General features: G+C 68.6%; 52 protein-coding genes, 1 tRNA gene, 2 pseudogenes and 1 riboswitch (1 of these 56 running past the window's edge). Of the genes and pseudogenes, 15 read left to right on the top strand and 40 right to left on the bottom strand.

Features of this window, described 5'->3' with window-relative positions; translation table 11 throughout:
• On the bottom strand, positions 1-1,124 hold the 5' portion of the coding sequence (locus tag ACWGLC_RS04630) for a DEAD/DEAH box helicase (RefSeq protein ID WP_452098787.1). The gene continues 715 nt to the left of window position 1, outside the view; the window shows 1,124 of its 1,839 coding nt (coding positions 1-1,124); its start codon is at positions 1,122-1,124; the stop codon falls past the left edge of the window.
• Positions 1,117-1,362, bottom strand: a complete 246-nt coding sequence (locus ACWGLC_RS04625) for a DUF3039 domain-containing protein (protein WP_230929020.1) — start codon at positions 1,360-1,362, stop codon at positions 1,117-1,119. Before ACWGLC_RS04625 ends, ACWGLC_RS04630 begins: the two co-directional genes overlap by 8 nt.
• A gap of 72 nt (positions 1,363-1,434) precedes the next feature.
• On the opposite strand from ACWGLC_RS04625, the gene ACWGLC_RS04620 reads away from it, so the two are divergent.
• From ACWGLC_RS04620 to ACWGLC_RS04605, 4 genes are all read left to right on the top strand, one after another.
• On the top strand, positions 1,435-1,920 hold the full coding sequence (locus ACWGLC_RS04620; protein ID WP_452098786.1) for a DUF3099 domain-containing protein: 486 nt from the start codon (positions 1,435-1,437) through the stop codon (positions 1,918-1,920).
• A gap of 19 nt (positions 1,921-1,939) precedes the next feature.
• Positions 1,940-3,571 carry a DUF7782 domain-containing protein gene (locus ACWGLC_RS04615; protein ID WP_452098785.1) on the top strand — a complete coding sequence of 544 codons (1,632 nt, stop codon included), beginning with the start codon at positions 1,940-1,942 and terminating at the stop codon, positions 3,569-3,571.
• Positions 3,568-4,005: a D-aminoacyl-tRNA deacylase gene (gene dtd / locus ACWGLC_RS04610; protein WP_452098784.1), complete on the top strand. Its 438-nt coding sequence runs from the start codon at positions 3,568-3,570 to the stop codon at positions 4,003-4,005. Before ACWGLC_RS04615 ends, dtd begins: the two co-directional genes overlap by 4 nt.
• A 167-nt stretch (positions 4,006-4,172) precedes the next feature.
• Positions 4,173-5,141 carry a sigma-70 family RNA polymerase sigma factor gene (locus ACWGLC_RS04605; RefSeq protein ID WP_230929024.1) on the top strand — a complete coding sequence of 323 codons (969 nt, stop codon included), beginning with the start codon at positions 4,173-4,175 and terminating at the stop codon, positions 5,139-5,141.
• Positions 5,142-5,301: 160 nt separating this feature from the next.
• Here ACWGLC_RS04605 and ACWGLC_RS04600 read toward each other — a convergent pair whose 3' ends face one another.
• Both ACWGLC_RS04600 and ACWGLC_RS04595 read right to left on the bottom strand, forming a co-directional pair.
• Positions 5,302-8,055 (bottom strand): bifunctional acetate--CoA ligase family protein/GNAT family N-acetyltransferase, encoded by a 2,754-nt coding sequence (locus tag ACWGLC_RS04600; RefSeq protein ID WP_452098783.1) that lies wholly within the window; start codon positions 8,053-8,055, stop codon positions 5,302-5,304.
• Between the two features lie 80 nt (positions 8,056-8,135).
• Entirely contained in the window at positions 8,136-9,368 is a 1,233-nt protein-coding gene (locus ACWGLC_RS04595; RefSeq protein WP_452098782.1) for an acetoin utilization protein AcuC, read from the bottom strand.
• A 239-nt stretch (positions 9,369-9,607) separates the two neighbouring features.
• Here ACWGLC_RS04595 and ACWGLC_RS04590 point away from each other — a divergent pair, with 239 nt between their 5' ends.
• On the top strand, positions 9,608-10,297 hold the full coding sequence (locus ACWGLC_RS04590; RefSeq protein WP_230929027.1) for a metal-dependent transcriptional regulator: 690 nt from the start codon (positions 9,608-9,610) through the stop codon (positions 10,295-10,297).
• Complete coding sequence (gene galE, locus ACWGLC_RS04585) at positions 10,294-11,274, top strand: UDP-glucose 4-epimerase GalE (RefSeq protein ID WP_452098781.1); 981 nt, start codon at positions 10,294-10,296, stop codon at positions 11,272-11,274. The genes ACWGLC_RS04590 and galE overlap by 4 nt, the downstream gene beginning before the upstream one ends.
• Before the next feature lie 188 nt (positions 11,275-11,462).
• Here galE and ACWGLC_RS04580 read toward each other — a convergent pair whose 3' ends face one another.
• Positions 11,463-12,560, bottom strand: a complete 1,098-nt coding sequence (locus tag ACWGLC_RS04580) for a DUF4192 domain-containing protein (protein WP_452098780.1) — start codon at positions 12,558-12,560, stop codon at positions 11,463-11,465.
• Between the two features lie 270 nt (positions 12,561-12,830).
• On the opposite strand from ACWGLC_RS04580, the gene ACWGLC_RS04575 reads away from it, so the two are divergent.
• The 7 genes from ACWGLC_RS04575 (at position 12,831) to ACWGLC_RS04545 (ending at position 20,123) form a co-directional block, all read left to right on the top strand.
• A complete protein-coding gene (locus ACWGLC_RS04575; protein ID WP_452098779.1) occupies positions 12,831-13,778 on the top strand; it encodes a proteasome assembly chaperone family protein in 948 nt (315 codons plus the stop codon).
• 27 nt (positions 13,779-13,805) lie between these two features.
• Positions 13,806-16,352, top strand: a complete 2,547-nt coding sequence (locus ACWGLC_RS04570; RefSeq protein ID WP_452098778.1) for a DEAD/DEAH box helicase — start codon at positions 13,806-13,808, stop codon at positions 16,350-16,352.
• Positions 16,353-16,437: 85 nt separating this feature from the next.
• Positions 16,438-16,896 (top strand): DUF3817 domain-containing protein, encoded by a 459-nt coding sequence (locus tag ACWGLC_RS04565; protein ID WP_452098777.1) that lies wholly within the window; start codon positions 16,438-16,440, stop codon positions 16,894-16,896.
• Positions 16,893-17,522, top strand: a complete 630-nt coding sequence (locus tag ACWGLC_RS04560) for a TetR/AcrR family transcriptional regulator (protein ID WP_230929033.1) — start codon at positions 16,893-16,895, stop codon at positions 17,520-17,522. Before ACWGLC_RS04565 ends, ACWGLC_RS04560 begins: the two co-directional genes overlap by 4 nt.
• Before the next feature lie 84 nt (positions 17,523-17,606).
• Positions 17,607-18,422 (top strand): NUDIX hydrolase, encoded by an 816-nt coding sequence (locus ACWGLC_RS04555; RefSeq protein ID WP_452098776.1) that lies wholly within the window; start codon positions 17,607-17,609, stop codon positions 18,420-18,422.
• A gap of 64 nt (positions 18,423-18,486) precedes the next feature.
• A complete protein-coding gene (locus tag ACWGLC_RS04550) occupies positions 18,487-19,509 on the top strand; it encodes a T3SS (YopN, CesT) and YbjN peptide-binding chaperone 1 (protein WP_452098775.1) in 1,023 nt (340 codons plus the stop codon).
• Positions 19,510-19,562: 53 nt separating this feature from the next.
• Entirely contained in the window at positions 19,563-20,123 is a 561-nt protein-coding gene (locus ACWGLC_RS04545; protein WP_452098774.1) for a hypothetical protein, read from the top strand.
• A gap of 10 nt (positions 20,124-20,133) precedes the next feature.
• Here ACWGLC_RS04545 and ACWGLC_RS04540 read toward each other — a convergent pair whose 3' ends face one another.
• The gene (locus ACWGLC_RS04540) at positions 20,134-20,499 is read right to left on the bottom strand and encodes a YchJ family protein (RefSeq protein WP_452098773.1); all 366 of its coding nucleotides are present in this window, start codon (positions 20,497-20,499) and stop codon (positions 20,134-20,136) included.
• 108 nt (positions 20,500-20,607) lie between these two features.
• Between ACWGLC_RS04540 and ACWGLC_RS04535 the strand changes: the two genes are divergently transcribed.
• Together ACWGLC_RS04535 and ACWGLC_RS04530 are read left to right on the top strand one after the other, a co-directional pair.
• Positions 20,608-20,856, top strand: a complete 249-nt coding sequence (locus ACWGLC_RS04535; RefSeq protein ID WP_452098772.1) for a hypothetical protein — start codon at positions 20,608-20,610, stop codon at positions 20,854-20,856.
• Positions 20,857-20,899: 43 nt separating this feature from the next.
• Positions 20,900-22,456 (top strand): fatty acyl-CoA synthetase, encoded by a 1,557-nt coding sequence (locus ACWGLC_RS04530; RefSeq protein WP_452098771.1) that lies wholly within the window; start codon positions 20,900-20,902, stop codon positions 22,454-22,456.
• Between the two features lie 33 nt (positions 22,457-22,489).
• Here ACWGLC_RS04530 and ACWGLC_RS04525 read toward each other — a convergent pair whose 3' ends face one another.
• The 34 genes and pseudogenes from ACWGLC_RS04525 to ACWGLC_RS04360 all read right to left on the bottom strand — a co-directional run bounded on the left by ACWGLC_RS04525 (position 22,490) and on the right by ACWGLC_RS04360 (position 56,968).
• A complete protein-coding gene (locus tag ACWGLC_RS04525; RefSeq protein WP_452098770.1) occupies positions 22,490-23,350 on the bottom strand; it encodes an alpha/beta fold hydrolase in 861 nt (286 codons plus the stop codon).
• Positions 23,351-23,376: 26 nt separating this feature from the next.
• Positions 23,377-24,204, bottom strand: a complete 828-nt coding sequence (locus ACWGLC_RS04520; RefSeq protein ID WP_452098769.1) for an 8-oxoguanine DNA glycosylase OGG fold protein — start codon at positions 24,202-24,204, stop codon at positions 23,377-23,379.
• 48 nt (positions 24,205-24,252) lie between these two features.
• On the bottom strand, positions 24,253-27,147 hold the full coding sequence (gene gcvP / locus ACWGLC_RS04515; protein ID WP_452098768.1) for an aminomethyl-transferring glycine dehydrogenase: 2,895 nt from the start codon (positions 27,145-27,147) through the stop codon (positions 24,253-24,255).
• 174 nt (positions 27,148-27,321) lie between these two features.
• A riboswitch (glycine riboswitch) is annotated at positions 27,322-27,419 on the bottom strand.
• Positions 27,420-27,453: 34 nt separating this feature from the next.
• Positions 27,454-28,026 carry a MerR family transcriptional regulator gene (locus ACWGLC_RS04510; RefSeq protein WP_295647885.1) on the bottom strand — a complete coding sequence of 191 codons (573 nt, stop codon included), beginning with the start codon at positions 28,024-28,026 and terminating at the stop codon, positions 27,454-27,456.
• Between the two features lie 314 nt (positions 28,027-28,340).
• Positions 28,341-28,841 (bottom strand): bifunctional nuclease family protein, encoded by a 501-nt coding sequence (locus ACWGLC_RS04505; protein WP_452099055.1) that lies wholly within the window; start codon positions 28,839-28,841, stop codon positions 28,341-28,343.
• A gap of 93 nt (positions 28,842-28,934) precedes the next feature.
• Complete coding sequence (ftsR, locus tag ACWGLC_RS04500) at positions 28,935-29,669, bottom strand: transcriptional regulator FtsR (protein ID WP_452098767.1); 735 nt, start codon at positions 29,667-29,669, stop codon at positions 28,935-28,937.
• Positions 29,666-30,085, bottom strand: coding sequence for an oxoglutarate dehydrogenase inhibitor Odhl (odhI, locus tag ACWGLC_RS04495; RefSeq protein ID WP_230929096.1), 420 nt, complete (start codon positions 30,083-30,085; stop codon positions 29,666-29,668). Before odhI ends, ftsR begins: the two co-directional genes overlap by 4 nt.
• A 126-nt stretch (positions 30,086-30,211) precedes the next feature.
• On the bottom strand, positions 30,212-30,616 hold the full coding sequence (gcvH, locus tag ACWGLC_RS04490) for a glycine cleavage system protein GcvH (protein ID WP_344994906.1): 405 nt from the start codon (positions 30,614-30,616) through the stop codon (positions 30,212-30,214).
• Between the two features lie 47 nt (positions 30,617-30,663).
• Entirely contained in the window at positions 30,664-31,425 is a 762-nt protein-coding gene (locus ACWGLC_RS04485; protein ID WP_452098766.1) for a CDP-alcohol phosphatidyltransferase family protein, read from the bottom strand.
• Complete coding sequence (gene secA2, locus ACWGLC_RS04480) at positions 31,422-33,689, bottom strand: accessory Sec system translocase SecA2 (RefSeq protein ID WP_452099054.1); 2,268 nt, start codon at positions 33,687-33,689, stop codon at positions 31,422-31,424. Before secA2 ends, ACWGLC_RS04485 begins: the two co-directional genes overlap by 4 nt.
• A 118-nt stretch (positions 33,690-33,807) precedes the next feature.
• Positions 33,808-34,947, bottom strand: a complete 1,140-nt coding sequence (locus ACWGLC_RS04475; RefSeq protein ID WP_452098765.1) for a hypothetical protein — start codon at positions 34,945-34,947, stop codon at positions 33,808-33,810.
• A gap of 75 nt (positions 34,948-35,022) precedes the next feature.
• The gene (locus ACWGLC_RS04470; protein WP_452098764.1) at positions 35,023-36,129 is read right to left on the bottom strand and encodes an ATP-binding protein; all 1,107 of its coding nucleotides are present in this window, start codon (positions 36,127-36,129) and stop codon (positions 35,023-35,025) included.
• Between the two features lie 143 nt (positions 36,130-36,272).
• A complete protein-coding gene (locus ACWGLC_RS04465; protein ID WP_452098763.1) occupies positions 36,273-37,352 on the bottom strand; it encodes a linear amide C-N hydrolase in 1,080 nt (359 codons plus the stop codon).
• A gap of 55 nt (positions 37,353-37,407) precedes the next feature.
• Positions 37,408-38,109, bottom strand: coding sequence for a hypothetical protein (locus ACWGLC_RS04460; protein ID WP_452098762.1), 702 nt, complete (start codon positions 38,107-38,109; stop codon positions 37,408-37,410).
• Positions 38,110-38,261: 152 nt separating this feature from the next.
• On the bottom strand, positions 38,262-39,614 hold the full coding sequence (locus tag ACWGLC_RS04455; RefSeq protein ID WP_344994970.1) for a glutamate decarboxylase: 1,353 nt from the start codon (positions 39,612-39,614) through the stop codon (positions 38,262-38,264).
• A 356-nt stretch (positions 39,615-39,970) separates the two neighbouring features.
• Positions 39,971-40,099: pseudogene (locus tag ACWGLC_RS04450) on the bottom strand (IS30 family transposase); the annotation flags it as partial.
• Positions 40,100-40,518: 419 nt separating this feature from the next.
• Positions 40,519-40,592: transfer RNA gene (locus ACWGLC_RS04445), tRNA-Pro, on the bottom strand.
• Positions 40,593-40,661: 69 nt separating this feature from the next.
• Complete coding sequence (gene der, locus ACWGLC_RS04440) at positions 40,662-42,119, bottom strand: ribosome biogenesis GTPase Der (protein WP_452098761.1); 1,458 nt, start codon at positions 42,117-42,119, stop codon at positions 40,662-40,664.
• Entirely contained in the window at positions 42,116-42,835 is a 720-nt protein-coding gene (cmk, locus tag ACWGLC_RS04435) for a (d)CMP kinase (RefSeq protein ID WP_452098760.1), read from the bottom strand. Before cmk ends, der begins: the two co-directional genes overlap by 4 nt.
• A pseudogene (locus tag ACWGLC_RS04430) lies at positions 42,832-43,569 on the bottom strand (pseudouridine synthase); the annotation flags it as partial. The gene cmk and the pseudogene ACWGLC_RS04430, both read right to left, overlap by 4 nt.
• Positions 43,570-43,597: 28 nt before the next feature.
• Complete coding sequence (gene scpB, locus ACWGLC_RS04425; protein WP_452098759.1) at positions 43,598-44,302, bottom strand: SMC-Scp complex subunit ScpB; 705 nt, start codon at positions 44,300-44,302, stop codon at positions 43,598-43,600.
• Positions 44,293-45,162: a segregation and condensation protein A gene (locus ACWGLC_RS04420; protein ID WP_452098758.1), complete on the bottom strand. Its 870-nt coding sequence runs from the start codon at positions 45,160-45,162 to the stop codon at positions 44,293-44,295. Before ACWGLC_RS04420 ends, scpB begins: the two co-directional genes overlap by 10 nt.
• Positions 45,159-46,034, bottom strand: a complete 876-nt coding sequence (locus ACWGLC_RS04415) for a ParA family protein (RefSeq protein ID WP_452099053.1) — start codon at positions 46,032-46,034, stop codon at positions 45,159-45,161. Before ACWGLC_RS04415 ends, ACWGLC_RS04420 begins: the two co-directional genes overlap by 4 nt.
• A gap of 74 nt (positions 46,035-46,108) precedes the next feature.
• Complete coding sequence (locus tag ACWGLC_RS04410; RefSeq protein ID WP_452098757.1) at positions 46,109-47,059, bottom strand: site-specific tyrosine recombinase XerD; 951 nt, start codon at positions 47,057-47,059, stop codon at positions 46,109-46,111.
• Positions 47,060-47,073: 14 nt separating this feature from the next.
• Positions 47,074-47,643 carry an NUDIX domain-containing protein gene (locus ACWGLC_RS04405; protein ID WP_452098755.1) on the bottom strand — a complete coding sequence of 190 codons (570 nt, stop codon included), beginning with the start codon at positions 47,641-47,643 and terminating at the stop codon, positions 47,074-47,076.
• A gap of 3 nt (positions 47,644-47,646) precedes the next feature.
• Complete coding sequence (locus ACWGLC_RS04400) at positions 47,647-49,380, bottom strand: CTP synthase (RefSeq protein ID WP_452098754.1); 1,734 nt, start codon at positions 49,378-49,380, stop codon at positions 47,647-47,649.
• 76 nt (positions 49,381-49,456) lie between these two features.
• Complete coding sequence (locus ACWGLC_RS04395) at positions 49,457-50,389, bottom strand: copper transporter (protein ID WP_452098753.1); 933 nt, start codon at positions 50,387-50,389, stop codon at positions 49,457-49,459.
• Positions 50,386-51,558 carry a putative cytokinetic ring protein SteA gene (gene steA / locus ACWGLC_RS04390; protein ID WP_452098752.1) on the bottom strand — a complete coding sequence of 391 codons (1,173 nt, stop codon included), beginning with the start codon at positions 51,556-51,558 and terminating at the stop codon, positions 50,386-50,388. The genes ACWGLC_RS04395 and steA overlap by 4 nt, the downstream gene beginning before the upstream one ends.
• Positions 51,559-51,617: 59 nt before the next feature.
• The gene (gene recN / locus ACWGLC_RS04385; protein WP_452098751.1) at positions 51,618-53,363 is read right to left on the bottom strand and encodes a DNA repair protein RecN; all 1,746 of its coding nucleotides are present in this window, start codon (positions 53,361-53,363) and stop codon (positions 51,618-51,620) included.
• 9 nt (positions 53,364-53,372) lie between these two features.
• The gene (locus ACWGLC_RS04380) at positions 53,373-54,302 is read right to left on the bottom strand and encodes an NAD kinase (RefSeq protein WP_452098750.1); all 930 of its coding nucleotides are present in this window, start codon (positions 54,300-54,302) and stop codon (positions 53,373-53,375) included.
• The gene (locus tag ACWGLC_RS04375) at positions 54,299-55,117 is read right to left on the bottom strand and encodes a TlyA family RNA methyltransferase (protein WP_452098749.1); all 819 of its coding nucleotides are present in this window, start codon (positions 55,115-55,117) and stop codon (positions 54,299-54,301) included. The genes ACWGLC_RS04380 and ACWGLC_RS04375 overlap by 4 nt, the downstream gene beginning before the upstream one ends.
• A complete protein-coding gene (locus ACWGLC_RS04370; RefSeq protein ID WP_452098747.1) occupies positions 55,117-55,335 on the bottom strand; it encodes a hypothetical protein in 219 nt (72 codons plus the stop codon). The genes ACWGLC_RS04375 and ACWGLC_RS04370 overlap by 1 nt, the downstream gene beginning before the upstream one ends.
• 9 nt (positions 55,336-55,344) lie before the next feature.
• Positions 55,345-56,343: an HAD-IIA family hydrolase gene (locus tag ACWGLC_RS04365; RefSeq protein WP_452098746.1), complete on the bottom strand. Its 999-nt coding sequence runs from the start codon at positions 56,341-56,343 to the stop codon at positions 55,345-55,347.
• A gap of 7 nt (positions 56,344-56,350) precedes the next feature.
• Positions 56,351-56,968, bottom strand: coding sequence for a hypothetical protein (locus ACWGLC_RS04360; RefSeq protein WP_452098745.1), 618 nt, complete (start codon positions 56,966-56,968; stop codon positions 56,351-56,353).
• Positions 56,969-57,671: the final 703 nt, after the last annotated feature.

Genomic DNA, 57,671 nt, shown 5'->3' with positions numbered 1-57,671 from the left:
GCCTGGGCGAAGTACAGCGGGGTGGAGGCGCTGGTGGCATAGACGCCCACACTGAGTCGGGGCACGTCGACGCCCTCCGAGACCATGCGGACGGCAACCATCCACTCGTCGGTCGAATCCGAGAAGGCACCGATCCGGCTCGATGCCGTCGGGTCGTCGGACAGGACCACCGTCGGCGGCTTGCCGGTGATCTCGGTCAGCAACGCCGCATACTCCCGCGCGCGCTCCTGATCGGTGGCGATCACCAGGCCGCCGGCGTCCGGAACACCGCCCGCGCGGATCTGGCGCAGCCGGGTGTGGGCCGCCTGCAGAACCGCCGGCATCCAGTCGCCGTGCGGGTCGAGCGCGACTCGCCAGGCCCGGGACATCTGGTCCGCGCTGAGCGGCTCACCGAGGCGGGCCGAGAACTCCTCGCCGGCGTTGGAACGCCAGCGCGCTTCACCGGAGTAGGCCAGGAAGACGACGGGACGGACGACGCCGTCGGCCAGCGCGTCGGCGTAGCCGTAGGCGTGGTCGGCCTTCGAACGCTGATGACCCTGACCGTCGGGCTCGTAGGTGACGAACGGGATCGGACTGTCGTCCGAGCGGAACGGTGTCCCCGTCAGCGAGAGGCGGCGCTCGGCGTCCTCGAACGCCTCGCGGATACCGTCGCCCCAACTCTTCGCGTCACCGCCGTGGTGGATCTCGTCGAGGATCACCAGTGTGCGGCGTGCCGTGGTGCGCCCGCGATGCTTGAACGGGTGCGCTGCGACCTGCGCGTAGGTCACCACCACACCGTGGAACTCGGGAGCGAGTGCCCCCGAGGAGTTGCTGTACTCGGGGTCCAACGCGATCCCGGCACGGGCCGCGGAGGCCGCCCACTGGTACTTCAGGTGTTCGGTCGGCGCGACGACCGTGATCGTGTCGACGGTCCGGTCCGCCAGCAACTCGTTGGCGACCCGGAGGCCGAACGTCGTCTTGCCGGCACCCGGCGTGGCCACGGCGAGGAAGTCCTTGGGCCGGGCCATGAGGTACTTGCGCAGGGCTGTGCGCTGCCAGGCGCGCAGCGACGGCCCGCCGGCCGGCGGGGTGATGGGTTCTGCGGTCAGTTCCTCGGTGCCCGGGACCGCTCCGGGATCACTCACCAGGCTTCAGGGTCTCGTAGACGCGCTTGCACTCCGGGCATACCGGAGAACCGGGCTTGGCCGAGCGGGTGACCGGGAAGACCTCACCGCACAGGGCGATCACGTAGGTTCCCATGACCGCGCTCTCGGCGATCTTGCTCTTGTCCACGTAGTGGAAGAACTTCGGGGCGTCGTCCTCCGTCTCCTCGGTCGTAGTGACCTCGGGACGCTCGAGTGTCTTGGTCCGGGTGGTGCTCACCCCCTCATGATGCCGCACCCGGCCGTCACCGCGCCAACGCTCCAGCGCGCACCCCGGAGTACCTTGGGGTCCATGGCACCCGACTTCCGACGAAAGCGGTCCGGGGATCGGGACGACACCTCGAGCCCCGTCCTCATCACCGGGGCGCGACAGTCGTACCAGGACGAACTCGCGGCCCGGAAGAAGCGGTATTTCCTGTTGATGAGTGTCCGGATCCCGGCACTGTTGCTCGCTGCGGGTGCGCTCGCGCTCTGGAACAACCCGTGGATCGCGCTGGCGATCGTCGCGGGATCGATCCCGATCCCGTGGATCGCCGTGATCGGCGCCAACGATCGCCCGCCGCTCCCCAAGCAGCAGGCCCGCACCTATAACGCGGGGCGCCTGTCCGCGCCGCGGACGGTGGCCCTGCCGTCCGGGTTGACGGGCAAGACCACCGATGCCCACACCGACCCCCACGGCGACGGCGAGGCCGACACCGATGGCCCCGAGGACGCCGATGAGGCCGATGAGGCCGACGACACCGGTGACACCGACGAACCCACCAGCGGCGACCACTGACGAAAGCGACCCTGAACCCGTGACCCGTTCCACCGACTCCCTCGCGGTTCTCGCCCCCTTTCTGGCCGCGGCGTTCCGCGAGCACGGGTACACGGTTCCGGGGCTGGAGCGGGCCCTGGGACAGGAGGCCGTCTCGGCGCTCGCCCGCTCGGACGCTGCGGTCGTCCGGCGCCACGCCCGGAACTCCGGCGCGGCCGGCGCGCTGGTGCGTCTGTTCGTGTTGGGTGATGCGCTCCCCCGCGCTGTGGTCACCGAACTGCTCCCGGAGGTCGACCTCGGGGCCGGCATCGGGGCGGGCCTGTGGTCCGTCGGTGACGACGGCGCGGTGCAGGCACTCGTCGACCTCCGTCCCGTCGACACCGGCCACGGGACCCGCTGGGTGTTCTCTGACGTCGACGGGTCGATGGTCCGCACCGGGACCCGGCCGGACCACGTGCTCGGCGTGGGCCAGGCCACGCTGTCCCTCCTGCGGATCACGCCCACCTCCCCCGCCGGTTCCGTTCTTGATCTGGGAACGGGCTGCGGCATCCAGTTGGTGCACGCGCTCGAGTCCGGCGAGGCCGGGACCGGCACGGACATCACCCCGCGGTGCCTCGAGTTGGCGGAGGCGACTCTGGCGATCAACGCGATGGAGGCCGAGCTCGTCCGGGGCCCGTGGTTCGGCCCCGTCGCCGGGCGGACTTTCGACCGGATCGTCGCCAACCCGCCGTTCGTGGTGGGCCCGTCCGAGATGGGTCACTCGTACCGGGAGTCGGGGCTCGCACTCGACGGCGCCAGTCGGACGGTCGTGTCCGGCGCTCCGGAACATCTCGCCGAGGGCGGGACGGCGATCCTGCTGGCGTCCTGGGTCGAGCGGGAGGACGTGGACTGGCGTTCGCATGTGGCCGCGTGGGTGCCGGCCGACGGGGTCGATGCCTGGTTCCTCCGCAGGGACTCGTCCGATCCGGGCCTCTACGCGTGGACATGGTTGACCGACGAGGGGATGGACCCGCGCGACGAGTCCACGTGGAAGGCGGCCGACGCCTGGCTGGACCACTTCCGTGACGAGGGCGTGGCGGGCATCGGGTTCGGTTACGTGTATCTGCGACGCATCGACGGCCCGTCGTCGGTGCTGTGTGAGGACCTGACGCACCCCTTCGACGCGGGCCTGGGCGACGAGGCGGAGGCCTATTTCGCCCGCACCGCGTGGCTGCGCGAGGCCGCGCACCGTCATGGCAGCGAGGACGTCGCGCTGGACCGGACCGTGTTCACCGTCTCCCCCGACGTCCATCTGCACGTGTCGGAGTCCTTGGCGCCCACCGGCCCGGACGGCCTGCCGGCGGGTCCCGCCACCGTCGTGGTCGAGCGGGTCACCGGCGCGCGGTGGCGACACGAGATCGATCAGTTCACCGCCACGGTGCTGCGGGGCGCGCGGACTGGCGCCCTATCGTTGGCGGATCTGGTGATCCTCGCGGGCGCGGCGGCGGGCGCCGATCCGGACGAACTCGCGGCGCCGGTACGTCGGGTGGTCGTCGACCTGTTCCTGCACGGCTTCCTCGTACCCGCCGGGGTCCCCGGTTTGTTGCCGCCGGGGGCCGAGGCCGCGGCTCCCGGGGGATCGTCCCCCGCCGACGCCCCGGAGGGCGCGTCATCGCCGGGGGCCGACGGGTGAGGGCCGTGGTCTCGCGGGTCACCGAGGCGTCGGTCACGGTCGACGACGCCGTGGTGGGCGCCCTCCCCGGCCCGGGGCTGTTGGTGCTGTTGGGGGTATCGAACGACGACGACGAGGCGGACATCGACACGATGGTCCGCAAGATCGCGGAGTTGCGGATCCTGCGTGAGGAGACGAGCGCGGTCGAGGTCGGCGCCCCGGTCCTGGTGGTCAGCCAGTTCACGCTGATGGGTTCGACAGCCAAGGGGCGGCGCCCGTCATGGTCCCGGGCCGCACCCGGTGAGGTGGCCGAGCTGGCTGTGGCGGCCGTGGTGCGCGGTCTTCGTGACCGCGGGCTCGAGGTCTCGACCGGGGTCTTCGGCGCGATGATGCAGGTGCGCTCGGTCAACGACGGCCCGTTCACGCTGCTCATCGAAACCCGGAATTCACGGTGACGGGTATTTCATTCCGCCACATGTCGTGACCGAAATCATCCACCCGGGAACATTCCCGGTACCTCTGCCGTTGTAGGTGTACGTGACCGGAATACGGACACGATCCTGATCCGTCCACCAGCGACCGACCGCCGGCCCACCCCCCGGGCAAGGCAGGAGGAGGAGACATGACGTCAGCCACCACCCGTTCGGACCATCGGACGGAGGCGGATTCGGACGGCCAGAGCCCCAGCGCCGACCTGGTCCGCGTCTACCTCAACGGGATCGGCAAGACCGCCCTGCTCAACGCCGAGGACGAGGTGGAGCTGTCGAAGCGCATCGAGGCCGGTCTGTACGCCAAGCATCTGCTGGCCACCAAGAAGCGCCTGGGCCCCGTCAAGAAGGCCGATCTCGCGACCATCGTCCGGGAGGGCGAGGCCGCCCGCGCCCACCTCCTCGAGGCCAACCTTCGTCTGGTGGTCTCCCTGGCCAAGCGCTACACGGGCCGTGGGATGCCGCTCCTCGATCTCATCCAGGAGGGCAACCTCGGGCTGATCCGCGCGATGGAGAAGTTCGACTACGCCAAGGGGTTCAAGTTCTCGACCTACGCCACGTGGTGGATCCGCCAGGCCATCACCCGCGGTATGGCCGACCAGTCGCGCACCATCCGGCTTCCGGTGCATCTCGTCGAGCAGGTGAACAAGCTGGCGCGGATCAAGCGTGAGCTGCACCAGCAGCTCGGCCGCGAGTCGACCCTGGAGGAGCTCGCCGAGGAGTCGGGCATCCCCGCGCACAAGATCGAGGAGCTCCTCGACCATTCGCGCGACCCGGTCAGCCTGGACATGCCGGTGGGTGCGGACGAAGAGGCGCCGCTGGGCGACTTCATCGAGGACGCCGAGGCGACCAGCGCCGAGAACACGGTCGTGACCAACGTCATGCACTCGGATGTCCGCGCCGTCCTGGCCACGCTCGAGGAGCGTGAGCAGCAGGTCATCACGCTGCGTTTCGGCCTCAATGACGGTCAGCCGCGGACCCTCGACCAGATCGGCAAGCGCTTCGGCCTGTCCCGTGAGCGCGTGCGTCAGATCGAGCGCGAGGTCATGGCCAAGCTCCGCGAGGGCCGCCGCGCTGACAAGCTGCGGTCGTACGCCGTCTGATACCGCGGACCGCGTAGCGGCCACGACGTCGCGACCAAGACGTTGACGCCACGAGGTCGTGGCTCCGGTGCCGGGGCCGCGTAGGACCCCATCGACCCGAAACGGCCCCGGAGGCGGGGCCGTTTCGTCGTCTGCGGGCCGCTTCCGGTGCGGACTGGTTCTAGCGAAGTCGGCGCGGTCCTTCGTCGCCGCTGAACAACGGCGGAGGCCCGAGCTGCACGCTCGCGAAGAGCACGGACAGACCGCTGGGCGTGGCCAGCCCCGGATCCAGCGAGAGCTTGCGCATCTCCGGTACATCCTCGGCCAGGCAGGACACTCGTCCCATGAGGTCGACGAGCGCCCCCCGGTCCGCCGGGGTGTCGCCCGCGTACCCGTCCAGGATCGGGGCCGCCCGGGGCCGGTCGAGCAATGCCGCGGCCTCCGTCGGGGAGATCGGCAGGGTGCTGAAGGCCCGGTCCGCGAGGAGGTCCGAGAGCAGCCCGGACAGCCCGAACGAGATCAGCGACCCGAAGATCGGATGGTCGGCGACCCGGATCGTGACGGCGACTCCCTTGGTGGCCATCTTCTGCACGTGAAGTGAGCGCGACCCGGTGGAGGACTGCAGGTAGTCGAACGCGTGCCGGACGGCGCCGGCGTCGGCCAGATCGAGCCGGACCCCGGACTGATCGCTCCGGGTGCGCCATTTCTCGCTCATCGCCTTCACCGCGACCGGGTACCCGAGTTCGTCGGCGGCCATCACGGCCTGCTCGACGTCGGTGGCGACGCGGTAGTCGACGATGTCGATGCCGTAGCACTCGAGTAGCGCCCGCACCTGGCCCTGCGTGAGCTCGAACGAGTCGGTACCGGCGTTGAGGTGGCACAGCGAGTCGACGAGTTCGCGGGCACGCACGCGGTCGATGTCCTCGAACTCGGCGGGTTCCTCTGCGGGGCGATCCAGCCATTCGGCGTAGCGTCGGGCCCGCACCAGCGCGGACACCGCTCGCTCCGGGTACGGATACGAGGGGATGGATCCGCGCGAGGCGACGCCGGACTCATCGGTCACGGTCAGCCCCTCCGGAAGACCCTCCCCGGCGAGGAACGTACTGACGACGGGCTTCTCGCTCTCCGCAGCGGCGGCACGGATGGCCTCGGCGAACTTGTCCGGTTCCGTGGCCACAGGCGGTACGAAGACCGTCAGAACGGAGTCCACCTCATCACGGTCGAGGGCGTCGGAGATCGCGGTCCGGAACTCCTCCGGGTTCGCTCCGGCCCCGAGATCGACCGAATGGGCGACGGTGAAGCCCTGCAACCGCGCCGAGTCACCACCGAGGCGAGCCACGGCCGACGAGTTCCCGACGATCCCCAGCCGACCACCGGCGGGTAGCGGCTGATACGCGAGGAGCGTCGCGGTGTCGAACATGTCGGTGATCGAGTCGACCTGGATGAGACCTGAGTCGCGGAAGAGTCCGCGGATCGCCGATGCGGTGAGCCCCTCGACGCCGGATTCGAGGTCGTCGGCGGCGCGCCGCACCACCACGACCGGCTTGTTGCGGGCTATCCGCCGCGCGATCCGGGAGAACTTCCGCGGGTTACCGAAGCTCTCGAGGTACAGCAACACCACCTCGGTGGCCGAGTCGGTGTCCCAGTACTGCATCAGGTCGTTACCCGAGACGTCGGCGCGGTTTCCCGCGGAGACGAACGTGGACAGACCGAGCCGACGCCGTGCCGCCGCGGCGAGGATCGTGATCCCCAGAGCACCGGACTGGCAGAAGAACCCCACCCGTCCGGGGCCGGGGACCAGTTCCGCCAGGGTCGCGTTGAGCTGGACGTCGGAGGAGGTGTTGATCACGCCCAGCGCGTTCGGTCCGACCACGCGCATGCCGTGCGCGCGCGCCTCGCTCACGAGACGCCGCTCCGAAACGACTCCCGCACTTCCGACGTCGGAGAACCCCGCCGAGATGACGACGAGGGTCGACACGCCCTTGGACAGGCAGTCGTCGAGGACCTCCGACATCGACGCGGCCGGGACGGCGACCACCGCGAGGTCCACCGGATCCGGGATGTCCCGGACGCTCGCGTAGGCGCGTACCGACTGCACCGAGTTGGCGTCCGAGTTGACCGGGTACACCGGCCCGGAAAACCCGTTGGCGATGAGGTTTCGCAGGACCGTGTGGCCGATCTTGCCGACCTGGTCCGACGCTCCGATCACGGCCACCGACGCGGGGTTGAGAACCCGGGCGACGCTTCGCGACTCGGCCGCAGCCTCGCGGGAGTTCCGGACGTTGGTCAGCGCCTCGGTCGGGTCGATGGCGAATTCCAGGTGCAGGGTCGAGCCGTCGAACGACCGTGAGATCTCGTACCCGGCCCTACGGAAGACCTGGATCATCGAGCGGTTCTCCGACAGGACCTCAGCCTCGAAATGGTCGATACCGCACTCCGCGGCCGCGCCGGCCAGATGTTCGAGGAAGATCGACCCCAGGCCCCGGCCCTGGTGCTGGTCCGAGATGGTGAACGCGACCTCCGCGAACGTCGAGTCGGGTAGCCGCTCGTAGATCGCGATCCCGATGATCTCCGCACCGAGCTCCGCCACGAACGCCATCCGATCGCGGTAGTCCACGTTGGTCATCCGCCGGAGTTCCCGATCCGAGAGAACATCCCGCGATCCGAAATACCGCAGGTAGCGGGTCCGTTCTGACAAGCTCGTGTGGAATCGCGAGATCTTCTCGGCGTCCTCGGGGAGGATCGGCCGGACCCGGACCGCTCGGCCGTCGGAGCCGAGGACGTCGGCCGCCCACTCGTGTGGATACCCGTCCGGGTAGACGTCCACCGAGGTGTCGGTCGAGGCGTGCTCCGGGGGTTCCACCGCCGGGGGCCCACCGGTCGTGGAGGTCTGGTTCATCGGATCGCCGGTCGGAGTGTCTCCGGGGTGCGCCATGTGTGGTCCTCCAGGGGCGGAGTTCATCGGTCGGTCAATGGTCGTCGTGCGGGTTGACCACGGGGCGGTCACCCATGGGGTCAGTCCCTCGGATCGTCGGGGTCGAGCCCGTGCAGTGGGAACACCGAGCGCCTGGTATCGAGGATGGACTGGTCCAGTCGAGCCAGCGACCGGTCGATCTCGACACCCCGGTCGGCCCCGGCCGGCTCCCACGGGGTGTACTCCGGGATCTCCCCGTCGCTCATGGACTGCGGCACCCGGTCCGGCACGGTGAGTCGGCCGGCCATCGTCCGCCACGATTCCGGCACTACGGTGTCCGGGTCCACCGGCACACCGAGCACGGCCCCGATCAGGTGGGTCCACGACCTCGGGACCACCCGGACCAGCTCGTACCCGCCGCCCCCGATCGCGATGAGCCGACCCTCGCAGATCTCGTCCGCCAACGCGACCATGTCCAGATAGGACCGACGATGCCCGTCGACGCTGAGCGACAGGTCCGCGAGCGGGTCCTCGCGGTGCGAGTCGCATCCGGCCTGCAGGACGATGATCTGCGGCTCGAATGCCCGCAACAGCCCGGGCACCACGGCATGGAAACCGCGTAGCCACAGCGGATCGGTGACAGCGGGCAGATAGGCGAGGTTGACGGACATGCCCTCGGCCCGGCCCACGCCGGTCTCGGACGCCCAGCCCGTCGAGGGCCACAGCGTGGCGGGGTGCTGGTGCAACGAGACCGTGAGAACCCGCGGATCCTCGTAGAAGGCGGTCTGGACCCCGTCGCCGTGGTGGACGTCGATATCGACATAGGCGACGCGGTCGTAGCCGTTGTCGAGCAACCAGCTGATCGCCACCGCGGCGTCGTTGTACACGCAGAAGCCGGCGGCGGCAGCCGGCATCGCATGGTGCATCCCACCCGCGACCGACACCGCCCGCGTGGCGACACCGTCCGCGATCGCGCGCGCCGCGGCGAGTGTTCCACCGGCCACAGCCGCGCTGGCCTCGTGCATCCCCGGGAACGTCGGGTTGTCGGCGGTTCCCAGCCCGTGACTCATTCCCACGTGCTCACCGGGCGGCAGATCGCCGGCGGCTATGACCGAGTCGATATATCGCGAGGTATGGACGCGGAGAAGCTCCTCGTCCGTCGCCGATCCGGGATCGATCAGCTCCACTCCCTGGAGAACACCGAGCTCGGTGGCCAGCGACATCGTCAGATCAAGTCGCCTCGGACTCATCGGGTGGTCCGCCGAGTGGCGGTATTCCAACAACGACGGACTCCACACCACCCCCGCCGCGACTCCGTCCCGGATGCCCGTCATGGTCACCGTCCTCCCGTTTCCGCCGGGTGGTTCCCGGCCTCGCCTCCCCGGCTTGAACCGAGGTCTGCGTCACCCGCGAATCTACGCAACGTACTGCGGTGCGGCCCGGGTTTGAGAGCGCTCCACCCCGGTCGGTGCCGCGACGGTAGGCTCGGTGCCGACGAGATCCACGGGCGCGGGTCGCCCGCGGATCAGTAGGACAATCTCTCTACCGGCTTTTCGACTCGGAGGACTGCAGCGTGAAGGACCTGGTGGACACCACCGAGATGTACCTCCGCACCATTTACGAGCTGGAGGAGGAAGGGGTCATCCCGCTGCGTGCGCGGATCGCCGAGCGCCTCGAGCAGAGTGGCCCGACCGTGAGCCAGACGGTCGCGCGCATGGAGCGGGACGGGCTTGTGCTGGTGGCCCCGGATCGCCATCTCCAGCTCACTCCCCACGGCCGGGAGCTCGCGGTGGACGTGATGCGTAAGCACCGCCTCGCCGAAAGGCTCCTGGTCGATGTGATCGGACTGGAACTGGAGAAGGTGCACTCCGAGGCGTGTCGATGGGAACACGTCATGAGTGACGACGTCGAGCGTCGCCTCATCGAGGTGCTCGACGATCCCCGTACCTCCCCGTACGGCAACCCCATCCCCGGTCTCGAGCGGATCGGGTACAGCTCCGCGACGGGTGAGGAACTGACGTACATCCGACTCTCGGAACTCGAACCCGACGTGCCCCACCAGGTGCGCATCCAGGCGATCGGCGAGAACGTCCAGATCGACACCGAGCTCATCTCCGAGTTCCGGGCCACCGGCGTTGAGCCCCTCAAGACCGTCACCGCCACCCGTCGCGGGCACCTCGTGGAGCTCAACTCCGGGTCCGGTCACACAGTGGAGATCGACGGGGATCATGCCCACGCGATCCAGGTCGAGCTCCTCCCGTGAAGCTCCTCGTCACCGGCGGCGCCGGATACGTCGGCGGGGTCTGCGCCACCGTCCTCGTCGAGCGCGGTCACGAGGTGGTGATCCTCGACGACCTGTCGACCGGCAATCGTGAGGGTGTCCCCGAGGGCGCGACCTTCATCGAAGGCGATGTCGCCGAGAGCGTCGGGGACGTCCTCGACCCGTCCTTCGACGGGGTCCTGCATTTCGCGGCTCGCTCCCTCGTGGGCGAGTCGGTGGAGAAGCCCGGCGAGTACTGGCAGGGCAATGTCGTCACCTCATTGACGCTGCTCGATGCGATGCGCACCGCCGGCGTCGGGAACCTCGTCTTCTCCTCCACCGCGGCGACCTACGGCGAGCCCGAGCAGGTACCGATCACCGAGGACATGCCGACGAGGCCCACCAACACCTATGGGGCGACCAAGCTCGCGATCGATCACGCGATCAGCTCGTACGCCGCGGCCCACGGGCTGGCGGCGACCAGCCTGCGATACTTCAACGTGGCCGGCGCCTACGGGGCCGCGGGCGAGAACCGCGTCGTGGAGACCCACCTCATCCCGCTGGTTCTGCAGGTCGCGCTCGGACACCGCGAGGACATCAAGGTGTTCGGTGACGACTGGCCCACCCCGGACGGCACCTGCATCCGCGACTACATCCATGTCGCAGATCTCGCCGATGCGCACGTCCTCGCCCTCGAGTCCAACTCCCCGGGTGTCCACCGGATCCTCAACCTCGGTAGTGGCGAGGGGTTCTCGGTGCGTGAGGTCATCGACGTCTGTCGCGAGGTCACGGGCCGCCCGATCCCGGACGTCATCGCGCCTCGACGGGCCGGAGATCCCGCGGTGTTGGTCGCGTCCAGCGCCAGGGCGATCACCGAGCTCGGCTGGACGCCCGGCCGTACCGATCTACGCACGGTCGTCGAGGATGCATGGAAGTTCACCGAGGCGCTCGGAGATCGCGCTCACTCGGCTGCTCGTTGACGACACCGCCGCTGACGGCGAGCGACACGAGCACGCACGCACAGCCCGCCGAGCACCCGGAAGATCAGTGCCGGGCGGGCTGTGCGCGAACCAGTCGACGCGGAGCCCCTGCGGCAGGCCCCGCCTGTCAGCATCTCGTCACGGCCCCTCCCCTCTCACCGCTGCCCTGATCCGGCGCCGCGAGCTCCTCATGCAGCCGCCACCTGCCTGAGGCGTTCCGGTGCGATCCCTTCGATCAGACCGTTCAGGATGAGCCGCGCCAGCGAATTCGCGCCATCGGCCGTCACCGCTGCGGAGAGTGCGGCGTTCGCATGGACGCCACTTCCCGCGAAGTAGGCCGCGGCACCGAGGAGGAGCAGAGCCACCGAACGCTCCTTCGGGGGTCGTCGACGAGCCAGGGCCCACCAGAGCAGGCGGCGGCCGTCGTCGTCGGTCAGTGGGCGCTGGGCCAGGTTCCGATAGACCTCGTCACGGACGTCGATCGACAGCAGGCCGCGTCCGATCACGGCAAGCTCGTTGTCGTCGACCCGCTCCCCGGTTCCCAGGCGCGCGGCGGCGGAGTCGTGCCGCGCCACCAGCGCGGACGTCCCCGCCGTCGCCGCTGCATCGGTGCCGCCTCCATCCGTGTCCCTCGCGTCCGGGTCGCGGGTCAGGTACAGGCGCTCGATGTCGCTCCTCGATGCCGCGACCGACCGTCCCTGGAACGCGTACACCGCAGCCAGATGCGTGGCGTCGGGATCGAGTTGGATTCCCCGGACCATCCCGAACAGATCCACCCACGGGGCACCCGCCGCGAACTCCTCCACCCCGAAGGCGTTGACGACCTCCGTGCCCGCCAACCCCAGCCAGTAGTCGAACGCGGCCGCAGCGTCCATCGCCCGCTGAGCGGCGAGATGCCCGTCGATGCAGTCCTCCCGCACCACGATCAGGTGCACGGACCGGACCCCTTCCCGCGCGCAGAACTGAGCCAGGCTCTGGGCCGGGCCCGGATCGATCCTGCCGACCAGCCCCGGCTCCCCGTCCGGAGCATCGAGACCGGGTTCATCGAACAACTCGCCCTCCGTGGGGGCGATCGTGTCCTCGTCCTGGAGCCCGGGCACATCCACCCGCATGACCGGCGCGTTGCCGCCGTCGGACATCCTCCCGCCCACCAGCACGACTGACCCCGGGGGTGGAGGAAAACCGAGCATCGCCGGGACGGAGGCGATCATCTCCTCCGGCGAACTGATCACCACCCGCTCCCGCTCGTCCCGACCGTCGTCTCCGGTTCGGCCTCGTGTCGTCATCGCCGTCCACCCGTCTCTCCTCGCGCGGCCCCGTCCCGGATCTGGGAGCGCGGTCCGCGGGTGTCCTCCACCGCCCCAACCCTCATGCATCCGGGTCGCGCCGCCCGCTCCTGCGGACGTCTGTGACGCGCGCCTGTGGAGGAAGCGGTGCGCGCGGGGAATCATCCGCCGCGGCCTGACGTTGGCAAAGGGGTGAGTACCCGTCCCGAATGGACGACCGCGCGAGCTTCGTCGCCCCGTTGACGAGGTGCGGTGATGAGAGGAGTCGACATGGCCAGGCACAGCGATCTGTACCGACTGATCCAACCCCTTCCCGATCTGCGGTCCGCGGACGGCCGGGGGCCGGTGCTCGTGCACGGACTCGAGGGGTTCTCCGATGCGGGGCAGGCGATCGAGGGCGCCACCGAGCACCTCCGTGACTCCCTGGACTCGCAGTTGATCGTCGAGTTCGACGCGGATCAGCTCGTCGACTATCGATCACGGCGCCCGCATCTGAAGTACTCCTTCGACCACTTCGCGAGCTACGACGAGCCCACGATTCAGATCCATGCCGTCAAGGACGCGGACGGAAGCTCCTTCCTGCTGCTGTCCGGTCTCGAGCCGGACCTGCGGTGGGACGGCTTCACCGAGTCCGTCATCGATCTGGCGGGGGCGTTCGGCGTCCGCATGTCCATCGGGCTCGGTTCGATCCCCCTCGGCGTGCCCCACACCCGGCCCACCAACGCCAGCGCCCACGCCAGCGACGTGGACCTGATCCGTGGCTTCACCGCCTGGCCCGGTGAGTTCTCGGTGCCTGGAAACGTCAGCTCCCTCCTGGAACTCCGGATGTCCGAGCACGGCATCCCGTCGGCGGGATTCACCGTTCACGTGCCCCAGTACCTCTCGCAGACCGCCTACCCGGCGGCCGTGCTCAACCTGGTCGGGAGCATCGCCAAGGTCGGCGGACTCGATCTGCCCACCGAGGAACTGGAGAAGTCAGCGGAGGAGTTCACGTCCCAGGTGAACGCGCAGATCGCCCACAACGCGGAGATCCTCACGGCCATCGAGCACATGGAGAAGCAGTACGACGAGTTCATGGAGGCACGGATGGGCTCGGACTCGCTCAATCCCGGAGGCAAGCCGCTGCCCTCCGGCGACGAGATCGGTGCGGAGTTCGAGCGCTTCCTCGCCCAGCAGTCAGGCGGCGACTCCGACGGCGGACCGCAGCCGGGCGAGTGACGAGGCCGGGCGACTAGGCTCGGACGGGTGCATCTGCCCGATCTGCTCGCTGACCTCGACGACGTTCCCGCCGGCCTCCACGACGAGGCGGTGTACGACGCGTTCGTGGCGTGGGCCGCGGACCGGGGCCTGCAGTTGTACCCGGCACAGGAGGAAGCGGTCCTCGAGGTCGCCGCCGGCAGCCACGTCATCCTGGCCACCCCCACGGGGTCCGGTAAGTCGCTGGTGGCGCTGGGTGCGCATTTCGCCGCGATGGCCCGCGGCGTGCGGAGCTACTACACCGCGCCGATCAAGGCCCTGGTGAGCGAGAAGTTCTTCGCGCTGTGCGAGGTGTTCGGCGCCGAGAACGTGGGAATGATCACCGGGGACGCCTCGGTCAACCCCGATGCGCCGATCGTCTGCGCGACCGCCGAGATCGTCGCCAACATCGCGCTTCGCGAGGGGGCCGATGCCGAGATCGGCCAAGTGGTGATGGACGAGTTCCACTACTACTCGGAGCCCGACCGTGGATGGGCCTGGCAGGTGCCGCTCATCGAGCTCCCCGACACGCAGTTCCTGCTGATGTCCGCCACGCTCGGAGACGTCGGCTGGTTGCAGGCCGACCTCGAGGAACGCACCGGTCGGCCCTGCACCCACATCGGCGGCACGCAGCGTCCGGTCCCGCTGAGCTTCGACTACGCCCTCAGCGGCGTTCACGAGTCGGTGGAGATCCTGCTGCGCGAGGGCAAGGCACCCGTCTACATCGTGCACTTCACCCAGGCTGCCGCGCTCGAGCAGGCCCAGGCGCTCACGTCCCTCTCGGTGGCCGACCGTGATCGCAAACGAGCCATCGCGGACGAGATCGGCGGGTTCCGTTTCACCACGTCGTTCGGCCGGACCCTCCGCAAGCTCCTGCTCCACGGGATCGGTGTCCACCACGCGGGGATGCTCCCCAAGTATCGCCGCCTCGTCGAAAAGCTCGCGCAGGATGGCCTGCTCAACGTCATCTGCGGCACCGACACCCTCGGGGTGGGGATCAACGTCCCCATCAGGTCGGTGCTGTTCACGGGGTTGACCAAATTCGACGGCCGCCGTCAGCGAGTCCTCAAGGCCCGGGAGTTCCACCAGATCGCCGGGCGCGCAGGGCGCGCCGGATTCGACACCGAGGGGTTCGTGGTGGTGCTGGCCCCGGAGCACGAGATCGAGAACGCCAAGGCGGCGGCGAAGGCCCTGGCCAACCCCAAGAAGAAGGCCAGGACCGCAAAGAAGAAGCCGCCGGAGGGTTTCGTCAACTGGTCACAATCGACCTTCGACAAGCTCGTCGGCGCCCAGCCGGAGCAGCTCACCAGCCGGTTCGAGGTCAGCAACTCGATGCTGCTCAACGTCATCTCGCGGCCGGGCAGCTGCTACGGCCACATGCGGCACCTCCTGCTCTCGTCCCACGAGACCCGGGCCCGCACACGCCACCACGTACTGCGCTCGATCGAGCTGTTCCGTGGCTTGGAGACCGCGGGCATCGTGGAGCGGCTGGCAGAGCCCGACGACGACGGACGGCACGTTCGACTCACTGTGGACCTCCAGCGCGATTTCGCCCTCAACCAGCCGCTGGCGCCGTTCGCGTTGGCCGCGATGGAGGTCCTGGACCCCGACTCCCCAACCCCGGAGCTCGACATCGTCTCGGTTATCGAAGCCGTCCTCGACGACCCACGGCCCGTTCTCTATGCGCAGCAGCGCGAAGCCCGCGGCGAGGCGATCGCCTCGCTCAAGGCCGACGGTGTCGAGTACTCCGAGCGGATGGAGCTCGTCGAGGACATCACGTGGCCCAGACCGCTCGACGACCTCCTGTCCGACGCGTACGACGCCTATCGGGCCGGGCATCCCTGGGTTACGGGGATCGAGCCGTCACCCAAGTCCGTCATCAGGGTGATGGTCGAGCGGGGCATGACCTTCTCCGACCTGATCTCGGCATACGGTCTCAGCCGCTCGGAGGGGGCGGTCCTGCGCTATCTCACCGACGCTTACCGGACCCTCCGCCAGACGGTCCCCGCCGACCTGAGGTCCGAGGAGTTCGACGACCTCGTGGAGTGGTTGGGCGAGCTGGTCCGTCAGGTCGACTCGAGCCTGCTCGACGAATGGGAGCTGCTCACCGATCCCGACGTGTCCTCTGAACAGGTCGCGGAGCTGGCCTTCGGTCAATCGGCCGGCGCGTCCAGGCCTGTCACCGCGAATCGGCGCGCCTTCCGGGTGATGGTGCGAAACGCCATGTTCCGCCGGGTGGAGTTGCTCGCCCGGGACGACATCGAACGGCTCGTCGAACTCGACGACGCCGTCCCCGAGCATCCCGACTGGGATTCCGAGATCGACCCGTACTGGGACGAGTACGACGAGATCGGGACAGGACCCGGCGCCAGAGGCCCTGCGCTGTTCTCCGTCACCGAGTCCGGCCCGGGGGTCGATGCCGGCACGTGGCGCGTCCGCCAGGTTCTCGACGATCCGCAGGGGGACCACGGCTGGGCGATCGAGGCCGTGGTGGATCTGGCAGCCAGTGACGAGGCCGGCGAAGCCAGATTCGCCTCGATCGCGCTGCGCGGGTGAACGCTTCCGGAGCCTGCTCCGAATGGCTGGTCAGAGAGTCCGTACGATATCGAGCGGACCCTGACACGATCATTGGAGGACACCTGTGACCCCCCGCACCCTGTACCTGAGGCTCGCGCTCGCCGAGATGGTGACGTGGACCCTGCTGATCCTCGGCATGATCGGCAAGTACGCCTTCGGGTTGGAGTGGGCCACGACTGTCGGCGGCAGCATCCACGGGTTCGTGTTCCTCTGCTACGCGGTGACGACCGTCGCCGTCTGGATCGACAAACGTTGGTCCTTCGGCACGGGAGTCCTCGGGTTGGCCTCCGCGATCATCCCCTACGCCACCTACCCGTTCGAGAGGTCCGTCCAGCGACGTGGGCTGCTCGCCGGCCCCTGGCGGCTGGGGAAGGACGGGGAGTCCCCCCGGTCGCTGCCGGAGCGGCTCCTCGCGACCGCTCTTCGCTCCCCGATCCTCGCTCTCATCGTGACGGTGATCGTCGTGGCGATCGTCTTCACGCTTCTCCTGGTCGCGGGCAAGCCGACCGAGTGGTTCAGTTGAGCTCCACGCGCGAACCGGGGCGACGCGAACTGAACAAGGCGGACAAGCAGCGGCGCATCCACCAGGCGGCTCGTCAGCTGTTCTCCTCGCGCGGCTACTCGTCCGTGACCACCCAGGAGGTGGCGGAACTCGCCGAGGTCGGCACGGGGACCCTGTTCCGCTACGCCCGATCCAAGGGCGAACTGCTGTGCATGATCGCCAACGAGGACTTCCGGCTCATGGTCGAATCCGTCCCTGACACCGGCGACCCGGTCGAGGATCTCGTCGAACTGTGTGAACCACTGGTCCGGGCACTCGAGAGGCAACCCGAGAACGTCGCCGCCTACCACCGGGAGACGCTCTTCGGCGAGCCCGGTCCGCACCGTGACGAGGCCCAGCAGATCCTCGTGGAGCTCCGCGGCAGCATCGCCGAAGTGCTGGCGCGGCACTGCGGTGGAACGGCGACCGCCGCGCGGCTGACCGGTCCGGCCCAGACCGTCTTCGACGTCATGTACATGACGATCGTGCGCTCCGGAGTCGATCGATCGCCTGATCTCGACCACCGCGGGGAACTCCGCAAACATGTGCGGCGGGTGCTCCACGGGACCCTGGCCGCCGCATCCGCGGTCGGCGCCGAATCGCGCTGAAAACCTCCCCCGGGAGCGTGCGCGGAAGGCTCGGAACCGCACCCCGTTGCCGGCCTCGTCACGGCGACGGGTCAGACTGGCCTCATGAGCGAGGCAGAGCACAACACCGAGCGTCCCGTGAAGGACGCCTCCACTGTGATGGTGATCCGTGACTCCGACGCGGGCCCCGAGGTGTTCGTGGCCCGCCGGGTGAGGGGAATGGCGTTCGCCGGCGGGATGACGGTATTTCCCGGCGGCGGAGTGGATGCCGCTGACGACGATCCGGACCTGGCCTGGACCGGCCCCGAGCCGCACTGGTGGGCTGACCGCCTCGGATGTGAGGAAGCCCGGGCCCGTCGGCTCGTCTGTGCCGCCGCGCGGGAGACCTTCGAGGAGTGCGGCGTACTGCTGGCCGATCATCTCGACGGCTCCCCGGTCTCGGACGCCGGGCGCTATCACGCGGCGCGCGCCGAACTCGAGGGCCATCGCATGACCTTCAGCAACTTCCTCGCCACCGAAGAACTCTCGTTGGCAGCCGGCCGCCTCCGCCCGTTCGACCATTGGATCACCCCCGCCGTGGAGAAGCGTCGCTACGACACCCGGTTCTTCGTCGCGGCACTGCCCGTCGGCCAGGAGCCCGACGATCAGACGACCGAGGTCGACCTGACGATGTGGGCGCGTCCGGCCGATCTGCTGGGCGACTTCCGCTCCGGGCGGTCCATGCTCCTGCCTCCCACCTGGGTACAGCTTCACACCCTGTCGCAGTTCGACGACGTGGCGTCGGCCCTCGCCTCGGAGCGGTCGATCGCCCCGATCGAGCCGGCGATCCTCGAGCATCAGGGCGGTATCCGGGTGGGGTTCGACGGTTCCGACGAGTACTGGGCGGACTATCAGAGAGGCCACGCCGGGGCCGAAGCCTGAACGCCCGCGTCGGACACTCGCGAACCGCTGACGGACAGCGTGACTCGGTGGTTGACTGCGAGGCATGCCGGATTTCGAGTTCGACGTGGATGCGTCGATCGCGGCCGGGTGGGAGCGCTTCGCCGTCCGCCTGGCCGGGTTTCTGCGTGACCTCGTCCCCGGCGCGATCGTCGACCTGACTGTGCCCGTACTGGGCTCGCATGTCGGGCAACCGCCGTTCATCCGATTCACCGCATCGGACGCTGCCGACACCCCCGGGGCGGCCGCCGGCCCGGGTTCGGTCGAGGCGGAGGTGTCCGGTGGAGGTACCGAGGACGACCCGGTCCCGCTGCGTACCGCCCAACTCGACCAGCTCGCGGGCCTGGGCTGGGAGATCCCGAACGAGCTGTCGTCGACCGCCGGCCCCCGGTTACGACTGCCCGCGTACGAGGCCAGTCATCTCTCGCACCTGGTGGCCGGGACCATGGAGCGTGTGTTCGGGATCCCCCACCCCGTGTTCCTGCATGACGTGGTGGATTCCGATGCGGCCGCTCAGGGCAGCCGCCCCGGCGCCGGCCCGCACAACCATCACGAGACGGCTCTGGCGGCCACCGCCGGCCCGGCAGCCCCGGTGGCCGACGACGTCGATTTCCGGCCGATCACGATCACCGACCCGGACCAGGCGACCCGGGCGTTGGGCGCGGCGTTGTCCGAGGTGTACCACGGCCGCGTCGAGGCGGACGAGCATGACGTGTTCACCGTTCCCGCCGGCTGTGTGGTCCTGTTCGTCCGGGCACACAGATCGATGCCCCTCATCGTGTTCCGCAGCCCGCTGGTCTCGACGGTGGAGGACGCCGCCGCCGCCGAGACGGAAGTGGCGATCCTCAATCGTGACTCGCAGTGGTGCCGGTACGTCTTCGACGGCAAGACCATCGTGGCCGAGTCGGAATTCGTCGACAGGGTCTTCGTCCCGGTCAATTTCAAGATCCAACTCGCCGAGATCGTGGCGGAACTGGATGATGTCTACTCGGATCTCGCTCGTCGCGTCGCCGGCAAACAATGGCGCGACCTGCACTCTGCTGACGACTCCGGGCCCGGCGAACAGTAATATGTGACTCTGCCGGGACCGGCCCGGTGTACGGCCCGTCCCAGGAGCGTCCCATGCGCCGCGTCGTCCTCGCCGCCATACTCGCGGCCACGGCAGCCGTTTCCGGCGCCTGCTCGTCGTCCCCGTTCGGTTCCGACGAGCATCGCCCCACCCACGCCCCGGCCGGTTCGGCTGCGGGTCCGGTGCCGACATCCCGGCAGTTCGACCGCCCGTTCCCGGTCGCCGGTGAATCCTGGGACGCGACCGTCACCCTCTCGAACCTCCGGATAGTCCCCGCCAGCGCCTACGCGGACACTGTGCTCGCAGTCGACGTGCGCGCGGTCCAGTCCGCCGGACAACCCGAGATCGGACCAACGACCATCACGGCCTACTCCCCCTCCGGTGCTCAGTTCGAACGGATCGAGGACCCGGCCGGGCTGATACCGGACCCGCTCGTCCCCACCGTCATGACCTCACCGGGTCAGGAGATCCGGGGCATGGTGGCGTGGAAGATGCCCGCCACGGACCGCATCGGTCGTCTCGAGGTGACCACGCCGCGGACGCTGGCCTCGGTCACCGTCACACTCCAGCCCGCCGATCCCGCCGTCCAGACGACCAACTCGTCCGCATCCTGAGCCGCCCGGATCACGCGCCGTCCAGATACACCCAGCGTCCGCCGCGGCGCCGGAACTCGGATCGCTCCCGCATGATGCCGGGACCGTCCACGTCGGTGAAGCGCGCCTCGAATTCGACGACGCCGCCGTCGTCGTCATCCACTCCCGCGACCACCTCCAGGACGGTGAGCCCGGTCCACTTCGTCCCGCCGACCTCCACGGTTTCGGGCCTGGTCCGTGGGTGCCACGTGCGCCAGAGATGGTCCGGTCGCTCCAGCGCGAACGCCGTATAGCGGGACCGCATCAGCTGCTCGGCGGTCCTCGCCGGGACCCCGTCATCGACGAGGGGTCCGCAGCAGTGCCGGTAGTCCGCGCCTCCGCACGGGCATGGGGTCATGGTGTTCTCCGTTCGTTCAGCGCCCGGCCAGGCTACCCGGGGTCCCGCCCCCGTTCGGGCGCGCGGCGCCGTGCTCGGGCGACGGAAGGGACTAGCCTGGCCCATGTCATGGCCTCCCTTTCCTCCTTGCGGTCGCTCGCGCGCCGCCGCTCCGACCCCGATCTCGCACCTCTGCGGGTCCGGTCGTGTCGAGACCTGTGCAACTGGAACGCGACCCCCGTGGAGCGTCGCGGGGAGCCGCTGTTCGCCTGCCGGGGCTGTGGCTCGCAATGGGTTCCGAGCGAGCACTGGACCCCACGCGAGGCCAGTGGGCACATCCCGCCGGAGGTCCTCGAGATTCTCCGCGCCGAAGACTGACGTCGCCCGAACGGGAGTAGGGCACCCGCTATAGGGTCACCACATGACAACACCCCCTCTCCCCGTCATGTCGGCCGCGAGCGCCGGGACCGTCGATGCCGTGCTTCGCCGTTCCGCCTCCCGATTCCCCGATCGGGTCGCCCTGACCTTCGCCGACCGCCGCTGGTCGTACTCGGAACTCGACGCCGCCGTGGACAGGGTCGCAGCCGAGCTCACCTCGCGGGACCTGGAACCGGGCTCCCGCATCGCGGCCTACGGGGTCAATTCCGACGCGTATCTCATCGCCTTCCTCGCGACCTCGCGCGCCGGCTACACCCACGTCCCTGTCAACTACGCGCTCACCGGCGGAGAACTCGAGTACCTCCTCACCGATTCCGGGGCGTCGTTGGTGCTCGTCGACCCGGCGCAGGCGCCGACGCTGGATGCGGTGCTCGGCAACCTGCCCGGCCTCAGCTCACTCGACCTTCAGCCCGCCGCCGGCGGGCACGTCGACGGTACGGTGCTCGGCACCGCACTGGCGTCCGGTGAGACCACGCCCGTGGACTCCCCCGCCTCCGGCACCAGCCTGGCGCAGCTTCTCTACACCTCGGGGACCACCTCGCGGCCCAAGGGCGCGATGATGACGCATTCCGCGCTCATCCACGAGTACGTGAGCTGCATCCTGGCGCTGGACTTCGACATCGACGACGAGCCGCTTGTCGCGATGCCCCTCTATCACTCGGCGGCGATGCATGTCTTCGCGCTGCCGTACCTCTCGCTCGGCGCCACGGTGCATCTGATGGCCGCGCCGGACATCCCGGAGATCCTCCGCCGCGTCGAAGAGGACGGCATCAGGTCCCTCTTCCTGGCGCCGACGGTCTGGGTCCCGCTGGCCTCGCATCCGGATCTGGAGACGCGCGACCTGTCCAGCCTCACCAAGGCGCAGTACGGCGCATCGATCATGCCGGTCACCGTCCTCCAGCGGCTCCGGACGAAGTACCCGGACCTGGGTTTCTACAACTGCTTCGGCCAGTCGGAGGTCGCCCCGCTCGCCTGTGTACTCCGGCCCGAGGAGCACGATGCCCGCCCGGCCAGCGCCGGTCGCTCAGTGTTCTTCGTCGAGGCCCGTGTCGTCGACGAGACGGGGGCGGAGGTCCCCGACGGGGAGCGCGGAGAGGTGGTGTACCGCTCGCCCCAGCTGTGCAGCGGCTACTGGAACAAGCCCGAGGCCACCGAGGAGGCGTTCCGCGGCGGATGGTTCCATTCCGGGGACCTGGTCGTGCGCGACTCCGAGGGTTTCCTCGAGGTCGTCGACCGCATCAAGGACGTCATCAACACCGGCGGGGTCCTGGTGGCCTCACGCGAGGTCGAGGACGCGGTCTACCGGGACGAGCGCGTCGCCGAGGTCGCCGTGATCGGCACCCCGGATCCCAAGTGGATCGAGGCCGTCACCGCGGTCGTCGTCCTCAAGGACGGCGCCGACGCCACCCAGGCCGAGATCATCGACGGGACCCGCGCCCACCTCGCACCGTTCAAGGTGCCCAAGCGCGTCGTCTTTGTCGATGAACTCCCCCGCAACCAGTCCGGCAAGCTCCTCAAGCGCGAGCTCCGGCAGGACTGAGCCGGTCCCGCCCCGGGGACGCTGGCGTATCGATCACACGGTGCTCCGACGAATCCGGGCCAGCACCTCTTCGGAGATCAGTTCAGGGTACTGCTCCGGCAACCAGTGTCCCCCTCCCCGGACCGGGACGAACCGGTAGTCGGCGGCCATCCGGCTCGCCGTGGCCTCCGCACCGCTGCGTGCGATCGCCATGTCCCGGTCTCCCCAGACGAAGGTCGTGGGCACGGCCACGTCCGGCAACTCGTATCTCCGCATCGCCCGGTACCAGTTGAGCGCTCCGGTCAATCCGGCTCGAACACCCACCACGTTCAGGTGTTCGGCCACCAGCTCCTCGGGGACGTCGCCGGCGAACATCTCCCGCAGCCGCCGTGCCCCGTCCGCCAGCAGAACGTCCTCAGCTTTTCCCTGCTGGCGGAACAGAGCGAAATAGGCCGAGCGCTGCTGTTGGTCAGGATCCGTCGCCACCGCGTCCGCGAATGCTCCGAGGTGGGGAACGGAGACCGCCGTCAACGACGCGAGCGCGGTCGGCCGGTGCGCTGCCAGCCACCATGCCACGGACGCGCCCCAGTCGTGTCCGAGGAGATGGACGGGCCCGAGTTCCAGATGCCCCGCAACGGCGAGGACGTCCTCCGTCAGGCGCTCGATCGCGTAGTCCCCGACCTCGGCCGGCCGGGCCCCGGGCGAGTACCCGCGCTGCAACGGGGCCACGACCCGCACACCGTTGCGAGTGAGAAGCTCCGCCACAGGCCGCCACTCGTGGGCACTCTCGGGAAAGCCGTGGAGAGCCAGTACCGTGGGCGCCGGCTGTCCACCGGGTAGCGGCTCGACCGCATCCCACACGAGCACATCGAGTTGTCCGACCTGGATGTCGACCGTCCTGCTGCGGAGCCTCATGGCCGGACACTATCGCCTCGGACTGCTCACCGTGGCCGCCTGTCCCGAGGAGGCCGGGCGACCGCGGCCGCGTCCGCTGTCCGCGAGCGGCGATGATGCCAGACCCGGACGAGCCACATCTCCACCACCAGGGGATCGACGGCGCACTCCGCCGCCCACTCCTCGACCACGTCCAGGTAGCGCTGGAACCGACGAGGGGTGAGCCGCGACGCGGAGTCCACCTCGGTCCAACCCGAGTGGATCAACGTCCCGATCCCCGCGGGGTCGACAGGAACGATGCGCTGATCGGACCACGCCATCGCGAGCGAGGACAGATAGAGCGACGCCAAGGGGTAGCCGAGGTCGGGAACCCCTCGGCCGGCCCTCCCCTCGGGGGCACCGTGCCGCAGCAGGTTCATCGCCTCCGCGGGGGCGTCGAGCCAGTCGACGACGTCATGCAGGACGAGCGGGTAGCCGTGGGAGGAGACGGATCGCCACCCGGCCCGGTCCCGATCGGGTGCCCGGAAATCCGGGAGGCCACGCCTGATCCCCGAGCGTGTGGGATGCGAGGACAACCAGGCCGCGCACATGTACAACGCGACCACGGATTCCTCCAGACTGCCCCGCGCCCGTCTCCCCGCAGCCCACAGGTCGCTCCGCCGCAGATAGCCGGTACCTGTCTCGACCCGGCCACCATCCGGACCCCCACCCACGAGCCGCAGGTCGACGCCCTTCTCCGCCAGTCTCAGATTCCAGAGGTCGAGATCCACCCCCACGTACTCGTCCGCCACCAGCAGCGCCGGCGGCTGCACCCTGCACCAGTCGGCGCAGGCCTCGGGAAGCGGTGGAATGTGGCCGGGTCCGGTCGTGGTCATACCCGCACGGTGTCACGCGGGTCCGACATCAACGGGCCCCGGAGCCGGTCAGTCGTCGGCGAACGCCTCCAACGGCGGGCACGAGCAGACCAGGTTCCGATCGCCGTAGGCGCCGTCGATTCGACGAACCGCAGGCCACACCTTCGGCCGCCACGTGGTGCCGAGCGGATAGCCGGCGACACTGCGGGGGTACGGGTGGCCCCACTCGTCCGCGGACACGCTCTCCGCGGTGTGCGGGGCGCCGCGCAGCGGATTGTCGTCGACCGGCCACTCCCCGGCCGCGACGCGGTCGATCTCGGCCCGGATCGACGCCATCGCATCGCAGAACGCGTCGAGTTCGGCGAGATCCTCACTCTCCGTGGGCTCGACCATGAGGGTGTTGGGGACCGGGAAGCTCATGGTGGGGGCGTGGAAGCCATAGTCCGCGAGCCGCTTGGCGACGTCGTCGATCGATACGCCCACCGAGTCGATGAGTGGACGGATGTCGAGGATGCACTCGTGTGCCACCCAGCCGCCCTCGCCCGAGTAGAGGACCGGGAAGTGCTCGCCGATCCGGCGGGCCAGGTAGTTTGCGCTGGCGATCGCGGTGAGCGTGGCCCGCCGCAGGCCGTCGGCCCCCATCATTCGGATATAGGCCCAGGTGATGGGCAGGATCGACGCCGAGCCGAAGGGCGCCGCGGCCACCACGCCGCCCGAGCCCAGACCGTCCACATGCGGATGACCCGGCAGGAACTCGCGCAGGTGCTCGGCCACCGCCACGGGCCCGACGCCCGGGCCGCCTCCGCCGTGCGGGATGCAGAACGTCTTGTGCAGGTTGAGGTGACTGACATCGCCACCGAAACGGCCCGGACGAGCCACACCCACGAGCGCGTTGAGGTTCGCACCGTCGATGTACACCTGGCCGCCGGCATCGTGGACGATCGCGCAGATCTCTTCGATATCGTGCTCGTAGACCCCGTGGGTCGACGGGTAGGTGATCATGATCGCCGAGAGCTCACCCGCATGCTTGTCGACCTTGGCCTTGAGGTCGTCCACGTCCACGTCGCCGTTCTCGCGACACTTCACCACGACGACCTTCATGCCCGCCATGACCGCCGAGGCGGCGTTGGTGCCGTGGGCCGAGGACGGGATGAGACACACAGTGCGGTCGTCGTCCCCGCGGGACCGGTGGTAGGCGCTGATCGCGAGCAGACCCGCGTACTCGCCCTGGCTCCCCGCGTTCGGCTGCAGGCTGACGGCCGCATACCCGGTGATGTCGACGAGCCACTGCTCGACGTCGCCGACCAGCTGCCGGATACCGGCGTTCTGGTCCGCCGGCGCGAACGGGTGGAGCCGATTGAACTCCGGCCACGTGATGGGTTCCATCTCCGTGGTCGCGTTGAGCTTCATCGTGCAGGAGCCGAGCGGGATCATGGTGCGATCCAGCGCCATGTCCTTGTCCGACAGCGCACGCAGGTAGCGAAGCATCGCGGTCTCGGTGCGGTAGCGGACGAACGCCTCGTGCTCGAGGAACGAGCTCGTGCGGTCACCGTAGGTCGGGTCGACCATCACCTCGAGGCCGGCGGCGTCGGCCACGTCCTCGACCCGGGCTCCGAAGGCCTCGAGCACGAGGGAGACGTGGTCCCCGGTCGTGGCTTCGTCACAGGAGATGGACACGTGGTCGTCGTCGACCTTCCACAGGTTGACCCCGCGCTCGGCCGCCGCGGCGAGCACCTCGTCGGCACGGCCCGGGATGCGTGCCAGAACCGTGTCGAAGAAATCATCGTGGACCACCTCGACGCCGGCCATCACGAGCCCGTCCGCCAGCACCGCCGCGTGCGCATGGACGCGCCGCGCGATCGCTGTGAGTCCCTCGGCACCGTGGTAGGAGGCGTACATCGCGGCGAGCACCGCGAGCAGTACCTGCGCGGTGCAGATGTTCGACGTGGCCTTGTCCCGGCGGATGTGCTGCTCCCGCGTCTGCAACGCGAGCCGGTACGCGACGCGCCCGTCCGCGTCCGTCGACACGCCCACGAGACGCCCGGGGAGGTTACGGGCGTGCGCGGTCCGGCAGGCCAGGAAACCGGCGTGCGGGCCGCCGAACCCCATCGGCACACCGAAGCGCTGGGTGGTGCCGAAGCACGCGTCCGCACCCTTCTCCCCCGCCGGGGTCAGAACGGTCGCCGACAGCAGGTCCACTCCAGCGGCGACCATCACGCCGCGCTCGTGGCACTCCTCGATCAGCTTGGACACGTCCGCGATCCGGCCCGAGGCGCCGGGGGTCTGGACGAGGGCGCCGAAGAACTCGCCCTCCGGCAGGCCGCCGTCGATGAGATTCGCGGTGACGATCTCGATGCCCAGGGGCTCGGCGCGAGTGGCGAGGATCGCCGCGGTCTGGGCGAAGACATCGACGTCGACGGCGAAACGGTGACTCTTGGACGAACGGTTGGCCCGCCGCAGCATCGTCATGGCCTCGGCAGCCGCGGTGCCCTCGTCGAGCATGGAGGCGTTGGCCATGTCCATACCGGTCAGGTCCGAGACCATCGTCTGGAAGTTGAGCAGGGCCTCGAGTCGCCCCTGGCTGATCTCCGGCTGATACGGGGTGTAGCCCGTGTACCACGCGGGGCTCTCGATGATGTTCCGGATGAGGACCGGCGGGGTGAGCGTGTCGTAGTAGCCCTGACCGATCATCGACACCGCCACCGTGTTGCGGTCCGCCAATGCTCGCAGCGCCGCGAGCGTGTCCGCCTCCGACAGTGGTTCGGGGAGGGCATCGATTCCGGCGGCGCGACCGTCAGACCCCACCTCGTCCACGATCACCGACGGGAAAGCCCTGTCCGCGAGTTCGTCGAGAGACGACACCCCGATGGTGTCCAGGATGCGGGCGAGCCCGTCGTCGTCGGGCCCCAGATGGCGGGAGACGAACTCGCCTCCGGTCCGGGCGGTGTGCGGGGTCGTCGTCACAGGTGCTCCTCGAAGGGCGGGGCCACCCGGGATGGGCGGCCGGCGGGCCGGTGCTACCCTCTCCGCTCTGTCCCCTGCCGACTGACGCCGGCGCCTGAGAGATTCGCCGACCGGACCGCCGGCCGACTTTCCCCGTGGGCGGGTGGTCGATTCCACCGCTCTCCAGAGGCGCTCGTCGACTACACGGTCCGGGTGCCTGAGAGATTCTCGGAGAGGAGTTGCTCCTTCGGCGCCCGCGGCACGAGGCCGCGGGACTCTCCCGTGAGTCGCGTGAACGCGTCCCCGAGTCTAGACGACGCGGGCGCCCTAACCGGTACGCCGTGACGCCCGCGCACGCCGCCTGGCGGCGAGCTCGTCCTCGAACGGGGCGACGATGTCGTCCTCGGTGACGGTCTCCGCCGGGAATTCCGAGATAGACCCGGCCAGCTCGCGCATGGCACCGCCGATGCCGATCCCGAATACTCCCTGTCCACCCTGCAGGAGGTCGAACACCTCTTCCTTGGAGGTGCACTCGAACACCGTTCGCCCGTCCGAGAAGAGAGTGATCGTGGCCAAGTCCTGAACACCGCGCGACCGGATCTGATCCACGGCCTTGCGGATGTTCTGCAGCGAGATGCCGGTATCCAGCAATTGCTTCACGATCTTCAGGACGAGAATGTCCTTGAACGAGTACAGGCGCTGGCTTCCCGACCCGGCCGCGTTGCGGATGGACGGCACCACCAGGTCCGTACGAGCCCAGTAATCCAGCTGACGGTACGTGATGCCCGCGATCTGGCAGGCGATCGGAACGCGGTATCCGCTCGTTCCGTCCGGGATCCCGTCGTCCGGGAACAGCCCGGGCTGCACCTCGTCGAACGTGGCCTGCGTGGCCTCGTTCACATCCCCGAAGGGATTGTTCGACTCTGCAACGACGGTCGGCTCCGGAATCCGGGGGTGGTCGGCCACGTTTGCTCCCTCAAGCTGCGGGTGCCGCCACCTTCGTGGCCGCACGGTACCGGGCCGCGAGGCCCGAATCCTGGACGCGTGAACACCATCGGTGTAGTTCACTGAGGGCAACGCTATGCCTGCCGTCCCCCTCGATCAATAGGACACGCGGTAAACCTCAACCTCAAGTTGAACTTTAGAGTCTTCGCCTGCCTGGGAGAAGGTAGTCAAGTGACTCATGTGACTTGAAAAACTGCAGGTCAGCACACTCAGGACGACGGACTTCCGGGATCCTCGGTCGGCCCGCCCTCTCCGAGGAAGTCATCGGGACTGACCTGGTCGAGGAACTCGCGGAAGGCCTCGACCTCCTCCTCGCCCTGCTCCACCAGAGAGATCCCGACCTCGTCGAGTACCTCCTTGCTCACCAGGACCGGTGCAGAGGTGCGCAGCGCCACGGCCACCGCGTCGGACGGCCTCGCCGAGACCCTCGTCGTTCCGAACACGAGCTCGGCGATGAACGTCCCCTCGGACACCCCGACGATCTCGACCTGCTCCAGGGACTGAGAGAAGGTCTCGAGAAGAGTCACCACGAGGTCGTGGGTCAGTGGTCTGCTCGGCTTGACGCCCTGCTGTTGGAGACTGATCGCGGCGGCCTCGGACGCGCCGATCCAGATCGGCACGTACCGGCCCCCCTCCTTCTCATGCAGGACCAGGACGGGTGCGTACTCGGGCTCCTCGAAACGGATTCCGACCACGTCGACCTCACGCATATTGCTCACCATTGTCTCCGCCTCTCGACATCTCCAGCGTAGCCTTCATCCGCGGCCCGGCGAGCGGAGCGCGCGCCGGGCGGGCCGGCAGGTTCAGGATTCGAGCGCGTGGCGCACGGCGACGGTCACGAGAGTCGAGTGAAGCGCAACAGACAGCGCCGCGATCTCACGAGCCAACTCTGCGGCACGGTCGCGCGCATCGGCATCCCCCTGGCGCGCGACCGGCCCGGCGATCTGAGCGATGAGGCCGGTCTGGCGATCCGCCGCCGTCCGGAAGCCCCGCAGGTGCCGGACGTCCACACCATGGGCGCCCAGGTCGTGGGCGGCGCGAGCGATCAGCACCGACTCGGGATCGAAAAAGCCACCCTGTCCGGCCGTGATGAGTCCGGCGTCGATCAGGGAGTCCACGAGCTCCGCCTCCACGCCGGCCTGCTCGACAACGTTCTCGCGGGTCATCCGATTCAGCGCATCGCTGCGGAAATCGTCAGGTTCGGACCCCGGAACGCCCTCGGATCCGGGGCGCGGAAGCAGAGTGGTCGTCGATCCGTCGGCGATCGCCGCGTCGAGGGCATCCAGCTCGTGCCGGATCACCTTCAACGGGAGATACCGGTCACGCTGCGCCGTCAGGACATACCGGAGTCGTTCGCGGTCCTCGACGCTGAACCGCCGGTAACCACTCGGCGTCCGCTGCGGCGTCACCAACCCCTCGTTCTCGAGGAACCGGACCTTTGACACCGTCAGATCCGGAAACTCCGGCGTCAGTAGTGCGATGACCCCGCCGATGGAGAGAAACTCCTCCCCGGCGGCGCCATGACCGGCTGCGGTCACTGCCCGGGCGTACCCGTCAGGAACACCAGACGGAACTTGCCGATCTGCACCTCGTCGCCGTTGGCGAGCGACGCGGAATCGACCGGCTCGCGGTTGACGTAGGTACCGTTCAGCGACCCGACGTCCACGACGGTGAAGCTGCCACCCTCGCTGCGGAACTCCGCGTGCCGTCGGCTCACCGTCACGTCATCGAGGAAGATGTCGCTGTCCGGATGCCGACCGGCGGAGGTCGTGGCCTGGTCCAGCAGAAAGCGCGATCCGGCGTTGGGGCCACGCTTGACCACGAGAAGGGCCTGCCCCTCGGGGAGCCCCTCGACACCGGTCACCGACGAGTCCGACTGAGCCGCCTGCTGATCGGTTTCATTGAGGAGCTCCGCGCGGAACACGGAGGTGGTCTCGGCGGTCGCCTCGGGCATGTTCTTGTTCTCGGTCACGTTCGTCTCTCCTCGTCTGAGCCCGGGCGTGGGGCTCACGGTGCGCTGCAATTGATTCTATGCCGGACTACCCATCCGCGGGGCCGGGGGGCAGACCAGTCGATCCGCTCACCCCTCCGTGATCTTGGCGTACCCGTCCGAGTCCAGGGTCTGCTCGAGCTGCGCCTCGAGGTCGTCGACATCGGAGATCTCCAGGACGATGATCCAACCCTCCCCGTACGGGTCCGAGTTGACCAGTTCCGGAGAAGTCTCGAGCGCCGAGTTGACCTCGACGACTTTTCCGGTCAGCGGTGCGTACAGATCGGAGACGCTCTTGGGGGACTCGACCTCGCCGAAGGACTCACCGGTCTCCGTCTCCCCGCCGACCTCAGGGAGCTGGACAAAGACGATATCGCCGAGCTTGGACTGCGCGTACTCGGTGATGCCGATGCGGACGCGGGTATCCGACACCCGCTCCACCCACTCATGCTCATCGGTGTACCGGAGCTGGTCGGGGATGTTCTGATCGCTCACTGACGTGCCCTTCTCGAGTGGCTCACTACAGATTCCATCTGGCGACATTACACACCGTCGGACGCCCTCACATCAGTCGATCCGTCACGAGCGGGAAGAGCCACAGTGGTTCTGCGTGCCTGCCAGACATAGATGCCCCCACTCCAGACATAGAGACCGACGCCCCAGTAGAGACATGCTTCGCCGACGACCTCCAGACCCGGGGCTCCCACGACCCCCGCATTACCCGCCAGAATCAGCGGCAGGGACCAGAACAGCGCAAACGTCGCCGCCTTGCCCAGGTAGGTCACCTCCGGCTCCACTCCCCGCCGGCGATAGACCGGCAGCGTCACCAGCAGCAACGCGTCACGGACGAGCAGCACGACGACAACCCACAGAGGGATATAGCCGGCTATCACGAACGTGACGGGGACGACCGCGACGAGGATCCGATCAGCGATCGGATCCAGCTTCTCCCCCCAGGTCGACCGCATGTTCCACAATCGCGCGATCTTGCCGTCGAGCCAGTCGGAGACGACGACCACCCCGAGCAACCACAGTGCCAGCGTCGGTGCGTCCCACACCAGGACCGCCACGACCAGGACGGGAATCAGGGCGATACGACAGAGCGAGATCGCGTTGGGAAGCGTCCAGAATCGGTCGCTCACCCCTCTTGCGCGGGGCGACACCTCGGCGCCGAGCCCCGGTGGAACCGCTGCCGAGAGGTGTCCTCCCCGGGGCGGCGGGATCTTGGCCCCGAGAACCTTGCCCTCGCCGGTTCGCCATTCGCGCAGATCGGTTTCTCGCCTGCCGTCGCGTGCCGCGCTCATCGGAACGTGGACATCATCCCGGAAAAGACACTTCCGCCGGCCGCCATCGGGTTGTCGTGAACCATGTATGTCCAGGTCGAGGTGGGCCGCGCCATCTCGTTGGCCGCGAGATCCACACCGGAGTCGGAGAACTCGATCTCGTCGAAGGTCTTCTCCGACTCGGTGACCGCATCGGAGGCGAGATCCCGGAAGTGATCGATAGCGATCCGGTGGAATTCATCGAGTGGGTTCTCACGACCCAGGGCGCGAAGGTGGATCGATTCCCTGACGTCGTTCATCGCTTCCAGATGCTCGGCCCAGCCCCGGTCCAGATGCCAGAGCATGATCTCCCGACAGCCCCGGACCACGGCGTCCCGACCGTGGGCGTCGACCAGGCGCGCGCTGCGCTCCGGGTCGTGTTCTGTCAGTTCTTCGAACGCCTTGTCAGTGAGCAGGAGCGTCGAGCGTCTCTCGGCGAGGATGTCACGCTGCTCCGCCAGTAGTCGGCTGTAACGCCAGGTATTGGAGTGGATCTCCAGCATCTGTCCCTCAGTGACCCGCTGCGCATGATCCACGGCATCCCGCCCGCGATTGCCCTTGAGTACCCCGGAGATCCGGTCGTGGGCGGTGGGCAGCTTCTCCGGCTCGAGGGCGGAGGTGACGACCGGGTCGTCCATGGCGGCGAAGAAGACCGAGCTGCCCGGATCGCCCTGACGTCCGGCCCGGCCTCGGAGCTGGTTGTCGAGGCGCTCGGTACGGTGCCTGCCGGTCCCGACCACGTGCAGGCCACCGAGTTCCACCACCTCATCGCGACGCGACTCATCGGATCCTCCCAGACGGATATCCGTACCTCGACCGGCCATCTGCGTGGATACCGTGACATTGCCGATGTCACCGGCCTCCGCGATGATCGTCGCTTCCTCCTCGTCGTTCTTGGCGTTGAGCACGGCGCACTCGACGCCCTTCTCCGCCAGCCGGGCCGCGAGCGCTTCGGACTCGGCGACGTCATGTGTGCCGACGAGCACGGGCCGCCCGGTCTCATGTATCGAGGCGACATGATCGACGATGGCGCGGGTCTTACTGTCGGAATCGATGTAGGTCCGGTCTGCCTCGTCGAATCGGATGTTCGGCCGGTTGGGCTCGATCTGCGAGACCCCGAGCGAATAGAACTCCCGTAGCTGGGGGCCGGCGGCCAACGCGGTTCCCGTCATCCCGCAGACCTTGGCGTAACGACCGATGAACCCCTGGACGGTGAGACTGTCGAGGATCTCTCCCGACTCCGATACGGCCACCTCCTCTTTGGCCTCGACCGCTGCTTGGAGGCCGTCCGGCCAGCGCTGCAGCTCGGCCACGCGACCACGCGAGGCATTGACCAACTGCACTCTGCCGTCACGGACGATGTAGTCGACATCCCGCCGCAGGAGGAAGCACGCGTGCAACGCCACATTGACCTGGACGAGAGTGCTGCCCACATGGTCCGCGTCGTAGAGGTCGTTGATCCCCAGTTCCTTCTCGACGGCCTCCGCGCCATCATCGGTCAGATAGATGTTGCGTCGTTCAGAGTCGGTCTCGTAATGCCGTCCGGGACGGAGCTTTCTCACCGCCGCCAGGACCTCTCCCGTGGGCGCGTCTCCCGACTTCGAACCGGCGAGAACCAGCGGAACCAGGGCCTCGTCCACGAGAACCGAGTCGGCCTCGTCCACGATCGCCACATCGGTGGCCGGCGAGATCCGGTCGTCGGGATCGGTCACGAGCTGCTCGCGCAGCACGTCGAATCCGATCTCCGACACCGAACCGTAGGTGATATCGCTGGCATACGCCGCGCGCCGTTCCTCGCGCGTCGCCCCCTCTGTCACGAAGCCGACAGAAAGGCCCAGGAGCTCGAACATCGGTCCCATCCACCGGGCGTCGCGGACTGCGAGGTAGTCGTTCACCGAGATCACGTGCACCGTGTGGCCCTGGAGGGCGTAGCCGGCTGCCGCGATGGCACCGGAGAGCGTCTTGCCCTCACCGGTGGCCATCTCCACGACGTCTCCCTCGAACATTCTCAGCGCGCCCTGGAGCTGGACGTCGAACGGTCGAAGGTCGACCGTCCGGGTGGCCGACTCTCTGGCCAGCGCGAGAAACCGGGCGAGGTCCTCCGCGGACTCGCCGAAGAGCTTCAACCGGTGGGCGGTGTCCGCGAACTCGCCGTCGGCCAATCCGGCCGCCCAGTCGTCGAAATCATGCGAGGCCTCGACCGCGCTCTGCGCACGTGAGGTGTCCCGGCCCTGGGTGGAGCCCATCAGCTTCCAGAAGCGGTTGGCGAATCCCACGCGCGGCGTCCTTCCCGGTCACGAACAGATGCTCCCACCGTACGCAGACCACGACAGGCCGGGGCCCTCGCCCCGCCGGTCGCGGGCACTACTGATCCGGGTCGATCTGCCCACGCAATCTGCGCATCGCTTCTGTCGAGAGCATCCGGTCCCCCGCCCGGGCCGCCAGATGCTCGGCGGCAAGGTCAGCGTGACTCGGCTGGTGACGTGACGAAGGCGGACGAACGCCGTTCGCCCTGGCGATCCCGGCGAGCCGTTCCGCTTCGGCGACAGCCGTGTCGGCACGTGTTTCCACGGATTCCACCAGCTCTCGAAGCGCTACGGCCCGCTCGACCACCTCGGCCCAGGCCCCGTCGATCAACGCCCCCATACCGGTGAGTGTGGTGAAGCCGTCACCGGCCGGTGGCACCCCGGCCGACGCCGCGGCCTCGCGAAGACGGCACAGATCGCCGGAAAGTCCGATGACCTCGCTCTCCGCATCGAACTGGAGGCGGATCTCCTCCACGGAGCGACCACCGCGTACGAAGGCCGCCGACAGCCGGTCATACAGACCCCCGACCTCCATGAGCATCGCGGTGTACATCTCCGGGATCCTCCGACGATCCGAACGGATCTGAGGCAGCGACGGCAGCGATTGAACGACGGACTGCATCCGTTGTGGAAGAACCACCCGTCCCATCTCGCGTTGCCCGAATGCGGCGGCGACGGTTCCGAGTTCCCCCAGGGTGCGAGGCACCAGTGGCACCGGTGCCATGGTCGGAGTCGACGCCAACGCATCGAACAGACGCCCTCGGTCGTCGGTGTCCAGGTGGACACCTCTCCTGCGATCTGCCCGGATGTCCTTGATGCGGAACGCGAAGACCCCGGCGCCCCTGGTGAAGCCCGTACGTAAGACCATGTATTTACGATCGAGGTCAGCCAATCGGGTGCGAAGCGCCATCCGAAGCATCGACGGTGCCGGGGAGTCGATGATCCGCCGTAGATCATGGCGTTGCTCTTCGATGACCCTGACCTGGTGGAAGCCGCCGACTGTGGGGAACGCGAGGTTGCGGTGCAGCCGGGCGCGAACCACTTCAGCTATCCGTGGTTCCACCAGGCCACATGCCACCAGTAGAGCGGCGCGGTCTGACAGTTCGGAAATCGGGGGGTCGCCCTCCCCGTGACACATCCTGTCGACGTCGGAGACGATCCGATCCCGTGCCGTGCGCGCCGTGCTCTCGCGTTCCATGCACCCTCCTCGCCCGGTACCCACAATGGCACCTCGATGTCACGGGATACCACAACGGATATAACGAAGGACGAGTCACGCCTGTTCCCCTTCCATCCCGGGAATCGGCACCATCACATCACCTCCGGCTTCCTCTGTCAGACGACGACCCATCTGGATGACGCTCGGCGCGGAGATGAAGCCCCCGGCGAACAGAGCCTGCCCCTGTGGGAAACCGCTCGCCTGCTGGATCAGATCGTCTCCGACGAAGCCGAACACCTCGGCCAGCTCCGTCAGGTCTCGCGGCGAGTTGATCCGCATGAGACCCAGGTTGTCGCACTGGGACAGCACATTGGGGTGGATTTTGCCCGGACGCTGGGTCGACAACAGGAGCCAGAGGCCGAACTTCCGTCCCTCCGCGGCGATCTGGATCAGCTGCCGGGTCAGGGCACGCTCGACGTCGGTCTCGGGCGCGGGTGAACACACGTTGTGCGCCTCGTCGATCACGATGAGGAGCGGTCGCCGCTCCTCCCGTCGCTCCCACAAGTGCTCCAGTACCGCCAACGCCGCGACCTTCGACTCCGAGGGGTGGGGGAACCCGCCCAGGTCCATCACCGTCGCCCGCGGACGCCGGTCGATCTCGTCGATGACAGAACCGGAACCGCGTGACCACAGGCTCCACTCGAGCACCTCGAGGTTCTCCATCCGATACGACAGCCGCACCTCACCGGGGTCGGACGACGTCCGCAGCCGTTCGACCACCGTGTCCTCGTCGAACGCGTCGCGGCGCACGTCGGCACGCAACAGGACGTTGTACTCCTCTGCATCGGCGATCGGATCGAGCTGGAGCAGCGCCGCCTTGGATGACGACGACAGGTCGAGGTAGCGGACCCTCAGCGGCTCCCCTACCCCCGAGGATGAGCGGAAGACCCTGATATCGCGATCCGTCAATCGGGAGGCGTCAGCAGGGTCTGCGTCCACCCTCGGTTCGGACAGCCGGACATAGTCGGCGTTGGGGTCGAAGATCACCATGGGCAGGTCCGTCTCGAGCAACAACTGCTCGAGCACGACGCCCAGCGCGTAGGTTTTTCCGCTACCACTCTGACCACACCAGAAGGTGTGGCGGTTGAAGCGTCTCGCATCCAGCACCGCGTCAGCCCCGGGTTCACCGGCGACCGTGCCGATCGTCAGTTTCGTCGTCATCGGAATCTCCTCGTCACCCGTGGTTTCGCGCTCTGCTGCCGGGGCCGTCACCGTTTCGCGCTGCTACCGAATTCCGACGTCACCGCGGAGACGACCCAGGGGCGCCGGCACGCAATGGCCGGCGCCCCTGCGTCCCAGCTGCATCATTTCCGGGTGCCGACCAGGTTCTGCACGGAGGCTGCCAGCACGGCGAACTCGTCCTGCTTCCGGGCTATGTACTCAAGAGCCCGGACGCCGGTGGCGAGCACCTCAGAGGTGAAGTCGTCCACTTCGTGGAACTCCTCGGACACGTTTCCCGCGAGTCCGCCCTCCAGGGCCATCCGTCCCACGAGGTCGAGCCGGCTACTGCCGGAGCCCTCGCCGAAGTCCATGTCCGCGAGATCCACCCAGACGATGTTGGGGCGGGTCGTCGACTCGAAGACATAGCGCTTGTTGGTCAGATCAAGCACCACCTGCCAGATCGTCTGAGAGGCATCCGGCTTACCCGGCTCCGGGGTGCGGAAAGGCTGGGCTGCGTTGCGGATGATGCTGAACATCGCGGCGATCGCGTCGAGCTGGGTCTCGGGCTGGACCTGGTTCTCGACGTAGAACGACGCCCGCGCGAAACGGTCGCTCGCCAACGTCGAGCCGGGGAGCGGTGCGTCTCCCCCGAGTCCCCGGATCTGCTTTACGAGCTCAAGCTGCTTGTCGAACGTCGGAGAATTGGTCATAACCTTGTGGTCACGACTGTGGTAAATGGTGGGCGTGCCATCGACGTATTCGATGATGGCGGAGTCGCCGGTCGCGTCGTTGATCGCCAGGTGCAGCGTGGGGACGAGGTGTCCCGTGGGGTCGAAGAGCTGGGCGATCCCGACCTCGGTGGACCGGGTCCACTCCACCGCTTCGGCGACCGTCGCGAAGTTGTCCAGGTAGTACTGCAGCCAGACCGACTGGCTGAGCTGCGTTGACGTCGGCTCGGGCTTTCCATAGTCGGACTCCGTCAGCCACAGGATGTGGCCTGCGAACCCTTCCTCGTTCATTCCGTCAGTGGCGATGAGATCAAAGGCGGTGGCCACGAGACTGCCGTACTTCGCGGTCCACGTGAGGTTCCCCTGCACACCGTCATTCCGCTCGACCCCTCGCGGGACCTTCCAGAGGTTGGTCAGCAGGTCCATGTGGAAATCCATATTCCTGCCGACGATGACCGCCCCGTTGGCATCTGGCCACAAAACTCGCGTGCACATGTGAGAGGCACGTCCTTACTCATGGATCTTGTCTGAAAAACTGTGGGCGCGCGGGTCAGGATGCCGCTGGCGCGGCTTCGGATTCCCGATGGTTCCAGCTGAGCTGGGGTAGCGCGATAGCCGAGGCGGAGAAGAAGCAGATTGCACCGATAAAGGTGCCCCAATTGGCCACCGTCGCGTTCTCGAGCGAGCCGTTCGAGAGGACGAACGCACCTACCGCGGAGACGCCGAAAGCGATACAGCCGACCATGTTGATGTGCGCGGACCACCACCCGGACTGGCCCGGTTCCCACAGGGTGGACCGCTCGCGATAGTAGGCGACGTAAACAAACGCGGCGCTGATGACGAAGGCGACAGAACCGCCGGCGTCCGGATTCCACACCAGTCGCTCATCAGCCTGCACGGTCTGTGCACTCAGAGCCGCACTGGTGCTCACATTGAAGAGTATCGTGCCGACGCTCTGGATGGCTGCGGCCAGCCAGACTGCCCGGAACATCCTCCCCCGCCCGTAGTCGACTTCGGTCGTGGCCGGCCCGCTGAGGATCGTCTGCATGAGTCCTGCGGCGGTGAAGAACCACGCTCCGATGAAGCAGAGCATGTTGGTCAGGTTCGACGAGCCGAGATCCCAGATCGCCACTGCCGCGCCCACCGCGAACAACGTTGATCCGATCATGAAGGACCAGGACTGCTTGGTCAGCGTCGGAACCAGGATCGGGAGCGCTCGGCCGGCGGCAGAGCCAGCTCGGGAACGGGTCATGGAAATGTCCACCATCCAGCGGGTCAGAAGAGTGCAGGGGGTCGGAGACGGACGTCCGCCCGGGCCGGAAACCTCCGGCCCGGGCGGTTCATCCGCTGAGGGCGCGTCCGTCGCGCCCAGGCCGGGCGCAACGGGCTCGGCCCCGGCTCACGTCAGTGCGTGAAGTTGGTCCGGGGACGCTCGCGTGGGATCGGCGCATCGAGGTTCTCCAGGAAATCGACCTCTTCCTTGATGGCGTCGAGCAGCAGGCCTGCGAGGTCCCGGCTCAGGCCGAGGCGGACGACGATGCGCTGGACGACCATGTCGGAGAGGTTGTCGGGCATCGGGTAAGCGGGCACCTGCCACCCGCGCATCCGCAGACGATCGGCGAGGTCGTACAGGTCCCAGTTCCGGTCACCCGGGTTGAGCTTCCACGCGAAGACGGGGATCGTGTCACCTCGACTGACGAGGGTGAACTGACCCATCTTCCCGATCTCGGAGGACAGGTAGGTCGCGACGTCGATCGATCCCTGCTGGACCGCCCGGTAGCCCTCACGGCCCAGACGCAGGAACTGGTAGTACTGCAAGAGCACCTGCGCACCCGGACGCGAGAAGTTCAGTGCCAGGGTGGGCATGTCGCCACCCAGGTAGCTCACGTGGAAGATCAGACTCTCCGGGCAGACGGCCTTGTTCCGCCACACAACCCAGCCGACGCCGGGGTAGACCAGACCGTACTTGTGGCCCGAGGTGCTGATCGAGTTGACGCGGTCGATCTTGAAGTCCCACTCCAGCTCCGGCTGGCAGAACGGGGCGACCATCGCTCCCGAGGCACCATCGACGTGGATCTTCACATCGAGACCGGTCGAGGCCTGGATCTCGTCCAGCTTTGCGGCGATCTCCTTCACCGGCTCGTAAAGACCGGTGTAGGTCTGGCCGAGGATGGCAACCACACCGATGGTGTTCTCGTCGACGTACTTCTCCAGCTCGAAGCCGTCGAGCACGAGGTGCTCCTCGGTGACCGGCACGTAGCGGGCCTCGACGTCCCAGTAGTTGCAGAACTTCTCCCAGACGACCTGGACGCCGGCCGACAGGATGAGGTTGGGCTTCTCGGTGGATTTACCCTCTGCCTTGCGCTTCTCCTGCCACAGGCGCTTGAGCGCGAGCCCGCCCAGCATGCAGGCCTCGGAGGACCCGACAGTGGAGGTTCCGATGGTGTCCTCGGTGTCCGGGACGTTCCACAGGTCGGCGAGAATTCGCCAGCAACGATCCTCGATGGCCGCCGTGGCCGGGTACTCGTCCTTGTCGATCATGTTCTTGTCGGCGGTCTCGGCATAGATCTTCTGCGCGTTCTCATCCATCCAGGTGGAGACGAACGTCGCGAGATTCAATCGCGAGTTCCCGTCGAGCATGGCCTCATCGTGGACGATCTGATAGGCCGTCTCACCGGACATCATGTCCTCGGGCATCTTGAACTTGGGCAGGGAAGTCGCCTCACCCGGACGTGCGAACACCGGGTTGATCTCCAGCTGCGTAGCGGCTGACTGCGAAGCGGCGTCGCGGTACGTCTCTGACACGTGGGTCCTCACTTCTCTCGGCTATCGGATAGCAGGGCGGACGACGTGAACGGATGGTCGGTCGCTTTCCGGCAAACCTCAATGACCCTCCGGCCCTCTTGCCTCCCAGCTGGCCTAACGGTACCCCAGAAATATAAGCCATCCCTGATGAGCGCACAGACGTATCGGTACTTGCAGACTTGGGCGCCGCTCACACCTCTGCTGGCCGACCACGCCACCTCGAGATCCTGTGGCGCGGATCGGGTTCCATCTGCATCCGGGACACAACGGTCACGTGGGTTCTATAGATCGTCGCAGCGCGATGATCCCTAAACTGAGGCTGTAAGGTCTCGCATCCGCCCGGCGGGTGTGTCTAGGTTCAGGGTCGTGCAGGGTCGGCCGTTGTGCTCCTGGGCTACGTGCTCGAGATCCACAGGGCCGAAGACGCCGAGGTCGGTTCAACCGGCACGGCAGCTCCGCGACGATCCATCGCTCGAGCCCGCAACAAGTGGTACCCGCACCGCTCGGCCATGGACGTACGAGTCATCCCTCTGGGTGGCGTACTCACAGCCCGGCAGCCATCCCGGCCCGATACTCCAACGACGAACTGGCACCGACCGCGCGAGCAACATCCATCGATTCCATTCCCGACGCCAAAGCAGCCCTGATCGCGGCACGCTCATCACCGGTCGAATGCCGCTACGCCGCCGCCACCGGCCAAGTGCGCGAATGCGCCGACGGAGACTCCCAAGAAGAGCCCTCAACAGCCACAACGCAACATCTCAAATGCACTCAGGTGTTGCAACGTCCCCAGAATTCGCCTCACGCGCAGGAATGACAAAAAGCCCTGGCGGGAATTCCCACCAGGGCTTTAGTGTCGGGCTGACAGGATTTGAACCTGCGACCCCTTGACCCCCAGTCAAGTGCGCTACCAAGCTGCGCCACAGCCCGTCTCCCGCGGCTCTCACCGCGGCGACTGCAACAGAGTATCGCACCCCCGGTCGCAACTGGAAATCGGGGTCACTTCCGCTGTCGGCGTTCCTTGACCCGCACATTGACGCGCACCGGGGAACCGTCGAACCCGAAGGTCTCCCGCAGCCGTCGCTCGAGGAATCGGCGGTAATTCGCCTCGAGGAACCCGGTCGAGAAGAACACGAACGTGGGCGGCCGGGTGGTCGCCTGGGTGCAGAACCTGATCCTGGGCAGACGCCCACCCCGCATCGGGGGTGGCGTGGCCGCCACGACCTCGTTCATCCACGTGTTGAGCGGTCCGGTCGGGATCCGCTTGTCCCACGACTCCAGGGCCGTCTCCATCGCGGGGACCAACTTGGCCAGTGACCGTCCCGTCTGGGCGGAGATGTTGACGCGATGCGCCCACGTCAGAACCTTGGACAGCTCGCGGTCGATCTCCCGGTCGAGGTCGTAACGCCGGTCCTCGTCGACGAGGTCCCACTTGTTGAACGCGATCACCAATGCGCGCCCGGCGTCGGCGACCATCGAGATGACCCGCAGGTCCTGCTCGGTGATCGGCTCGGAGGCGTCGAGGAGCAACACGACCACCTCGGCCGCCTCGATCGCGCCGCGGGTCCGCAGGGACGCGTAGTACTCGTGCCCGTAGGCCTGATTGACTTTTCGGCGCAGGCCCGCGGTATCCACGAATCGCCAGGTCCGGCCACCGAGGTCGACCAGCGAATCCACCGGGTCCACCGTCGTGCCAGCGACGTTGTCGACCACCGAGCGGTCCTCGCCGGTGAGCTTGTTGAGAAGACTGGACTTGCCCACGTTGGGCTTGCCCACCAGCGCGACGCGTCGGGGGACGTCGGTCACCTCCCGCATCGTCGCCTTGGACGGCAACCCGCTCATGATCGCGTCCAGGAGGTCGCCCGTGCCCCGTCCGTGCGCGGCCGAGAGTGCATACGGCTGGTCCAGGCCCAGCGCCCAGAACTCGGCGGACTCGAGCTCCGCCTTCTCACTGTCGACCTTGTTCACCGCGAGGATCACGGGGGTGTCGGACCGGCGCAACGACTTGGCGACGGTCTCGTCCCCAGAGGTGATCCCCACGGTGCCGTCGCACACCAACACGATGAGGTCGGCGGTCCCCATCGCGATCTCCGCCTGCTGGGCGATCGACCGGTGCATCCCCTTGGCGTCCTGCTCCCAGCCGCCGGTGTCCTGCACCATGAACGCCCGGCCGTTCCACAGCGCCTCATAGGACACGCGGTCCCGGGTCACGCCGGGGACGTCCTCGACGACCGCCTCACGCCGTCCGATGATCCGGTTCACCAGGGTGGACTTTCCGACGTTAGGCCGGCCGACGATCGCGACGGTCGGCAGGATCTCGACGCCTTCGGCCTCCGTCCCGATCTGGTCCGCGTACTCGGCCGCGATCGACTCCCAGTCGGTCTCGTCGCTCCAGCCGTCTTCGACGGTCTCCTCGGCCGGGCCGGTGGGCAGGTCGAAATCCTCGGTGCCGGTCACTGTGCGTTCCCTTCTACGGTGGCGCCCTGCGACGCCTCGGTTCCCTCGGCGAGCGCGACCAGGCGGTCGAGCACCTCCTCGAGGGTGAGGTCTGAGGTGTCGATCACCACGGCGTCGGCCGCCGGCCGAAGCGGGCTCGCCGCGCGCGTGGAGTCCTTTCGGTCGCGCTCGATGACCGCGGCGAGCACCTCGTCGTACTCGGCCGCGCGTCCTGCGGCCCGGTCCTGATCGGTACGCCGCCGGGCCCGCACCTCGGGGCTGGCGGTGAGGTACACCTTCACCTCCGCGTCGGGCAGGACCACAGTCCCGATGTCCCGGCCCTCGAGGACCACGGTGCCGCCGCCGGCCGCGAGACGGCGCTGCAACCTCACGAGATTCTCCCGCACCTGCGCGACTGCGGACACCGCGGAGACGTTCGCGGTGACGGGGGCAGTCCGGATCTCCTCGCTCACGTCCTCGGAATCCAGCAGGATCCGCTCGGCCCCGGCGTCGGTACCGATCTCCAGCGGGAGATCCGCGGTCGCGGCGCTCACCGCCTCGCCGTCCTCGGGGTCGATCCCCTCACGGAGCACGTGCAGGGTCGCCACCCGGTACATCGCGCCGGTATCGAGATAGGCACCACCGACACGCCCGGCGAGGGTACGTGCGAGCGTGGACTTGCCCGTTCCGGCGGGCCCGTCGATCGCGATACGGCGGCTCGGACGTGACGCGCTCACAGCCCCACCGCCGCGTACAGGTCGGAGACCTCTTTACGGTTGAGCTTGCGAAAGCTCCCCGCGCGCTGGTCACCGAGCGCCACCGCGCCGAACCGGGTCCGCACCAGCGCCTCGACCGGGTGCCCCACTTCGGCGAGGATCCGGCGGACGATGTGCTTGCGTCCCTCGTGCAGGACCACCTTGACGAGCGATTTGCCGTCGTGGACGTCGAGTAGTGAGAACTGGTCGACCTTCGCCGGGCCGTCCTCCAGCTCGACACCGTCCCGCAGCTGCTTACCCACTCCCCTGCCCACGACACCGGTCACGGTCGCCATGTAGGTCTTGGACACCTCGTACGACGGGTGCATGAGCCGGTGCGCCAGCTCTCCGTCGTTGGTGACCAGGAGCAGGCCCTCGGTGTCGGCGTCGAGCCGACCCACGTGGAACAGTCGCTGCCCCGCGTCGATGCGGTCCGCGACCAGGTCGCCCACGCAGGGCCGTCCCCGCTCGTCGGACATCGTGGTGTGGTAGCCGCGCGGCTTGTTCAGGGCGAGGTGGACCAGGGTGTCGTCGAGGACGATCCTCGTGCCGTCCACGCGGATCACCGCGGTCGCGGGATCGACCTTGATGCCCATCTCGCGGACGACCCGGCCGTTGACCTCGACCCTTCCCCTCGCGATCAGGTCCTCGGAGGCGCGCCTGGAGGCCACACCTGCCTGGGCGAGGATCTTCTGGAGCCGGACCGGTGCGCCTTCTCGGCCAGCGGATTCAGTCATGGGGATGTCACATCTCTTCGTGGTCGGGTTCGGTTTCGGGTGCGGTCGCCGACGTCCGGCGCCGCCCCACGGGGATCCGCGGATCCTCCGCGGGATCGTCACTCATCTCATCGACCAGGTCGACGTCCGGTAGCAACGGGGCGATGTCCGGAAGCTCATCGAGCGACACGAGGCCCAATCTTTCCAGAAATAGCTCCGTGGTCCTATACAGGATGCCCCCGGTATCGGCGTCAGTGCCGCATTCCACGGCCAATCCGCGCGCGACGAGGGTCCGCATCACGCCGTCGACGTTGACGCCGCGCACCGCCGCGATGCGTGAACGCGTGACCGGCTGGCGGTAGGCGATCACCGCGAGGGTCTCGAGCGCCGCGCGGGTGAGCGTGGACCGCGTGCCGTCCGTCAGGAGCCGCTCTACATACGGGGCGAGCTCGCGACGGGTGTAGAGGCGCCACCCCTCGCCCGTGCGTCGCAGATCCATCCCGCTGCCCGTCGCCGTCAGTTCATCGCGCCAGGCCCGCAGGGCGGCGTCCACCTCACCGACCGATGCACCGGCGGCCGAGGCCAGTGCCGACTCCGGCGTGGGTTGGTCCACCACCAGCAGCAGCGCCTCCAGTCGAGCGCGCAGGGGCGGAGCATCGGGATCCGGGTCCGCCGCCAGGCCCGTGTCCGTGCCGGGGGCTCCGGCGTTGTCGTCGTCGTCACTCACGTCCACTCGTCCCTTCCCCGGGTCACCTCGTCGGCCTCCTCGCCCGTCCAACTCACCAGGAGGTCGCCCAGCGCCTCGTCCTGGGCGAGCGCGACCGCGCGCGCCCTGTACAACTCCAACAGCGCCAGAAAGCGTGCGACGACGACGAGGGATTCCTCACACCCGGAGACGAGTTCACGGAAGTCCACCCACTCCCCGTGCCCCCGGAACCGCAACAGTTCCAGGACCCGGCCCGCCTGTTCCGGCACCGACACTGCGGGCGCATGGACGTGCGCCACACCCACCTCGTCGACCGGGCGCGGCCGAAACGCCACCGCGGCGATGGTGGCGAGCTGGGTTGCATCCACCCCCAGCTCGACCTCGGGCAGCAGGCCCAGGAACTCCTCGTCCGGGCCCGCGGTCCGCGGGTACGCGCGGCGCGCGGTGCGATCGAGTTCGGCGAACAGTTCGGCGACCCGCCGGAACGCCCGGAACTGCAGTAGCCGGGCGAACAACAGATCGCGGGCCTGCAGTAGTGCCAGGTCCTCCGGGTCCTGGACCTCACCCGAGGGCACCAGGCGCGCGGTCTTGAGATCGAGCAGCGTCGCGGCCACCACGAGGAACTCGGTGACCTCCTCGAGTCCGGCCTCCGCCCCCAGCTGCCGCGTGTGGGCGATGAACTCGTCGGTGACGGCGTGGAGCGCCACCTCGGTCACGTCGAGGCGGCGGGAATCGATCAGCTTGAGGAGCAGGTCGAACGGGCCCGTGAAGTTGGTCAGGTGAACGGTGAAAGCGCGGGCGACCGCCTCCTCCGGAGCGACCGCCTCGTCGACCGTCGGTGTCCCCTCCCCCTGAGGGGCCTGTACGTCGGACACCGGGCCGCTCATCTACCGCGCTGGATGACCTCGCGGGCCAGCGCCCGGTACGCTTGGGCGCCGCCCGAACGCGGCGCCCACGTCGTGATGGGCTCGCCGGCCACGGTCGTCTCCGGGAACCGGACGGTCCGGGTGACCAGGGTGTCGAAGACCTTGTCGCCGAACACCTCGACCACCCGACCCAGCACATCGCGCGCGTGGACGGTGCGGCGGTCGAACATGGTGATGAGGATGCCCGTCAGGTGCAGGCGCGGGTTGATCCGATCGCGCACCTTGTCGATCGTGTCGGTGAGCAGTGCCAGACCACGCAGCGAGAAGTACTCGCACTCCATGGGGATGAGCACGCCGTCGGAGCAGGCCAGCGCGTTGACCGTGAGCAGTCCGAGCGAGGGCTGGCAGTCGACCAGCACATAGTCGTAGCGGTCCAGCACCGGGTACAGCGCCCGACCCAAGGCCTGCTCGCGCCCGACCTCGTTGACCAGCTGGATCTCGGCCGCCGACAGGTCGATGTTGGCCGGGATGAGGTCCACGCCCTCGACCCGAGTGCGCACCAGCACCTCCTCCGTGGAGACGCTGTGGTCGACCAGCAGGTTGTAGACGGTCAACTCGAGTTCGTGGTGCCGGATCCCCAGCCCCGCGGAGAGCGCGCCCTGCGGGTCGAGGTCCACCACGAGCACCCGACGCCCGTACTCGGCGAGCGCGGCCGCGAGGTTGATGGTGCTGGTGGTCTTGCCGACGCCGCCCTTCTGGTTGCACATCGACAGGACGATCGCCGGGCCGTGCGTGGTGAGCGGCTCGGGGTCGGGGATCGCGGAGAAACCCTCACCTGCTGCCGGGTCGTCGGCTCCCAACAGTTCCGCGCGGGAGAACAGTGCGGGGTCCATCGCCCCAGTGTTCTGCGCCACCCGCGTCTCCTCTCGTCGCCCTCACCCGCACCCGGGCCGTATCCCCGGCCACGTTACCGTGCCCGCGGGTGACACTCGGCCCAGACCTCGCGCAGCGTGTCGACGGTGACGAGCGTGTACACCTGGGTCGTGGTGACCGACGAGTGTCCCAGGAGCTCCTGGACCACCCGGATGTCCGCGCCGCCGTCGAGAAGATGGGTGGCGAACGAGTGCCGGAAAGAGTGCGGCGAGACATCGGTTGCCAAGCCCGCGCGTCGCGCCGCAGCGGACACGACGTTCCACAGTGTCTGTCGGGAGAGACGGCCGCCGCGGGTGTTGAGGAACAGGGCGGCTCCGCCCTTCACCGCCAGTGCGGGCCTGGCCCGCACGAGGTAGGCGTTCACCGCCTCGCACGCCGGCCGCCCCAGGGGCACGATGCGTTCCTTACCGCCTTTTCCGCGCAGGATCACCGCACCCCCCTCGGGCCGGTCGAGTCCGTCGAGGTCATCGACGTCCAGTCCGATCAGCTCGGCGGCGCGTGCCCCGGAGGCGTAGAGCAACTCGAGCATGGCGCGGTCACGAAGGCGGGCGGGCTCGGTATCGGTCTCCGTCCCGCCGGCGGCCTCGATCATCGCGATCATCCGGTCCACCGGTACGGCCTTGGGGAGCCTGCGGGGCGGGCTGGGGGGTGTGACCGCCGCAGCCGCGTCGACGGGGGTCGCCCCGTCCCGTGTCGAGAAACGGTGCAGGCCCCTCACCGCCGCGAGTGCCCGCGCGACCGAGCTGGGCGCGAGTGCTCGACGGCCGGCCTCGGGGTCCGCGGTGGACAGGGCGGTGCGGAAGTCCTCGACGTGGGACTCGCTCACCGCCCCGAGGTCCGTCACCCCCGCCGCGTCGAGGTGCCGCCGGTACCGGTCGAGGTCGCGCCTATAGGCGGCGAGGGTGTGGGTCGAGGCCCCCCGTTCGACGACGAGGTGATCGAGATACCCGCGGATCTGCGACTCCACGGTCACCGTCTCGACCATGCTCTGACGAGCCGTCAGGCCCGGTCGAGCAGCGTCCGGGCCGCGAGGATGCCCGCCACGGCGATGCCGTTGACGATCCGACCGTCCAGGACCGCGTCGACGGCGTCTGCCAGCGGCATGCGCGTGACCTCCATGTCCGCCTCCTCGTGCCGGGCCTCCGGCCGGCCGACGTCACGTAGGCCGGTGGCCAGGTAGACGTGGACACGTTCGGTGCTGAAGCCCGGGGACGGGACGATTTCCACGACCGACCGCCAGTCGTCGGCCTCGACCCCGGCCTCCTCGACGAGTTCGCGCCGCGCGGTCTCCACCGGCGGCTCGCCCTCGACATCGCACAGGCCTGCGGGCAGCTCCCACAGGCGTTCTCCCACGGCGTGGCGGTACTGGCGGACCAGGACGATCCGCCCCTCGGAGTCCAGCGCGACCACGGCCGCCGCGTCGTCATGGCCACAGATCTCCCGGTCCGCGGTGCCCCCGCCCGGCATGGTCAGGGTGTCGACGCGCAGGCGGACGACGCGGCCGTCGAAGATCTCGCGACTCGCCACCGTCCGGTAGTCATGCGAACCGGGAGTACCTGGATCCGACATGGCTCAGCCCTCGTCGTCCACCACGGCGGTCTCGCTCTGCTGACCCTCGCGCCACGGCTCGACGGGCAGACGCATCTCGTTCTCGTAGTCCAACGCAGCCTTGATGAACGCCGCGAACAGCGGGTGCGGACGGGTGGGCCGGGACTTGTACTCCGGGTGGGCCTGCGTGGCCACGAAGAACGGGTGCTGGTCACGCGGGTACTCGACGAACTCGACCAGGTGGCCGTCCGGGGACGTGCCGGAGAACTGCAGACCCGACTCGGAGACCTTGTCGCGGTAGGCGTTGTTGACCTCGAAGCGGTGACGGTGGCGCTCGGAGATCTCCGTGGCACCGTAGGCCTCCGCCACGAGGGAGCCCTTGCCGAGAACGGCCGGGTAGGCGCCCAGTCGCATCGTGCCGCCCAGGTCCGCGTTGCCGGACACCGCGTCGACCTGATCGGCCATCGTCGAGATCACCGGGTGCTGGGTGTCCGGCTCGAACTCGGTGGACGAGGCACCTTCGAGCCCGACCGAGCGGGCGGCCTCGATGACCGAGCACTGCAGGCCCAGGCACAGCCCGAGCAACGGGATGCGGTTCTTGCGTGACCACGAGATGGCGCCGAGCTTGCCCTCGATGCCACGGATACCGAACCCGCCGGGGATCAGCATGCCGTCGACGCCCCGCAGTGCCTCCCGCGCGCCCGCCTCGTTCGCGCAGACGTCGGACTCGACCCACCGGATGTTGACCCGGGCGTGGTGGGCGAAGCCACCCGCACGCAGGGCCTCGGTGACCGAGAGGTAGGCATCCGGCAGGTCGATGTACTTGCCGACAAGAGCGATCTCGACCTCTTCGCGCGGCTCGTGCACGCGCGCGAGCAGGTCGCCCCAGACGGTCCAGTCCACGTCGCGGAACGGCAGGTTGAGCTTGCGGATCACGTGGGTGTCCAGGTGCTCGGAGAACAGCACCTTGGGGATGTCGTAGATGCTCGGTGCGTCAGGGGTGGAGACCACACCCTCCAGGTCGACGTCGCACATGAGCGCGATCTTGGCCTTGAGCGCGTCGGGGACGTCACGATCGCATCGCAGCACCAGCCCGTCCGGCACGATGCCGATCGAGCGCAAGGCTGCCACCGAGTGCTGGGTGGGCTTGGTCTTGAGCTCACCGGACGGCGCGAGGTACGGCACCAGGGAGACGTGGAGGAAGAAGATGTTCTCGCGGCCGACCGAGTGGCGCACCTGCCGGCATGCCTCGAGGAACGGCTGCGACTCGATGTCGCCGACGGTCCCACCGACCTCGGTGATCACCACGTCCGGGGTCCGGCCCTCGGCGTCGGGGGCGCCCATCGCGATGATGCGCTCCTTGATGGCATCCGTGATGTGCGGGATCACCTGCACGGTGTCGCCGAGATACTCGCCGCGACGCTCCTTGGCGATGACCGCCGAGTACACCTGACCGGTGGTCACGTTGGCATTGGCGCTCAGATCCCGATCGAGGAACCGCTCGTAGTGTCCGAGGTCGAGGTCCGCCTCCGCGCCGTCCTCGGTGACGAACACCTCACCATGCTGGAACGGGTTCATCGTACCGGGATCGACATTGATGTACGGGTCGAGCTTCTGCATGGTCACCCGGAGCCCGCGGGCGGTGAGCAACTGCCCCAGACTCGAGGCGGTGAGCCCCTTGCCCAGCGACGACGCCACGCCACCGGTGACGAAAATATGCTTGGTCGCGGACCGCGATCCGGCTCGGTTCAGTGCCAAGGGGACTCCCGTGTCAAGACTCCGGAATGGATGAAAGCTGGTGCGGCTCCGGTGCACCCCACGGGGCTTCAGGCTATCACCGAGTCTGCGTCGGGGGGAGCGACGGCGCCGCAGCGGTCGCATCGTGTCGCAGGCCATAGTCACCCTGCCCGCGCTCGAGCTGTTCCGCCAGCGCCAGGACCGTGGCCAGGCGCCCGGCCGCGGTGCCCGCGTTGTCCACGGTCGACGCGTCCTCCTGCCCCGAGGACCGGAGTACCAGGACGGCGTCCTGACCCGCCCCGGCACCGATCGCGCTCGCCACGACCACGCCTGCGCCCTCGCTGTCGAGCGTCCGGGCCAGGGAGGCGGTCCGCACAGCAGCCGCCTCGTCGCCCCCGGGCCCTGTCACGAGCACGGCCAGCTGGCCGGGACGGATGGTCCCCGGCTCGTAGGCGATCATCTCCGCGTCGGCCAACGTGGTGAGCACTGTCGCCCGGTCCTCGTCGTCGAGGTGCGGCTCGGCGTCCTCGCCGCGCAGAAGGCCGGCCCGCCCGAGAGCCGTACCCAGTTGGGCTCCCATGTCGGCGTCCCCGGCGGGTGCGTCCCCGATGGGGAGATTGGCCACGAGGGCCGCCAACTCGGAGTCGGCCTCCGGGTCGACAGCCCGGTCCGTCAGTCGGATCCGGCCGGCATCTATCCCACCCGCCAGGGAGATCGCCTCGGTGACCGCGTCGACGTCCTCGGCCGAAGCACCGGGGGCCACCACGACGAGCACAGGCCGGTCCGCGAGTCGACCGTCGACCACAGCGGGGGTGAGATCGCCGGCCAGGGCGCCGAGTCGATCGTTCGCCAGTCGGCTCTGGTCCAGTTCCCGCTGGGCGGCCTCGAGCTGCCCGGCGGTCGTCTCCTCCTTGTCGACCACCGCGTCCCGGATGGACGTCGCCACGGACGTCGATCCGAGTACCACCCCCACCGCGAGCGCGAGAAAGACCGCGACCAGGGTGAGGACGTGGCGACGCAGGGAGATCACCGGATGAGCCCCTGGACCCACAGCGCGAAGGAGTTCCAGCTCTCGACAGCCCAGACGAGCAGGTCCTGCGCGGAATCGCGCATGAGCACCACCACCGCGACGGCGACGAGAGCGGCCAGCACGACCAGCGCCAGGCCGATCCCGGCACCACGCGAGCGGTAGAGGGTCGCGCAGGCCTCGGCATGGACAAGGCGGGACGCCACGGTGGTGTCCACCATGGTCGACGACGGGGACGACGACGCGCCGAAGGCGTTCTCGAGCCCCCGGGCCTCGCCGGTGGCGACGATCATCTCGGCGCCGCCGTGGTAGGCGAGCAGCAGCGCCATGTCGCGGGCGGTCGCCGCGGCGGGAAAGGTCGTCGCACCGATCCCCAGCTCGGAGATGCGCTCCAGGCCCTCCGCGCGACCGTCGCGATCCGCGGGCACCACGAGGACGGCGCCGTCGGTGAGAACCTCGTCGGAGACCGCGGTGGGGGTGGCGACGACGAGATCGGCGGTCAGCTTCGCTGCGCGCAGCAACTCGGCGCCGCCGTCGACACCCACCAGGACGGGCCGGTACTCGCGGATGAACGGTTTGAGGTCCGCCAATTGATCCTTCGAGGCCTCCGAGCCGGTCACCACCACCACGTGACGGTCGACGAAGTCCACGTCGATCTCCGGTAGCCCCTCCCCGTCCAGGAGGAGCTGGTGCTCGATGCTCAGGAACTCGGTGGAATTGGCCAGGTGAGCCAGCGCGGATTCGACGTAGGAGCTCTCTGCCGCGTCGACCTCGGCGAGCAGATCGGTCGAGCCGGCCTCGCGTCCGGTGGCCAGTTCCTCGTCGGTCTTGACCGCGTAGACCACGCCCTCGTCGATGCGGACACGGGTGCCGTCCGCCACCTCGGACAGGTCCGCGTCCTCGATCACCGGCACCGTGGATCCGGCGAGGATGCGGAATGCCGCGCGCGGCAACATCTCCTCTCCCGGACGAGCGACGTGGACGACCGCGGCCACCTCGGCGTCGACCAGCGCCCGGGCGGTCGCAGCGGACGTGCGGTTGAGGTCCAGCACGACGACGTCCTTGCCGCCGAGCCTCTTCGGAGCCGGTGCCCCCGCGGGGACCTGGCGGACAGCACCGACGACACCGGCGAGATCATTGGAACGACGGTTGAGCAGACCCGACATCTTCATGTGCACGAGTATCACGCGTGTGATTCCTGTGAACAGGGAGGTCGACCCGGCGTGTCGGCTTAACGGTCGACCAGAGCTTGAGACTTCTGGTTCTGGGCGGTCTCCAGCAGCTCGCGGGCGTGGGCGAGCCCGGTGTCCGTGTCCTCCATGCCGGCCAGCATCCGTGCCAGCTCGGTGACCCGGTCGGTATCGGCGACCGCACGGACGCCCGAGACCACGGTGTCGCCCGCGTCCGCGTCGGAGTCTTTGTGCACGACCAGGTGGGTGTCCGCGTAGGCGGCCACCTGTGCGAGGTGCGTGACAGCGATGACCTGATGGGTTCGGGCGAGCCTGGCCAGACGCTTACCGATACTCAGCGCCGCTCGTCCGCCGACCCCCGCGTCGACCTCGTCGAACACCAGGGTCCCTCCCCCGGAGCGCTCGGCGAGCACCACCTCGAGGGCGAGCATGACGCGAGAGAGTTCGCCTCCGGACGCCCCCTTGCCCAGCGGCACCGCGCCCGAGGGGCCGTCCAGCTCGAGGACGACATCGTCGAGACCGGACTCGGTCGCCCCTTCCAGGCCGTCCCCTGAAGGGGTGACCCGGACCGTGAGCCGCGCTCCGCCCATCGACAGGTCCGCCAGTTCGGCGGAGACGCGGTCCGCGAGGTCCGCGCCCGCTGCACGCCGCACGTCCGTCAGCGCTGCGCCCCGGTCGGCCAGCTCGGCGGCCAGCCGCGCGACGGTGGCCTCGAGCTCGGCGACCGCGGAGTCCGAGGTGTCGACCTCGGTCAACCGAACCCTGGCCTTCTCGGCCCAGTCCATCACGTCGTCGACATCGGTGCCGTACTTGCGGGTCAATGCCCGCAGATCGTGCCGGCGCTCGAGCGCCGAGTCGAGATCCGCCGCATCGACCGGGAGTTCAGCGAGGTAGAGGCCGAGTTCGGTGGCTGCGTCGCCGAGGGCCGCCACGGCCTGGCCGATGCTGGTGGCGATGGGATCAAGCGCCGGGTCGTCAGCGCCCGACAGCCGCTGACGGAGCTGATCGAGGACCCCGACCATCGGCTCCGCGGTCTCGCCGTCGCCGGCGAGGGCCTCGTGTGCCCGGCCGGCGATCTCCCGCAATTCCTCCGAATCGGTGAGCCGACGGATGAGCGCGTCGAGTTCGGCGCCCTCGCCCGACTGCGGGGCCAACGCGTCGATCTCCTCGAGCCCCATCCGCAACAGATCCGCCTCGCGCGCGAGCTCGCGGGCTCTGCCCGTGCGTTCGGCCAGCGACGCCTCGGCCCGGCGCCAGCGGCGGAAGGTCTCGCGATAGGCCTCGAGGGCAGCCCTGGCCGCGTCCCCGCCATGGGTGTCGACGGCATCACGCTGATGATCCGCCCGCAGCAGGCGAAGCTGGTCATTCTGTCCGTGAACCGCGAGCAGCGGGGCACAGAAGCGTCCCAGGGTCCCGGCGGGAACCGATCGGCCCCCGAGCCGGGCGCGCGAGCGACCGTCAGCACCTACGCGCCGCACGGCGATGACGCTGCCGTCCTCATCGAACTCGGCATCCGAGTCCTCGAGCAGTCCGTCGAGTTCCCGCCGATCGGATTCGTCCATCGTGGAAGCCGCCGTGAGGTCGAACCGGCCTTCAACGAGCGCCTTGTCCGCACCACGGCGTACGCGGCCGGGGTCGGCGCGGCCGCCAGCCAGCAGCCTCAGGCCCGTGACCACCATCGTCTTTCCCGCCCCGGTCTCCCCGGTGAGAACCGACAGGCCGGGCGAGAAGTCGGCGACGGCCTCGTCGATGACGCCGAGGCCGCTAATCCGGAGTTCCGTGAGCACGCACCCACCCTAGGCGAGGGGACGGACACCTGACCGCCCGCGCCACCCTGTGACGGGAAGCTCGAACTTCGTCACCAGCCGGTCGGTGAACGGTGAGTCGTCCAGTCGGACCCACTTGACCGGCCGCCGACCTCGGATTACCTCGACCCGGCTACCCGCCGGCGCGTCGATCGTCCGGCGCCCGTCGAGCACCACCGCCGAAGAACCGGACCGCACGCCGGTCTCGACCGCGACCCGCGAGGTGGGAGCGACCACCATCGGGCGGGCGAACAGCGCGTGGGCATTGTTCGGGACGACGAGGATCGCGTCGAGTTCGGGCCACACGATGGGACCGCCGGCGGAGAACGCGTACGCCGTGGAGCCGGTCGGCGTGGAGACGAGCATGCCGTCGCATCCGTAGTCGCTCACCGGCCGGCCGTCGATCTCCACCGATGCCTCGAGCACCCCCTGACGGGAGGTCTTCTCGATGCTGACCTCGTTGAGCGCCCAGTCCCGACCGAGTACCTCGTCGCCGTGGATAACGGTCGCCTCCACGGTCATCCGCTCGACCACCCGGTAGTCGCGGGCGGCGATCTGCTCGACCACACCGCTGAGGGATTCGACCTCTGACTCGGCGAGGAAGCCGATGTGCCCGAGGTTCACCCCGAGCACCGGCACGTCTGCCGCGTTGGCGTACTGGCAGGCCCGGAGGAAGGTCCCGTCACCCCCGAGCACCAGGACGAGTTCACACCCGTCCGCAGCGTCCGGCGTGTCCGGAACCGTCTCCACGCCGATACCGGTGGCCACATGAGCACTGGTGTCCTCCAGCATCCGCACGGCGATCCCGTGTCCCGCACACGCCTCGACGACCTGCGCCACGGTCGCCACGATGTCCGGGCGGCCGAAGTTTGGCTCGAGCAGGATCCGACGACCCTGGCCTGACGGCTCCGATGTGCTCATCTGGGCCCCTCCTCTACAGCCTTACGGATCGCGGCCACCGCGGAGTCACCACATTCCACGGTCTGTCCGGCGTCGACCTTACGCAAGTGCAGGAAGTACTCGACGTTGCCCGACGGGCCGGGCAGTGGGCTCGCAACGCAGTCCATCGCCTCGAGCCCGTTCTCCGCAGCGACTCTGGCGACCTCGGTCACCGCCTCGATCCGCAGCGCCGGATCGCGGACGACTCCTCCCTGCCCGACCCTGTCGCGCCCTACCTCGAACTGGGGCTTGACCATGGGCAGCAGGACTCCTTCCGGGCGCACGCAGCGGGCCAACGCCGGCAGGACCAGCGCCAGAGAGATGAACGAGAGATCCGAGACCACGAGGTCGACCTGTCCCCCGATGTCCTCGGGGGTGAGCGATCGAACGTTTGTCTTGTCGTGGACACCGACGCGCTCGTCGCTCCTCAGTCTCCATACCAACTGGCCGTACCCGACGTCCACGGCCTCGACACGGCCGGCCCCACGACTGAGCAACACGTCGGTGAACCCACCGGTCGACGCTCCCGCATCCAGGCAGCGGGCCCCGTCGACGACGACGTCGAAGGCGTCTAGGGCGCCGAGCAGTTTGTGGGCGCCGCGCGAGGCCCAGTCGGGTTCGTCGGAGGCGGTCAGCGCGATGGAGGTGGTGGGCTCCACCTGGGTCGCCGGCTTGCTCGCCGCCACACCATTGACGATCACCCGGCCGGCGGCGATCAGATCCCTTGCCCGTTCCCGGCTGTCGCACATCTTTCGGCGGACCAACTCGGCGTCGAGTCGCATACGGCGTGCGGCCATCAGCGTTGGGAGTCCAGTGCCGAGAGCGCGTCGGACAGCAACTCGTGCGCCGCATCGAGTGCCGCCACCTGGTCGTCTCGAACGGCGCCGATCTCCTCACCGCCGCTCTGGCCGGCCAGCCCTGCGGACTCAACGAGGAGGTCGTCGAATGCCACGCGGAGCGCGTCGATGTCGGGCCCCGAGGGCCCGGGTCGAGGGTGCGGTGCGGGAGAGCTCACGACTCCACGCTAGCCGACGACGAAACCCGCATCCGTCAACCGGGACGTGATGCCCGGGGTATCGCCGTCCACACGGTCGACATCCTGCGCCCAGGCCATCCGGATCACGGAACGGGCGAGCGGCACATCCCCGAGGTGATCGGGCACCGAGTCCACATGGAGGACCCCATCCCGGGCGGACACGCCGATCTCGGCTGCGGAGGCGATCAGGAAGTCCTCGCCCTCCACGTTCACCGCGGTCAGATCCCGGGCGAGATGGGTAGCCCGACGAGCCGGCGGCGCCGACAGCAGGTCCGTGGCACCGTGGACTCCGGTCAGGACCATCAGCGACGGCATACCCGCTGCGACGGCACCTTCGATATCGGTGTCGAGACGGTCACCGATGACAAGCGGACGCGTCGAGCCGGCTAGGTCGGCGGCGGCGCGGAGCACCCCGGCCGCGGGCTTACCCGCCACCAGAGGCTTGCGGTCGGTCGCCGTCTCCATCGCGGCGACGAGCGAACCGTTACCCGGCAACAGTCCCCGTTCGGTCGGCAGGGTCGCATCGGTATTGGAGGCCACCCACGGGACCCCCGTGCGGATCGCGAGGCAGCCTTCGGCGAGCTCACCCCAGGTCAGTTCCCTGGAAAGTCCCTGAAGCACGGCGTCGGGATTGTCATCCGCAGACAGGACCACCTCGAAACCCGCCTGTCGCGCGAGGTCCCGGAAGCTGTCGTGGCCCACGACGAGCACCTTGGAACCGGCAGGCACCTGAGCCGCGACCATGACGACCGCGGCCTGCGCGCTGGTCATGACCTCGTCCGCCCCGGCCGCGAAGCCGAGGTCCCGCAGGTGAGCGGCAGTATCCGCCGGGGCGCGGCTCGCGTTGTTCGTCACGTAGACGACGGGAAGGCCGGACTGCTCGAGACCTTCCGCCACACCCGGAATGGGCTCACTCCCCCGGAACAGGGTGCCGTCGAGGTCGACGAGAAGAGCATCGTGAAGTCTGGACAGGCTGGACGTACCCACCGCCGAATCAGTCCCCCAGCTCTGCGAGTCGCGCCTCGGCGTCGGTGTTCTGCTCCGGGTCCGCCGCCACCGCGTACCCGAACCACTCCGCGGCCTCGGACTTGCGACCCGCGGCGAGCAGCACCTCGGCGTAGGCGTAGTCGAGACGCGCGGCGGACTCACCCTGCGCCTCCGCCGACACTCCGGCGTCCTGCAGCGTCACCATGGCCGCATCGAGCTGCTCCATGTCCACGCGGGCCCCGGCCTCCACGATGCGGAGCTCCACGAGATCCTCGCCCTCGAGCATGCGCGACTCCTCACCGCGGGCGATCTCGATAGCCCGCTGAGGTCGCTCGAGACCACGTTCGCAGTCCGCCATCATGGCCAGCAGTCCGGGGCCGCCCGAGATTCGTCGAGCGGCACGCAGCTCCCCGAGAGCCTCAGCCCACTCCGCAGCGCGATACGCCAGTACGCCCAGCGTCTCCCGCACGACGCCGATGCGGCCGGCACGGTTCTTGGCAGCTCGACCGTGGGCCAGAGCCAGCGTGGGGTCCTCGTCGACGAAGAACATCGCCGCGACGAGATGCTTCGCCACGATCTCGGCATTGGCCTTGTCCAGGCTTCGGAGATCCCGTCGGATCTCCATGTCCAGATCCGCGGCCTCGATGTCCTCGGGAAGCGCAGGCTCGTCAGCTCGGGCCGCGGCCCGTGCATCTTGGCCGGGACGCCCCGCCCCGGAGCGATCCGAACCATATCGGCGATCAGAACCCTCGCGCCGGTCTCCGGCGTGCCGACGGTCGCCCTCGGAGCGGACGCCGCCACTCCGCGTCCGCGACCCGCCCCGGTGGTCGTTCGGCCGGGAAGCACGACGGGGGCCGCCCCCGTCACGACGAGGACCGTCCTCCCGGCGGGCGCCCGCGGCACGACGGTCGCCGCCGCCACGGTGATCATCGCTGGCGCGTGAGCCGGAATGTTCACCGTCCGACGGCCGGCCGCGACGCGCTCCGCCATCGCCGGCGCCGGTGCCGCGGTCGGTGCCGTCGTACCGATTGCCGCGACGTTCACCGTAGGAGCTGTTGTCCCGTCGACCGGAGGTCTCGGCCCGGTCACCACGACGGGGTACGTCGCGGTCACCGCGGCTGGGCGACTGGTCTGCGCTGTCTGACCGGGGTTCGTTCACGTCGTTCACCTTACGTCCGCCGGGGTGCCGGCTCGGGTTCGGGTTTACAGATAGACATTCATGACAAATAGAAACAGCGGGAGGGACGTGGTGTCCCTCCCGCTGTCTATCAAATTGTGTTCGGCGGTGACCTACTCTCCCACACCCTCGCGAGTGCAGTACCATCGGC

The sequence above is a fragment of the Dietzia sp. NPDC055877 genome (assembly GCF_053615975.1).
Note: the sequence above shows the minus strand (reverse complement) of the source record. Positions and strands in the feature narration are given on the sequence as shown.

Coding starts and splice junctions, on each gene's coding strand:
- ACWGLC_RS04620 (WP_452098786.1), top strand. CDS start 1,435: ATGGCACCCGACTTCCGACGAAAGCGGTCCGGGGATCGGGACGACACC.
- ACWGLC_RS04605 (WP_230929024.1), top strand. CDS start 4,173: ATGACGTCAGCCACCACCCGTTCGGACCATCGGACGGAGGCGGATTCG.
- ACWGLC_RS04600 (WP_452098783.1), bottom strand. CDS start 8,055: ATGGCGCACCCCGGAGACACTCCGACCGGCGATCCGATGAACCAGACC.
- ACWGLC_RS04595 (WP_452098782.1), bottom strand. CDS start 9,368: ATGACGGGCATCCGGGACGGAGTCGCGGCGGGGGTGGTGTGGAGTCCG.
- ACWGLC_RS04580 (WP_452098780.1), bottom strand. CDS start 12,560: ATGACGACACGAGGCCGAACCGGAGACGACGGTCGGGACGAGCGGGAG.
- ACWGLC_RS04575 (WP_452098779.1), top strand. CDS start 12,831: ATGGCCAGGCACAGCGATCTGTACCGACTGATCCAACCCCTTCCCGAT.
- ACWGLC_RS04555 (WP_452098776.1), top strand. CDS start 17,607: ATGAGCGAGGCAGAGCACAACACCGAGCGTCCCGTGAAGGACGCCTCC.
- ACWGLC_RS04550 (WP_452098775.1), top strand. CDS start 18,487: ATGCCGGATTTCGAGTTCGACGTGGATGCGTCGATCGCGGCCGGGTGG.
- ACWGLC_RS04545 (WP_452098774.1), top strand. CDS start 19,563: ATGCGCCGCGTCGTCCTCGCCGCCATACTCGCGGCCACGGCAGCCGTT.
- ACWGLC_RS04540 (WP_452098773.1), bottom strand. CDS start 20,499: ATGACCCCATGCCCGTGCGGAGGCGCGGACTACCGGCACTGCTGCGGA.
- ACWGLC_RS04535 (WP_452098772.1), top strand. CDS start 20,608: ATGGCCTCCCTTTCCTCCTTGCGGTCGCTCGCGCGCCGCCGCTCCGAC.
- ACWGLC_RS04530 (WP_452098771.1), top strand. CDS start 20,900: ATGACAACACCCCCTCTCCCCGTCATGTCGGCCGCGAGCGCCGGGACC.
- ACWGLC_RS04525 (WP_452098770.1), bottom strand. CDS start 23,350: ATGAGGCTCCGCAGCAGGACGGTCGACATCCAGGTCGGACAACTCGAT.
- ACWGLC_RS04520 (WP_452098769.1), bottom strand. CDS start 24,204: ATGACCACGACCGGACCCGGCCACATTCCACCGCTTCCCGAGGCCTGC.
- ACWGLC_RS04505 (WP_452099055.1), bottom strand. CDS start 28,841: ATGCGTGAGGTCGACGTGGTCGGAATCCGTTTCGAGGAGCCCGAGTAC.
- odhI (WP_230929096.1), bottom strand. CDS start 30,085: ATGCCCGAGGCGACCGCCGAGACCACCTCCGTGTTCCGCGCGGAGCTC.
- ACWGLC_RS04485 (WP_452098766.1), bottom strand. CDS start 31,425: ATGAGCGCGGCACGCGACGGCAGGCGAGAAACCGATCTGCGCGAATGG.
- secA2 (WP_452099054.1), bottom strand. CDS start 33,689: ATGGGCTCCACCCAGGGCCGGGACACCTCACGTGCGCAGAGCGCGGTC.
- ACWGLC_RS04475 (WP_452098765.1), bottom strand. CDS start 34,947: ATGGAACGCGAGAGCACGGCGCGCACGGCACGGGATCGGATCGTCTCC.
- ACWGLC_RS04470 (WP_452098764.1), bottom strand. CDS start 36,129: ATGACGACGAAACTGACGATCGGCACGGTCGCCGGTGAACCCGGGGCT.
- ACWGLC_RS04465 (WP_452098763.1), bottom strand. CDS start 37,352: ATGTGCACGCGAGTTTTGTGGCCAGATGCCAACGGGGCGGTCATCGTC.
- ACWGLC_RS04460 (WP_452098762.1), bottom strand. CDS start 38,109: ATGACCCGTTCCCGAGCTGGCTCTGCCGCCGGCCGAGCGCTCCCGATC.
- ACWGLC_RS04420 (WP_452098758.1), bottom strand. CDS start 45,162: ATGAGCGGCCCGGTGTCCGACGTACAGGCCCCTCAGGGGGAGGGGACA.
- ACWGLC_RS04415 (WP_452099053.1), bottom strand. CDS start 46,034: ATGGACCCCGCACTGTTCTCCCGCGCGGAACTGTTGGGAGCCGACGAC.
- ACWGLC_RS04410 (WP_452098757.1), bottom strand. CDS start 47,059: ATGGTCGAGACGGTGACCGTGGAGTCGCAGATCCGCGGGTATCTCGAT.
- ACWGLC_RS04405 (WP_452098755.1), bottom strand. CDS start 47,643: ATGTCGGATCCAGGTACTCCCGGTTCGCATGACTACCGGACGGTGGCG.
- steA (WP_452098752.1), bottom strand. CDS start 51,558: ATGAAGATGTCGGGTCTGCTCAACCGTCGTTCCAATGATCTCGCCGGT.
- ACWGLC_RS04380 (WP_452098750.1), bottom strand. CDS start 54,302: ATGAGCACATCGGAGCCGTCAGGCCAGGGTCGTCGGATCCTGCTCGAG.
- ACWGLC_RS04375 (WP_452098749.1), bottom strand. CDS start 55,117: ATGGCCGCACGCCGTATGCGACTCGACGCCGAGTTGGTCCGCCGAAAG.
- ACWGLC_RS04360 (WP_452098745.1), bottom strand. CDS start 56,968: ATGGAGATCCGACGGGATCTCCGAAGCCTGGACAAGGCCAATGCCGAG.